General features: G+C 39.7%; 49 protein-coding genes, 1 other RNA gene and 2 riboswitches. Of the genes, 12 read left to right on the forward strand and 38 right to left on the reverse strand.

What is annotated here, in order from left to right:
* Positions 1-144: 144 nt before the first annotated feature.
* The 4 genes from ADM33_RS02400 to zapA all read right to left on the reverse strand — a co-directional run bounded on the left by ADM33_RS02400 (position 145) and on the right by zapA (position 5,089).
* Positions 145-1,467, reverse strand: coding sequence for an alanine/glycine:cation symporter family protein (locus tag ADM33_RS02400; protein WP_049503017.1), 1,323 nt, complete (start codon positions 1,465-1,467; stop codon positions 145-147).
* A 90-nt stretch (positions 1,468-1,557) separates the two neighbouring features.
* Positions 1,558-1,646: riboswitch (glycine riboswitch) on the reverse strand.
* A gap of 147 nt (positions 1,647-1,793) precedes the next feature.
* Positions 1,794-4,130 carry an endonuclease MutS2 gene (locus tag ADM33_RS02405; protein ID WP_049503018.1) on the reverse strand — a complete coding sequence of 779 codons (2,337 nt, stop codon included), beginning with the start codon at positions 4,128-4,130 and terminating at the stop codon, positions 1,794-1,796.
* Between the two features lie 111 nt (positions 4,131-4,241).
* Complete coding sequence (locus ADM33_RS02410) at positions 4,242-4,790, reverse strand: CvpA family protein (protein ID WP_049503019.1); 549 nt, start codon at positions 4,788-4,790, stop codon at positions 4,242-4,244.
* On the reverse strand, positions 4,787-5,089 hold the full coding sequence (gene zapA / locus ADM33_RS02415) for a cell division protein ZapA (RefSeq protein WP_049503020.1): 303 nt from the start codon (positions 5,087-5,089) through the stop codon (positions 4,787-4,789). Before zapA ends, ADM33_RS02410 begins: the two co-directional genes overlap by 4 nt.
* A gap of 86 nt (positions 5,090-5,175) precedes the next feature.
* On the opposite strand from zapA, the gene rnhC reads away from it, so the two are divergent.
* From rnhC to ADM33_RS02430, 3 genes are all read left to right on the forward strand, one after another.
* On the forward strand, positions 5,176-6,057 hold the full coding sequence (rnhC, locus tag ADM33_RS02420) for a ribonuclease HIII (RefSeq protein WP_049503021.1): 882 nt from the start codon (positions 5,176-5,178) through the stop codon (positions 6,055-6,057).
* Between the two features lie 3 nt (positions 6,058-6,060).
* Positions 6,061-6,675, forward strand: coding sequence for a signal peptidase I (gene lepB, locus ADM33_RS02425; protein ID WP_049503022.1), 615 nt, complete (start codon positions 6,061-6,063; stop codon positions 6,673-6,675).
* A 100-nt stretch (positions 6,676-6,775) separates the two neighbouring features.
* Positions 6,776-9,142 (forward strand): ATP-dependent RecD-like DNA helicase, encoded by a 2,367-nt coding sequence (locus tag ADM33_RS02430; protein WP_049503023.1) that lies wholly within the window; start codon positions 6,776-6,778, stop codon positions 9,140-9,142.
* A gap of 47 nt (positions 9,143-9,189) precedes the next feature.
* On the opposite strand, the gene tig is transcribed toward ADM33_RS02430, so the two are convergent.
* The 16 genes from tig to ADM33_RS02505 form a co-directional block, all read right to left on the reverse strand.
* Positions 9,190-10,473 (reverse strand): trigger factor, encoded by a 1,284-nt coding sequence (tig, locus tag ADM33_RS02435; RefSeq protein ID WP_049503024.1) that lies wholly within the window; start codon positions 10,471-10,473, stop codon positions 9,190-9,192.
* 229 nt (positions 10,474-10,702) lie between these two features.
* Positions 10,703-11,335: a response regulator gene (locus ADM33_RS02440; protein WP_049503025.1), complete on the reverse strand. Its 633-nt coding sequence runs from the start codon at positions 11,333-11,335 to the stop codon at positions 10,703-10,705.
* An 18-nt stretch (positions 11,336-11,353) separates the two neighbouring features.
* Entirely contained in the window at positions 11,354-12,343 is a 990-nt protein-coding gene (locus ADM33_RS02445) for a sensor histidine kinase (protein ID WP_049503026.1), read from the reverse strand.
* Positions 12,340-13,038 (reverse strand): cell wall-active antibiotics response protein LiaF, encoded by a 699-nt coding sequence (gene liaF / locus ADM33_RS02450; RefSeq protein ID WP_049503027.1) that lies wholly within the window; start codon positions 13,036-13,038, stop codon positions 12,340-12,342. Before liaF ends, ADM33_RS02445 begins: the two co-directional genes overlap by 4 nt.
* A 98-nt stretch (positions 13,039-13,136) precedes the next feature.
* On the reverse strand, positions 13,137-14,138 hold the full coding sequence (gene fni / locus ADM33_RS02455; protein WP_049503028.1) for a type 2 isopentenyl-diphosphate Delta-isomerase: 1,002 nt from the start codon (positions 14,136-14,138) through the stop codon (positions 13,137-13,139).
* Positions 14,116-15,129, reverse strand: coding sequence for a phosphomevalonate kinase (locus ADM33_RS02460; protein WP_049503029.1), 1,014 nt, complete (start codon positions 15,127-15,129; stop codon positions 14,116-14,118). The genes fni and ADM33_RS02460 overlap by 23 nt, the downstream gene beginning before the upstream one ends.
* On the reverse strand, positions 15,116-16,069 hold the full coding sequence (gene mvaD, locus ADM33_RS02465) for a diphosphomevalonate decarboxylase (RefSeq protein ID WP_049503030.1): 954 nt from the start codon (positions 16,067-16,069) through the stop codon (positions 15,116-15,118). The genes ADM33_RS02460 and mvaD overlap by 14 nt, the downstream gene beginning before the upstream one ends.
* The gene (gene mvk, locus ADM33_RS02470) at positions 16,051-16,929 is read right to left on the reverse strand and encodes a mevalonate kinase (protein ID WP_049503031.1); all 879 of its coding nucleotides are present in this window, start codon (positions 16,927-16,929) and stop codon (positions 16,051-16,053) included. The genes mvaD and mvk overlap by 19 nt, the downstream gene beginning before the upstream one ends.
* A 123-nt stretch (positions 16,930-17,052) precedes the next feature.
* Positions 17,053-17,985 carry an N-acetylmuramoyl-L-alanine amidase family protein gene (locus ADM33_RS02475; RefSeq protein WP_049503032.1) on the reverse strand — a complete coding sequence of 311 codons (933 nt, stop codon included), beginning with the start codon at positions 17,983-17,985 and terminating at the stop codon, positions 17,053-17,055.
* A 229-nt stretch (positions 17,986-18,214) separates the two neighbouring features.
* Positions 18,215-18,904: a response regulator transcription factor gene (locus ADM33_RS02480; protein WP_000518023.1), complete on the reverse strand. Its 690-nt coding sequence runs from the start codon at positions 18,902-18,904 to the stop codon at positions 18,215-18,217.
* Between the two features lie 11 nt (positions 18,905-18,915).
* Positions 18,916-20,340, reverse strand: coding sequence for an NADP-dependent phosphogluconate dehydrogenase (gene gndA, locus ADM33_RS02485; protein ID WP_049503033.1), 1,425 nt, complete (start codon positions 20,338-20,340; stop codon positions 18,916-18,918).
* A gap of 76 nt (positions 20,341-20,416) precedes the next feature.
* A complete protein-coding gene (gene mapZ / locus ADM33_RS02490; protein WP_049503034.1) occupies positions 20,417-21,880 on the reverse strand; it encodes a cell division site-positioning protein MapZ in 1,464 nt (487 codons plus the stop codon).
* A gap of 12 nt (positions 21,881-21,892) precedes the next feature.
* Positions 21,893-23,050, reverse strand: coding sequence for a THUMP domain-containing class I SAM-dependent RNA methyltransferase (locus tag ADM33_RS02495; protein ID WP_049503035.1), 1,158 nt, complete (start codon positions 23,048-23,050; stop codon positions 21,893-21,895).
* A gap of 81 nt (positions 23,051-23,131) precedes the next feature.
* An RNA gene (gene rnpB / locus ADM33_RS10645) (RNase P RNA component class B) lies at positions 23,132-23,512 on the reverse strand.
* An 18-nt stretch (positions 23,513-23,530) separates the two neighbouring features.
* Entirely contained in the window at positions 23,531-23,860 is a 330-nt protein-coding gene (gene gpsB / locus ADM33_RS02500; protein ID WP_000146538.1) for a cell division regulator GpsB, read from the reverse strand.
* Between the two features lie 69 nt (positions 23,861-23,929).
* Positions 23,930-24,457 carry a DUF1273 domain-containing protein gene (locus tag ADM33_RS02505; RefSeq protein WP_045763609.1) on the reverse strand — a complete coding sequence of 176 codons (528 nt, stop codon included), beginning with the start codon at positions 24,455-24,457 and terminating at the stop codon, positions 23,930-23,932.
* Between the two features lie 67 nt (positions 24,458-24,524).
* On the opposite strand from ADM33_RS02505, the gene recU reads away from it, so the two are divergent.
* Together recU and pbp1a are read left to right on the forward strand one after the other, a co-directional pair.
* A complete protein-coding gene (gene recU / locus ADM33_RS02510; RefSeq protein WP_049503036.1) occupies positions 24,525-25,121 on the forward strand; it encodes a Holliday junction resolvase RecU in 597 nt (198 codons plus the stop codon).
* A complete protein-coding gene (gene pbp1a / locus ADM33_RS02515) occupies positions 25,118-27,280 on the forward strand; it encodes a penicillin-binding protein PBP1A (RefSeq protein ID WP_049503037.1) in 2,163 nt (720 codons plus the stop codon). The genes recU and pbp1a overlap by 4 nt, the downstream gene beginning before the upstream one ends.
* A 366-nt stretch (positions 27,281-27,646) precedes the next feature.
* Here the strand turns inward: pbp1a and ADM33_RS02520 are convergent, their stop codons facing one another.
* A complete protein-coding gene (locus ADM33_RS02520; RefSeq protein ID WP_049503038.1) occupies positions 27,647-29,629 on the reverse strand; it encodes a peptide ABC transporter substrate-binding protein in 1,983 nt (660 codons plus the stop codon).
* 222 nt (positions 29,630-29,851) lie between these two features.
* Here ADM33_RS02520 and ADM33_RS02525 point away from each other — a divergent pair, with 222 nt between their 5' ends.
* Positions 29,852-30,334 carry an S-ribosylhomocysteine lyase gene (locus tag ADM33_RS02525; protein ID WP_049503064.1) on the forward strand — a complete coding sequence of 161 codons (483 nt, stop codon included), beginning with the start codon at positions 29,852-29,854 and terminating at the stop codon, positions 30,332-30,334.
* A 59-nt stretch (positions 30,335-30,393) separates the two neighbouring features.
* Here the strand turns inward: ADM33_RS02525 and ADM33_RS02530 are convergent, their stop codons facing one another.
* Together ADM33_RS02530 and pflB are read right to left on the reverse strand one after the other, a co-directional pair.
* Positions 30,394-32,496, reverse strand: coding sequence for an AAA family ATPase (locus tag ADM33_RS02530; protein ID WP_049503039.1), 2,103 nt, complete (start codon positions 32,494-32,496; stop codon positions 30,394-30,396).
* Between the two features lie 402 nt (positions 32,497-32,898).
* Positions 32,899-35,214, reverse strand: coding sequence for a formate C-acetyltransferase (gene pflB / locus ADM33_RS02535; RefSeq protein WP_049503040.1), 2,316 nt, complete (start codon positions 35,212-35,214; stop codon positions 32,899-32,901).
* A gap of 236 nt (positions 35,215-35,450) precedes the next feature.
* On the opposite strand from pflB, the gene dinB reads away from it, so the two are divergent.
* On the forward strand, positions 35,451-36,512 hold the full coding sequence (gene dinB / locus ADM33_RS02540) for a DNA polymerase IV (protein WP_049503041.1): 1,062 nt from the start codon (positions 35,451-35,453) through the stop codon (positions 36,510-36,512).
* 36 nt (positions 36,513-36,548) lie between these two features.
* On the opposite strand, the gene ADM33_RS02545 is transcribed toward dinB, so the two are convergent.
* Positions 36,549-37,394 carry an undecaprenyl-diphosphate phosphatase gene (locus ADM33_RS02545; protein ID WP_049503042.1) on the reverse strand — a complete coding sequence of 282 codons (846 nt, stop codon included), beginning with the start codon at positions 37,392-37,394 and terminating at the stop codon, positions 36,549-36,551.
* 61 nt (positions 37,395-37,455) lie between these two features.
* Entirely contained in the window at positions 37,456-39,348 is a 1,893-nt protein-coding gene (locus ADM33_RS02550) for a DUF2207 domain-containing protein (protein ID WP_049503043.1), read from the reverse strand.
* Positions 39,349-39,478: 130 nt separating this feature from the next.
* Between ADM33_RS02550 and ADM33_RS02555 the strand changes: the two genes are divergently transcribed.
* Together ADM33_RS02555 and ADM33_RS02560 are read left to right on the forward strand one after the other, a co-directional pair.
* Entirely contained in the window at positions 39,479-41,044 is a 1,566-nt protein-coding gene (locus tag ADM33_RS02555) for an ABC transporter substrate-binding protein/permease (protein WP_049503044.1), read from the forward strand.
* The gene (locus tag ADM33_RS02560; RefSeq protein WP_000081949.1) at positions 41,044-41,784 is read left to right on the forward strand and encodes an amino acid ABC transporter ATP-binding protein; all 741 of its coding nucleotides are present in this window, start codon (positions 41,044-41,046) and stop codon (positions 41,782-41,784) included. Before ADM33_RS02555 ends, ADM33_RS02560 begins: the two co-directional genes overlap by 1 nt.
* 359 nt (positions 41,785-42,143) lie before the next feature.
* Here ADM33_RS02560 and ADM33_RS02565 read toward each other — a convergent pair whose 3' ends face one another.
* The 13 genes from ADM33_RS02565 to ADM33_RS02625 all read right to left on the reverse strand — a co-directional run bounded on the left by ADM33_RS02565 (position 42,144) and on the right by ADM33_RS02625 (position 52,837).
* Complete coding sequence (locus ADM33_RS02565) at positions 42,144-42,359, reverse strand: hypothetical protein (protein ID WP_001140700.1); 216 nt, start codon at positions 42,357-42,359, stop codon at positions 42,144-42,146.
* Positions 42,360-42,464: 105 nt separating this feature from the next.
* Entirely contained in the window at positions 42,465-43,361 is an 897-nt protein-coding gene (locus tag ADM33_RS02570) for an SPFH domain-containing protein (RefSeq protein ID WP_000243418.1), read from the reverse strand.
* A gap of 82 nt (positions 43,362-43,443) precedes the next feature.
* Positions 43,444-44,694, reverse strand: coding sequence for a threonine ammonia-lyase IlvA (ilvA, locus tag ADM33_RS02575; protein ID WP_049503045.1), 1,251 nt, complete (start codon positions 44,692-44,694; stop codon positions 43,444-43,446).
* 80 nt (positions 44,695-44,774) lie between these two features.
* Positions 44,775-45,797, reverse strand: coding sequence for a ketol-acid reductoisomerase (gene ilvC, locus ADM33_RS02580; protein ID WP_045763621.1), 1,023 nt, complete (start codon positions 45,795-45,797; stop codon positions 44,775-44,777).
* Positions 45,798-46,016: 219 nt separating this feature from the next.
* Complete coding sequence (gene ilvN / locus ADM33_RS02585; protein WP_001253809.1) at positions 46,017-46,493, reverse strand: acetolactate synthase small subunit; 477 nt, start codon at positions 46,491-46,493, stop codon at positions 46,017-46,019.
* Positions 46,486-48,186, reverse strand: a complete 1,701-nt coding sequence (locus ADM33_RS02590; protein ID WP_049503046.1) for an acetolactate synthase large subunit — start codon at positions 48,184-48,186, stop codon at positions 46,486-46,488. Before ADM33_RS02590 ends, ilvN begins: the two co-directional genes overlap by 8 nt.
* A 212-nt stretch (positions 48,187-48,398) precedes the next feature.
* Entirely contained in the window at positions 48,399-49,088 is a 690-nt protein-coding gene (gene rplA, locus ADM33_RS02595) for a 50S ribosomal protein L1 (RefSeq protein ID WP_001085672.1), read from the reverse strand.
* A 96-nt stretch (positions 49,089-49,184) separates the two neighbouring features.
* A complete protein-coding gene (gene rplK / locus ADM33_RS02600; protein WP_001085808.1) occupies positions 49,185-49,610 on the reverse strand; it encodes a 50S ribosomal protein L11 in 426 nt (141 codons plus the stop codon).
* A 192-nt stretch (positions 49,611-49,802) separates the two neighbouring features.
* Positions 49,803-50,285: a GNAT family N-acetyltransferase gene (locus tag ADM33_RS02605; RefSeq protein ID WP_049503065.1), complete on the reverse strand. Its 483-nt coding sequence runs from the start codon at positions 50,283-50,285 to the stop codon at positions 49,803-49,805.
* The gene (locus ADM33_RS02610) at positions 50,260-50,679 is read right to left on the reverse strand and encodes a chromosome partitioning protein ParB (RefSeq protein ID WP_049503047.1); all 420 of its coding nucleotides are present in this window, start codon (positions 50,677-50,679) and stop codon (positions 50,260-50,262) included. Before ADM33_RS02610 ends, ADM33_RS02605 begins: the two co-directional genes overlap by 26 nt.
* Positions 50,680-50,705: 26 nt before the next feature.
* Entirely contained in the window at positions 50,706-51,356 is a 651-nt protein-coding gene (locus tag ADM33_RS02615; RefSeq protein WP_049503048.1) for a phosphatase PAP2 family protein, read from the reverse strand.
* Positions 51,346-51,909, reverse strand: coding sequence for an ECF transporter S component (locus tag ADM33_RS02620; RefSeq protein WP_049503049.1), 564 nt, complete (start codon positions 51,907-51,909; stop codon positions 51,346-51,348). Before ADM33_RS02620 ends, ADM33_RS02615 begins: the two co-directional genes overlap by 11 nt.
* Positions 51,910-52,066: 157 nt before the next feature.
* Positions 52,067-52,285: riboswitch (FMN riboswitch) on the reverse strand.
* Positions 52,286-52,333: 48 nt separating this feature from the next.
* Positions 52,334-52,837, reverse strand: coding sequence for a tRNA (cytidine(34)-2'-O)-methyltransferase (locus tag ADM33_RS02625; protein ID WP_049503050.1), 504 nt, complete (start codon positions 52,835-52,837; stop codon positions 52,334-52,336).
* Between the two features lie 393 nt (positions 52,838-53,230).
* Between ADM33_RS02625 and trkA the strand changes: the two genes are divergently transcribed.
* From trkA to ADM33_RS02645, 3 genes are all read left to right on the forward strand, one after another.
* The gene (gene trkA, locus ADM33_RS02630) at positions 53,231-54,580 is read left to right on the forward strand and encodes a Trk system potassium transporter TrkA (RefSeq protein WP_049503051.1); all 1,350 of its coding nucleotides are present in this window, start codon (positions 53,231-53,233) and stop codon (positions 54,578-54,580) included.
* Positions 54,581-54,583: 3 nt separating this feature from the next.
* A complete protein-coding gene (locus ADM33_RS02635) occupies positions 54,584-56,023 on the forward strand; it encodes a TrkH family potassium uptake protein (protein WP_049503052.1) in 1,440 nt (479 codons plus the stop codon).
* 855 nt (positions 56,024-56,878) lie between these two features.
* Complete coding sequence (locus ADM33_RS02645; RefSeq protein ID WP_049503054.1) at positions 56,879-57,571, forward strand: CPBP family intramembrane glutamic endopeptidase; 693 nt, start codon at positions 56,879-56,881, stop codon at positions 57,569-57,571.
* Positions 57,572-57,671 lie beyond the last annotated feature (100 nt).

A 57,671-nucleotide genomic window follows, 5' to 3' on the forward strand; every position in this document is an offset into this window, starting at 1 on the left:
CTTTGAGCAACCTGCGGCTAGTTTCCTAGTTTGCTCTTTGATTTTCATTGAGTATAAAATAAAAGACTAGCCCTAGTAGTAAAAAAACTAGCATCTCACAAACAGATGCTAGTCTTATCTATAAATGGTAATATCAATCTTACATTATTTATCAAAATACTTCTTAGTCTCAGCAATAACAACTGGCGACAAGGCTAAGAGTGCAATCAAGTTTGGTAGAGCCATGAGGGCATTAACAATATCCGCAATGACCCAGACCATATCCAGCTCGATAAATCCTCCCAGCAAGACCATGAGTACAAAGAGCACACGATAAAGCCAGATAAAGCGAACGCCAAAAAGAAATTCAAAACAACGCTCTCCGTAATAGTTCCATCCCAAAATCGTAGTAAAGGCAAAGAGTACCAAGAAGATTGTTAGAAGAGCAGGTCCAAAGAAAGAAAATACTGTAGAAAAAGCTGACTGAGTAAGGGCAACCCCGTCTAAATTACCATTCCAAACCCCAGTCACCAAGATTGTCAAACCAGTCAGGGTACAGATAATCAAGGTATCAATAAAGGTTCCTGTCATAGAAATCAAACCTTGCTCCACCGGTTCATTGGTCTTAGCTGCCGCAGCCGCAATGGGAGCTGAACCCAATCCAGACTCGTTTGAGAAGACACCACGCGCCACACCATTTTGAATAGCCATCCGAACACTCGCTCCTGCAAATCCTCCCACTGCAGCTATGGGACTAAAAGCTGATGTGAGAACCAGTGAAAGTGTTGCCGGTACTTTATCGATATTAAAGAAAATGACTGTCAAGGTTCCCAAGATGTAGACAATAGCCATAAAGGGAACAACTGTAGTTGACACCTTAGAAATAGACTTAAGTCCACCAAAGACTGCAATCCCTACAAAAATAGATAAAACAAGTGCAGTAATTGTCGGATCAATACTAGCCGTATTTTGAACGGATTCTGTAATAGAATTCACTTGAGTAAAAGTACCGATTCCCAAAAGTGCAACTAGTACTCCAGCAACAGCAAAGAAGATTGCAAGAGGGCGCCATTTTTCGCCCATCCCTAGAAGGATATAATGCATCGGTCCTCCTGCTACCGCACCATGGTCATCCTTGGTTCGATATTTAATAGCAAGTAGTCCTTCTGCATACTTGGTTGCCATTCCAAAGAAAGCAGCCACCCACATCCAAAAAAGAGCACCTGGTCCACCAACCTTGATAGCCGTTGCAACCCCGATAATATTTCCTGTACCAACAGTTGCTGCTAGGGCTGTACATAGTGCAGCAAAGCTAGATACATCTCCATGCCCCTTATCCTTAGTAAAAATAAGCTGGAAGGCCTTAGGGAGACGCAAGATTTGTAAAAGCCCTAAACGAAGAGTCAAGTAAATCCCTGTACCAACCAATAAAATCAAAAGGGGTGGGCCCCATACCAGAGCATCTAGCTCTTTTAGCAAATTTAACATCCTTTTTTCCTATCTATTCAACCCCAAAAGAAAGAGCACATGTTAAAAACATGTACTCTGGAATGCATCGATAAATGCCAAAAATCGCTCTATCATTGCTCTGTCCTTTTACCTGAGAGTTTGAGCAGTTGCCTGCCTTGCCCCTTCGGTGCCTTTACGGTCTCTCCAGAGTTCCGTCCATTTACAGTCATGAAAAATCAAACGATTTTCCACTTCTATTAAACTTCATTCGGTGTTGTATTTAATTTTTATTTATTTTACAAGAAAATTTAGCTCTTGTCAATTGTTTTCGGAAAATTTTATAACAATTTTCTGAAACTCATATTCTAACCTTTAAAAGTTACAATGGTTGCGCCAGATCCGCCTGCATTTTGTGGTGCATAGCCAAAGCTCTTGACCTGTTTATTTCTTTGTAGGTACTTAGTTACCCCTTCACGGATGACACCTGTACCGATACCATGGATGATGTCGACTTGGGCCATATTGTTGAGTAGGGCTTGGTCGATAAAGGCATCCAAGGCTTCCATAGCCTCCTCGTAGCGTTTGCCACGAAGATCTAGTCGAGCCTGTGGGCCTTTGCCTGCTGCACGTTTGACGACGTTTACTTGTTTCTTCTTGACTGGCGCTTCTTTCTGGGCTTGAACCAAATCAAACTCTTTTTCCTCAAGGGTCATCTTAATCAAGCCAACCTGTGCTTCCCAACGACCATCCTTGAGTTGATTGGTCAAGGTACCACGTTGACCATAGCTTAAAACGATAATATCATCTCCAACTTTTGGAGCTCGTTTTTTCTTGGCCTTCTGAAGAACCTTGTTTTTAGAAAGGTCAACTTTTTCAGGAGCTAATTTTTTGAGTTTAGCCTTGGCTTCGATAATTTCATGTGGTTTCAGTTGAGATTTACTGTGAAGATTTTTAAGTATATCATCACTCTCAGCTAGTGCTAAGTCAACAATCTCAGCAGCTTGCTCACGCGCCTTATTGAGTTCAGTTTCTTTCTCACGATTGAGCTCGTTATAAAGTTTTTTAAGGGCACGGTTCATCTTGAGGTTTTCTTGTTCGACTTGGCGAATATTCTCAAGACGTTTTCGGCTTTCAAGTGTTTGTTCTTCCAATTGCTCAATGATGCGATTGACATCATTGTCTTGATTAATCTGCTTGCTGGCATCACCTACGATGACATCTGACAATCCTAGACGTTTGGCAATTTCAAAGGCATTGCTTCGACCTGGAACTCCCTGCATAAAGCGATAGGTTGGGCGCAGGCTAGCTGTATCAAACTCCATACTAGCATTTTGAACATAGGCCGTTTCAATCCCGTAGGCCTTGAGTTCAGGATAGTGAGTGGTTGCCATAGTCTTGACCTGACGCAGACGTAAGTCTTCTAGGATTGACATGGCAAGGGCTGCACCTTCTTGGGGATCTGTTCCTGCTCCAAGCTCATCTAGTAACAAGAGGGAATTTTGGTTAACCTTACCCAGAATATCGACGATGTTGGTCATATGACTAGAGAAGGTTGAGAGACTTTGCTCAATGGACTGCTCGTCTCCGATATCTGCGAATATCTCCTCGAAAATCCCTACACGACTACCCTTATCAGCTAAAATTGGTAGACCAGACTGGGCCATCAACTGGGTCAAACCTAAGGTCTTGAGCATAATGGTCTTACCACCCGTATTAGGACCCGTGATGACGATAGCTGTTAATTCTTTGCCGAAGTGCACATCATTTGCGACTGCATTTTTTACAAGAGGATGACGAACGTGAAGCAGTTGAATCTCCTGTCCCTCAGACACTTGAGGTACTACTGCCTCCGTCTCTTGGATAAAGCGAACCTTAGCACGAATCAGGTCCAAATGTCCAATAATCCATGCATCATTGGCGATTTCAGCTGCATGAGGTCTTACTCTTTCAGAGAGTTCTTGGAGGATACGCATCATCTCATAGCGCTCATCTGCACGAAGACTTGCGATTTCTTCACTTAGCTTGACCACTTCACGTGGTTCGATATAAACAGTGTTCCCACTTGCAGAGATATCATGAACCACACCAGCAATCTTGTTACGATAGGTGTTTTTAACTGGAAGAACTTGGCGACCATTTCTACTTGCGACGATACCTTCTGTCAGCATCTGAGCTTTTTGCTTGAGAAGGTCTTGCAGGACATCGCGGACTTGACTTTCACTATCATGGATTTTTCGACGGATTCGTGCCAAATCCTCACTAGCAAAGCTCTCAATAAATCCAGCTTCGTTGATAGCTTGTAGATTTCCCTGTAAATGTGGAAAATCATGAAGTTTCTCAAACCAACTTGCCAGGTGATCTAAACGTACATTTTCAAGATTGTCATAAAAATTCTGCAATTCACGACTGGCAAAGATGACACGCTTGAGAAGGAGAAATTCCTCGATATTAAGGTCAGCACCCATCTCCAAACGTTTGCAGGTAGCTGCAATATCTTTTGTTGCCGAAATGCTGAAATGAGGATGCTCGACAAAGAGTTCTTGCATCTCCTTCATCTCTGCAAAAGCTTGTCTAATCTTGTCTCCTTTATCAGTTGGAGCAAGTTCTTTCAACTGCTCTAGTCCTTGCTCGGTCAAAAGATGAGGCTCAAATAAAGCCTTGACCTTATTAAATTCTAATGTTTCTAGTATCTTTTTATTCATTTTCTTTTCCTTCGTAATGAGCGAACAATTTTTAAAATTCTCACTCTTTTCAAAAAGGCTCCTAAACTATTGAAATTGTAAACAAAAGGCTAGGAATAGTTCCCGCCCTTTTTATCCGATTATTTTGGTTACCCAGAGTTGTTTAATCATATGAGTAGTGATGGGAACACTCTGGATAATATGTTTAGCTACAAAACTGTTTTCAAGTGAATTTTGAACAATTTGTAAAGGAACAGTCGCAAGAATGGTCAGTATCATCTGGAGGACAAATAAGGTCACAGCCACTGATAAAACTCCTGCACCTATACGGAAATATTGACCCGCTAGCTTTTTAGTCGGTAGAAGATTAAGAAAGAGACCCAGCAACCGACCGAAGCAGTAAAATACCGTAAAGGCTAAGAGATAACCAATCCCTGCATAAAAGACCTTGTCCAGCTGGAAAAGTTGATTCGACGGGAAAAAGAAGGTTCCCTGCCCTTGCTGCGGACTTGCATATGGGATCAACAAATCAAATTGTTTCCCTAAAGATTGATAAAAATTTCCTGCAAGAAGAGCTGAAATCACAGTTGCTACAAAATAGTAAATCTGTAAAACCAAACCTCTACGATAACCGATATAAAAGCTCCATGCAAGAACCAATAAGAGAAGGACGGAAATCATAGGGAATCCTCAATCTTGCTCTGTTCTTGTTTAGTCGCTACAACTTGATGACGGAGGGCGTCTAATTCTTGTTCCTTATCATCAAATTCAATCTCACGACTGAGTTGAGTTGACAAGCTATTGACTGCTAATAAAATAGCGATTGTCTCATCATCCGCTCCAGGCATCTGCTCTTTAATTGCTTCATATTTTTCTGTTGCGACCTTGGCAATTTCCTCCATAAAGAGGTTGTCATGCTCAGTTGTAAGGGTCAATGTTTTTTTCCCGAATGTAAACTTGTATCGATTTAAATTTGCCATAAAATTCACCTCACGATATTATACCAAATTTCACTTAGTTTGTCAGTTTTTACCAATTCTACGGCTTTTATGGTACAATAAGAGTTATGGCAAGTATTACATTAACTCCGAGCGAAAAGGAAATCCAAGCCTTTGTTCAGAAATATGAACAAGCACTGACTCCTAGTAAAAATCCTTATATTCGCTATTTTTTGAAGCTTCCGCAGACAAGTGTTTCCATCTACACATCAGGAAAAGTGCTCTTGCAAGGAGAAGCTGCTGAACGTTACGCCAGCTTTTTTGGTTATCAGGTCAGCCCAGTAGCTAGTGGACAAAACTTTCCGATGATTGGAACTGACGAAGTAGGAAATGGTTCCTACTTTGGTGGTCTGGCTGTAGTAGCATCCTTTGTGACTCCTGACCAGCATGACTTCCTACGAAAATTAGGTGTAGGGGATTCTAAGACTCTGACAGACCAAAAGATTCGTCAGCTTGCTCCTCTGCTTAAGGAAAAAATTCAGCACCAAGCTCTACTGCTTTCTCCAAGCAAGTATAATGAAGTCATCGGTGAGCGCTACAATGCCGTTTCTGTCAAGGTAGCCCTGCACAATCAAGCCATTTTTCTCCTTCTCCAAAAGGGAGTCCAGCCAGAAAAGATTGTGATCGATGCCTTTACTAGTGCCCAAAACTATGAGAAGTACTTAAAAAATGAAGCTAATCACTTTTCTAATCCAGTCAGTCTGGAGGAAAAAGCCGAAGGTAAATACTTGGCTGTCGCTGTTAGCTCAATCATTGCACGTGATCTCTTTCTAGAAAATCTCGAAAATCTGGGTAGAGAACTTGGCTACCAACTTCCAAGTGGGGCTGGAACGGCTTCTGATAAGGTAGCTAGCCAAATCCTTCGTGCCTATGGTATGCAGGGACTCAACTTCTGCGCCAAACTACACTTTAAAAATACTGAAAAAGCAAAAAAAATGCTAGAAAGGTAAATCATGAAATATTTAAAATCATTTTTAAAAGAGTGGGGAGTTATCTTCCTACTTATTACACTAGTAGGTCTTAGCCGTCTCTTTCTCTGGAGCAATGTCCGCGTAGAAGGACATTCTATGGATCCTACCCTGGCAGATGGAGAAATCCTCTTTGTGGTTAAACATCTCCCAATCAATCGTTTTGATATTGTGGTTGCTCATGAAGACGATGGGAACAAGGATATCGTTAAACGGGTCATTGGTATGCCAGGAGATACTATCCGTTACGAAAGCGACAAGCTCTATATCAATGGTCAAGAAACTGATGAGCCCTATTTAGCAGAATACCTTAAGCGTTTCAAGGAAGATAAACTCCAAAGCACTTATACTGGAAGTGGTTGGGATGGTAAAAAGGGCGAATACTTTAGAACTTTAGCCCAAAAGGCTCAGGCATTTACCCTAGATGTTAATTACAACACTAGCTTTACCTTTACTGTCCCAGAAGGAGAATACCTCCTCCTAGGTGATGACCGTCTGGTATCTAGCGACAGTCGACATGTTGGTACCTTTAAGGCAAAAGATATCACTGGAGAAGCCAAATTCCGCTTCTGGCCGCTCAAACGTATCGGAATATTTTAAAAACTAGGAAGAGGCCGAGAATTTTCCATCTCAGCCTCTTCTCATTCTATTTTGACTAAATCTGGGATAAATTTTCTCAGAAACTATTGTAAGGAATTTTATGGAAGTTTATTTTTCAGGCACCATTGAACGCATTATTTTTGAAAATGTCAGCAATTTTTTCCGTATTTTACTTCTAGATATTGAGGATACCAATGCTGAAGACTTTGATGATTATGAAATCATTGTCACAGGTACCATGGCTGATATCATTGAAGGAGAGGAATACACTTTTTGGGGACAAATCGTCCAACACTCAAAATATGGTGAACAACTACAAATGACTCGCTATGAGAGAGCCAAGCCGACTAGTAAGGGCTTGGTCAAGTATTTCTCCAGCAGCCATTTCAAGGGAATTGGACTCAAAACGGCCCAGAAAATTGTGGATATTTACGATGAAAACACTATTGACAAAATCTTAGAAAATCCAGACAAACTCCAGTCTATCTCTGGCCTCTCTGCTAATAATCGTGAAGCCTTTGTCTCAACCCTTCGTCTTAATTACGGAACAGAGATGGTCTTAGCCAAACTAGCTAATTACGGCATTCCAAATAAGCTAGCCTTTCAGGTCCAAGACTTTTACAAGGAAGAAACGCTAGAGATTGTCGAGAACTATCCCTATCAACTGGTCGAGGATATCAAGGGCTTAGGATTTACCATCGCTGACCAATTGGCCCAAGAACTGGGAATTGAAAGCCAGGCTCCTGAGCGCTTCCGTGCGGGTCTTGTCCATAGTCTCTTTCAAGGTTGCATGGAGACAGGAGATACCTATATAGAAGCTAGGGACTTGTTGGAGCAAACCCTCAACCTTCTTGAATCCTCCCGGCCAGTCGAACTAGATCCGAGTCAAGTTGCCCAAGAACTTGCTTATCTGATTGAAGAAGATAAGGTCCAGCAGATTGATACCAAAATCTTTGATAATAGCCTCTTTTTTGCAGAAGAAGGGATTCGCAGTCATCTCATCCGAATCCTCGAAAAAGGTCAAAGTAAAAAACAGGATCTAGAGACTATTCAAGACCATATCACAACTGTTGAGGAAGAACTGGGGATTAAGTATGATAGTATTCAAAAACAGGCCATCTGCGATGCTATCCAAAACAAGATCTTTATACTTACAGGTGGACCTGGTACTGGTAAGACAACTGTTATCAATGGCATTATCGCTGTCTATGCTCTTTTGGAAGGACTGGACCTCAAGAAAAAGAGCAATCTACCCATTCTCCTAGCTGCTCCAACTGGTCGCGCAGCCCGTCGCATGAACGAATTGACAGGTCTACCAAGCGCTACAATTCACCGCCACCTGGGCATGACTGGAGATGACGACACTAGCCATCTGGAAGATTATCTGGATGCTGACTTTATCATCGTGGATGAATTCTCCATGGTAGATACTTGGCTGGCCAACCAGCTCTTCTCCAACATCTCTTCAAACAGTAAAATTCTCATCGTGGGTGATAGCGACCAGCTGCCTTCTGTCAGTCCTGGTCAAGTCCTAGCAGATTTACTCCAGATACCAACCATCCCTCAAACACGTTTGGAAAGAATCTACCGTCAGAGCGAAGAATCAACCATCGTCACTCTTGCAAGTCAGATTCGCCAGGGAATATTACCTGCAGATTTTACCCAGAAAAAAGCAGACCGCTCCTACTTTGAAATCGCTAGTAACCATATCCCTGCTAGCATTGAAAAAATCCTAGGTGCTGCTATCAGAAGTGGCATTCCTGCTCGCGACATTCAAGTTCTTGCCCCTATGTACCGTGGAACTGCTGGTATTGATGCCATCAACCAGCTCATGCAAGACCTCCTTAATCCTCCACAAAAAGACCAGCTTAGCTTTGAAGCTCCTCAGTGTCACTATCGAACAGGAGATAAGGTTATCCACCTAGTTAACGATGCAGAGGTCAATGTCTTTAACGGAGACTTAGGCTATATCACAGACTTGATTCCAGGAAAATACACCGAGTCCAAGCAGGATGAGATTGTCATCGATTTTGATGGTAACGAAGTTTCCTATCCTCGAAATGAATGGTACAAGATTCGCTTAGCCTATGCCATGAGTATCCACAAGTCTCAAGGTAGCGAGTTTCCCGTCGTTATTCTACCTATTACCAGTGCAAGCAAGCGCATGTTAGAGCGTAATCTCATCTACACTGCTATTACTCGGGCCAAAAGCAAGCTGATCCTACTAGGTGAATTACAGGCCTTTGACTATGCAACTCAACATATCGGAACGGCTCGCAAGACCTATCTGATTGAACGTTTCACTGACCTAATGGAGAATGCCGAGGAAACAAACCAACTTGCTACCGATATTACAACTTCAACAGATTCTGAACAATCCTATATTCTAACCGAGGACAACTGGTCTAATATCCCAGCCATGATTGGGATTACTGAAGAAGACCTGCAGGAATTTTTCGGAAAATAAAGTACAAGAAAACCCACCGAATCAGGTGGGCTTTTATCTTGTATAGATTATTTTACTGTTGCAGTGCTTGTGATCAATTCAACAGCTTTTTTCACTGCGATATCGTGTTTCAACATTTCAGCTGAAAGCAAGCTTTGTACTTGTGCCACTTCCATGTTGTAGTCTGCAGCCAACTGCTCGATTTCTTTTTGGATTTCTTCTTCTGAAGCGTCAAATCCTTCAGCTTTCGCAACTGCTTCGATAACAAGGTTAGTCTTCGTACGTGACTCAGCTTCTGCTTCGTATTGTTTGTGAAGGTCTTCTTGAGTAGTTCCAGTGATTTGGAAGTACATGTCAGGGTTGATACCTTGACGTTGCAAGTTTCCAAGGAATTCATTTACTGAACGGTGAACTTCTTCGTGGATCATTTCTTCTGGAAGTTCTACGATTTCAGCATTTTCAACTGCTTTATCGATTGCTGCACCTTCAACTGCATCCTTGTATGCTTCTTCTTTAGCAGCAGCCAATTCGTTGCGGTATTTTTCTTTCAATTCAGCAAGTGTTTCAACTTCTTCGTCGATGTCTTTTGCAAGTTCATCGTCAAGAGCTGGAACTTCTTTAGCTTTTACTTCGTGGATAGTTGTCACGAATTTAGCTTCTTTACCTGCAAGGTCTTCTGCTTGATAGTCTTCTGGGAATGTTACAACAACATCAACAGTTTCGCCAGCTGAGTGACCTACCAATTGATCTTCGAAACCAGGGATGAATTGACCTGAACCAAGTCCAAGTGAGAAGTTTTCACCTTTTCCACCGTCAAATTCAACACCGTCAATAGAACCAACAAAGTCGATAACAACAGTGTCGCCGTTTTCAGCAGCAGCTTCTTTGATCACCAATTCAGCCAAGTTGTTGCGTTCGCGTTCGATACGCTCTTCAACGTCAGCATCAGTTACTTCTTTTTCTACATCAACTGATACTTCAAGGTTTTTGTAGTCACCCAATTTAACTTCTGGTTTTGTAACAACTTCAGCAGTGATAACCCAGTCTTGACCTTTTTCCATTGAAGTTACGTCAATTTTTGGTTGTGCAACGACTTCAAGACCAGCTTCTTTTACAGCTGCTTCATAAGCGTTTGGCAAAAGAGCGTTCACAACGTCTTGGTAAAGTGACTCTTCACCAAATTTTTGGTCGAAGATAGGACGTGGAAGATGACCTTTACGGAAACCAGGAACATTAAGAGATTTCTTTACTGAGTTAAATACACGATCCAATTCTGGTTTGATTTGGTCTTGAGAGATAGTGAAAGTCAAGACACCACGGTTTGTTTCTTTGTTTTCAAATGATACAGACATTCTGTCATTTCTCCTTAAAATTTTTTAATACAGTCCATTATACCATATAGTAACGACTTTTTTCAAGTCAGAAATGAGTTTTCAGGACTGCTTGAGATACTTGCTAATTCTAAATCACTGTTTTATGGCTAGATGTATCCGATTTATCAAGAAAAAGTATTAAAAACTAATTTCAAAGAAAAAATCACCTTTGAAACTGAGAAATACGATTTCACTCCAAAAGATTCATCTAGAAATCCTCATGCCCTACTAAGTGATGCTGAAAGGCATATACTGCTGCCTGGGTGCGGTCACTAACCTGAAGCTTTGATAAAATGTTGGATACATGGGTTTTAACTGTCTTAAGGGAAATGAACAATTCATCTGCGATACGCTGATTTTCATAGCCCTTAGCGATTAGTTGAAGGACATCGCGTTCACGAGCTGTCAGATCTTCATGTAGTTCAATATGATTGCGGTTATATTCTACCTTCTTACTTACCTCTTGTTCAATTGCAAGTTCACCGGCTGCTACCTTACGAACAGAGTGTAACAATTCATCTGCACTGGACGTCTTGAGCATATAACCTCTAGCTCCAGCATTCAAGACCGGCATGATTTTTTCATTGTCTAGGTAAGAGGTCACGATTAATATTTTAGCTTCTGGCCATTCTTTGAGAATAGCTAGTGTTGCATCAATCCCATTGACTTCAGGCATAACAATATCCATGACAATCACATCTGGACGAAGCTCCAAGGCCATAGAAATTCCTTCCGCACCATTGGTTGCTTCTCCTACAACCTCTACATCATCTTGTAATTCAAAATAACTTTTTAAACCCAGACGCACCATTTGGTGGTCATCTACTAATAATAGTTTCATTTCATTTCCTTTTGTTAGTCACTCAAGCAAGGGAATGCGGATATCCACTGCCAAACCCTGCTTAGGAGCCGTCATCAATTGTACTGTCCCAGCCATATCTTCCACTCGTTCTTTGACATTGCGTAGACCATAGCTTAGTTCATCAACATCATCTAGCTGAAAACCACGACCATTGTCTACTACCTTCAACTGCAAACCTGTTTCCGTTTGATAAAGGTAAACATCTAGACATGAAGCTTGGGCATGACGAAGTGTATTACTAATCAATTCTTGTACAATCCGAAAAATATGTTCTTCAATCTTTTTAGGTAGTGCAGTTACCTGATATTTAAAGCTTACCTTCAATTCACTTTTTTCTTCTAGCTCTTTGAGGAGTAACTGAATACCCTCCACCAAGCTTTTTTGTTCCAGTTCAATTGGTCGTAAATGCAAAAGAAGAATGCGCAAGTCTCTTTGAGCTGTCTCTAAAATGGAAGTCACGCTTTGGAGTTGTGTTTGCATCTTCTCTCTGTCTAATTTGAAAGCTTGTTGACTGAGCCCCGATAAAATCATATGAGCAGCAAAAATTTCTTGGCTAACTGTATCATGCAAGTCACGCGCGATTCGCTTTCGCTCCTTTTCAACAATTTCTTCTTCTTTGACCAAGACCTGATTGTCCGCTTTTTGAATAGCTTCGGTCAACAAACCAAGCTTGCCTGATAAGTTTTTAAAACTTGCATCTAAGTCAGCATCCCCAAGAATTTTAATATCTTTGCCAGCCAACAGATTCTTAAGATTTGTTTGGATTTTTCTACGTGAAATCTCGTCAACCATTGTCCAAAACAAGACCAATAAAAAGGCTAGAGCAAGACTAAACATCAAAGCCAGAAATAGGATTTTTTCTGTCTTCTCTATATCCTGGAAAAGAGAAGTCCATTCCAAATCTAAAACTTTAAAAATGCTTCGAAATAAAAAAGCGACAAAGAGAAAAGAGGTGAGACCAATTAAAATATAGGGTTGTTTTTTCATCCGCGCACCACCTCAACATCTCCAACCATGGTTGTTAAGAAAATCTTTATACTCTTAGGACTCTTGAGATAATCTCTGGTTTCTTGGTGAAATTGCTCATTGCGCAAAGCACGTTTAGGCTGGTCAAAAAAGGTTAAATCTCCGTACAGAGAATTAACACTAAGGCTGACTTCTACATCCACTGGTACAATAATTCTAGTCGTACCGACCAGTTTTCTCAAGATGATGACATTATCATGATTGCTCAAAATCACGTGCTCTAGATGAATGGTGTCTTTCCCCATTAGACGAAAAAGGTTGATATCATCAAAGCGGCAAGTCTGGTAGCTTGAGAAGTGGTGTAGATTCCCAAACCAGCGATTTTTCTCCCTCTTCACCGTCACTACTTCTTCAAAAAACAGATTGGTGTCTTCTCTTTCCTGATTCATCATAGGATAAAGCAAGAAGAGACTATAAATCAAAGCCACAAAGATAGCTAAAATGACAAAGGGATTGAGCATGATGATAAAGAAAAATAGGATGCTCACTGCCACTAATATGAGGTTATTGCCCTGTCTTCCAGTATAGTATCGAATCAGCAGTAAAAACAAGAGTAAGATTAACAGAAAACGGGAAAAATGCTCTGATACCATCATAATCAGAGCTCCTGTCAATAAACAAGCTTCAATAAATAGAAAAATTTGAAATTTTCGCATGTAACCGTCCTCTCTATTTTATTGTATCACAAAACCAAAAAGTCACATCAGTCTGAGGAATGATAAAAGGATCGGGATAAAAATCCCGATCTCTTTCCTTACATTTGATCTTTTGCTTCTTTTAATTTTCCATATAAGAGATAGTCGACCTGCTGCAAATCCTTAATCCTTGCACAATTAAGGGCACACATAATCAAGCGTAGGTCTTCCTTCCAGCTTTCAACAATGGAAATAACGACATCAACAGAATAATTTTCAACCAGCTCTAACATAGTGCGTGATAGACCAACTGCCTTGGCTCCAAAGACCAGGCATTTGATGATGTCTAGTGGATTGCGCACTCCTCCACTCACCAAAAGCTCCATCTTATCTTTCCAGTCTTGGGCATTCAGAAGTGCTTGCATAGTTGATTGACCCCAGTCATTTAGGTAGTCACGCTGTCCACTCCGACGGTTTTCAATATAAGCAAAGCTAGTTCCCCCACGGCCTGACAAATCCACCGTTCTTATTCCCATCTCATAAGCCTTAGCAATGGTCTTCACATCCATACCAAAACCGACTTCTTTTAAAACAAGGGGAACCGTGATTTGCTTAGCATAATCTTTCAGATTATTTTGCCACAATCTAAATTGACGTTCACCCTCTGGCATAAGCAATTCCTGCATGACATTAACATGAACTTGCAAGAGAAGGGGATTCATCTCTTTGAGCGTTTGTAATCCTAGTTCAACAGGCTTATCTAAGCCAATATTTGTTCCAAGAAGGAGGTCAGGATGATTTGACTTCACGGAAAAAGAATCATCTGATGGATTCTTTAGGGCAGCGCTGTAGGAACCTGTCACAAATAAAATTCCACAGGCCTCTGCCACCTGAGCCAATTTTTGATTAATTTCTCTGCCCTTGTCACTCCCACCTGTCATGGCGTTAATATAAAAAGGAAAATCCCATTTGCGCCCTGCAAATTCTGTCGAAAGATCAATCTCATCCAAGTCATATAAGGGTAGCGAAGAATGAATCAATTCAACTTCATCAAAACTATTATAAGAACTTTTTTGTTCAAGGGCATAGCGGATGTGTTCATCCTTCCGATTTGTCGTCATGTCCTATCCTTTCTTGATACAAGAGCTCAATTCCTAGATCAGCCCAGCGTTTTTTCAGTAATGTGGTCGAATCTTGGTCAAAACTGAGAGCTATCCCACAGTCTCCACCACCAGCACCACTACTTTTTGCGACAGCTATTAAGTCTCTGCTTGCATCTTTTAATTGTCTGAGAGAAGGGGTGTAAATATCTGAACTCAAACCTTCTAAAAGTTGGCTGGCCTGTTCTAACAAGGCAATAATGGTTTCTTCTTGACCTGTCTGCAAAGCCTTTACCAAGTTAGCTACTGTTTCTTTTGAAGCCTGCAAGAAGCTAGCGTTCATATTATTCTTGATTTGCTTGACCATATGACTAGATACAGCCACTTCCTTGGTCCAACCAACCAGAAAGTCAAATTTCAAGGCCGGTTCCACGCTCCTAATAGAAAAGCCCCAATCACGATCTAATACAGTCTGCAAGTCTTCCTTTTCTAGCCAATGTGCCACTTTCTCACGATCAAATGACTGGTAGAGGACCAAGTCTTCTGAAACGATACAGGCAATGTCCCCCATGGAGCCATTGTCCCCACGTTTAAGAAGTACTGCACTCGCTAATTTAAACAAGAGTTCTCTTTCAGCTGGTCTTCCATAAAAAGCTAGCATGGCCTTGATGACCAAAACAACTACACTACCACTAGAACCCAGACCAAATTTCTTGCCTTCACGCTCCATTTTCCCGCGAATGTCTATAGAAAAAGGTTGCAGTTTAACTCCTTGAACAGTCAAGTATTCCTCTACCAAGGTAACTGTTTCTTGAATCAAGGCATATGAAGAATCTGGTCGCATGTCCACACTATAGGTAAACATATCTGAGTAAAGGCGATAATCATCAGACGCTGTAATCTCAGCCGTCATATAGATAGGAATAGCCTTGATTAAGGCTAATTGACCTGGCTCTAAAATAGCATACTCACCAGCCCAATACAACTTCCCACAAGTCTTAACAAGCGTCATCTTGGCTCAAGTCCTTTGTCTTTGATACAATCAAGCGATAGCGCTGACCTAAGAGTTCTGAGAGATGTTCTAAGTCTTTTTCTAGACAAAGAACCTTGACATTAGGGCCCGCATCCATAGTAAAATAGCAAGCTGCCCCTTGTTTGCGTAGTTGGCGGACGAAATCCATAGCTTCATAACTAGCATCTGTCAGATAAGAGAATGATGGAGTGGCTGTCTTTGTCGTAGCATGCATAGCCAACGCGTTCTTCTCTGTCAATTCTCCAACTTTTTTAAAGGCGTTCTCCTTGAGATAGACCAACATATCCTTGTAGTCCTGTTCAGATTGACGAATCCACTCATCAAAAGTCGTAGAAGTCTCCACACAGAGCTTCATCCCATCTCGACTGGAAATTGGTTTTTTCTGGTCTTCCAAAACCAACATAATCATAGCTAGTTTTAAGTCAGTTTCGACAGGATAAATCTCTCCACTATCCTTGTCCCAGGCTGCTAAGGGGCCATAAAAACTACGAGATGAAGAACCCGATGCAAACTTAGCTTCCAAGGCTAATTCTCTACGATTCAGCCCCAGTTGGAAATAAGCGTTACAAGCTTTGACCAAGGCAGATAAACCACTAGAACTTGAAGAAAGGCCTGCTGCTGTTGGCATATTGTTCTTCGTATCGATACGAACAAAACCTGCTCCTTCAGGGCGATAGCGATCAATGATTTTACGCATCTTGGCATGCTCTGCTTCATTTTGCAATTGTTCATTGATATAAAATTCATCTGCCTTTGCATCTGCTGGTAAAGGAGATAAGGTTGTTTCAGTAAACATATTTTCTAGAGTTAACGAGATACTGCTAGTCGCAGGAACCATCTCTTTTTCTGCTTTCTTCCCCCAATATTTGATAATGGCAATATTGGCATAGGAACGTACTGTTACAGGCTTTCGATCCATGTCTGAACAGCTCCTTTCTCTTCTAATCTTTCTGCTAAATCTTGTGCTTGGCAATCGTCAGCTACCAAAGCAATGATGCAACCACCTAGACCACCACCACTCATCTTGGCACCTAAAGCGCCATGTTGAAGAGCAGTTTCAACCAAGACATCTGCCTCAGGACTACTAACCCCAATCTCTTTTAGATTTCCATGTGCTTTTGTTAAAATCTCTCCCAGCTTCACGGCATCTTTTGTCTTTATAGCTTCTTCTGCCTGCTGGGTCAACTTTCCTAGTGCATACAAGAAAGGTAAAGCTTCCTTGCCTTTACTCTCTACAACTTGGATAGCTTCCCGAGTATGTCCATAGACTCCTGTATCTGCAATGACCAGATAAGCCGACAAATCCATGGCTAGTTCTTCAAAACCAACATTCTTAATAAATTGAATAGGCTGGTCACTAAGACAAGTCTTGGCATCCAATCCACTAGGATTCATATGGGCAATCATCTCTGCTCTATTAACTAGAATCTCTAAAACATCATGCGGAAGTTCTGCTTCAAAATAATCAAACACTGCGCGAATGGCAGCAATGCTAATGGCTGCCGAAGAACCCATCCCACGTTTTTCTGGAATAGCCGAGTCAATTTGACAACGAATGCAAGCATCTTTGATATTTAGATACTCGAGAGAAGCATACACAGCCATAGACAAGGTATCCTCTTCAAACAGGCGCCATGGTGTCGCTGCTGGAACTACCCTACAAGTCACTTCAACCTCTAAAAGAGGCAAAGAAATGGCTGGGTAGCCATAAACTACTGCATGCTCTCCGATTAAGATAATTTTACTATGTGCCTGACCGACACCAACTTCTTTTGTCATTTAATCCTACTATCAGATGAAAATCATCTGTTTCTAGATAAAATTTTAGAACTTTATTCCTTTCTATTTTATTATATTTTCACAAAAAAAGCGATTGTTTCCTTTCACAATCGCTTGTTTTCATTACTGTACCAACTCGCCATTATAATTAACGTAGTAGCCACCTACTGTAGTATTCACAGCTAAGGCACCTGAACTATAAGCATAGTACCATTTACCATTAGCTTGGAACCAACCTGTCACCATAGCTCCTGACGAACGGAGGTAATACCAAGTATTATCGACATAAATCCAGCCAGTTTTCATATCACCATTTTGAGCATCTAGGTAATACCAAGTTGAACCATCTAGATACCAGCCTGTCGCCATAGCACCTGATGAACGGAGATAATACCACTTATTACCAAGATACTGCCAACCAGTTTGCATTGCAGCAGTTGTTGGATCAAGATAGTACCAAGTTGAATCATCGTTTATCCAGCCACGTGCGAGCTCCCCAACAGTCAATCTGTTGATGCGAGAATCAAAGCCACCATCCTTCTGTAAATAATACCAGTGCCCCTCATCATGAACCCAACCGGTTTTTAAGGTGTGATAACTTCTTTGGTCTTTAAAATAGTAGACTCGTTTCTCTGCTGGACTATCATATTGTTCCCCATGATGTTTGTTGGTATTTGTAGCAGTTTTTGCTTCTAAAACTTGCTTACCAACAAATTCTTGTAGTACCCCATCTTGACCAAAGTAAAACCAATCTGGTCTAAAAGCAACATCTTGCCTTGGACCAGAGCCAATCGTAACTCCTTTGTGTGGAGCAGGTATATATTGCCAGCCGACAACCATCTCTCCAGATAAAGGATCAAAATAATAGTACTTACCATCAATCACTCGCCAGTAGGTTTCTTTGAGTTCGCCTTTCTTGTAGTAGGTTCTACCATTTTCTTGGACAAATTGCCAGCCTTCTGAATCAGCATCATCCGCCAATACTACACTTGTCGCTAGCAAACCGAAGAAGAAGACTGCTAGACCGACTTGCGTCAATTTTTTCAAAAATTTCATTCTTTTATCCTCCAAAATGATTATAGCAAATGTCTTTGTTTTTTGTCAATATATTAAATCCAAACCAACAAGAATATACTCAAAATTTTCTTTGAACTTGGAGATAAGATGACCCATTTGTTTAAAAATAAACTGATAGACAGTACAGACCTAGCTTCATAAAATTTTCGATGAAGATGATCGTTTAGTTAAAGATCAAGAAAAGCAGTTACACAACTGCAACTGCTTTCTATTCCTGCATGGTATAACCAACACCACGCACTGTTTTGATGTAGCTCTTTTGACCTTTGACATCAATCTTGCTCCGTAGATATCGGATATAGACATCTACGATATTGGTCTCTGTAGCACTTTCATACTTCCAGACACTCTCTAGCAATTGTTCACGAGTTAAGACTTTCTTACTGCCCATGAGTGTAGCTAAGAGGTCATATTCACGACGAGTGAGAGCAATCATTTCATCGCCACGATAGACTGTATGGTGTTCAACATCCATACGCAGATTACGATAAGCTGTCGGAACTTTCATCTGACTACAGTGTTGGTCGATGAAATCTCGACCTCGGAAGATAGCTGAAATACGACTGACCAAATCATCAATAATGATAGGTTTATAGATATATGAAACAGCGAAACGCTGGATTGTTTCAAGTTGGTCTTGCAATTCTTCTCGATGGTCCAAGATCATGATCACCGCAGCTGGCTTGGTTCGACTCAACTTATCTGCAAAATCCTGGGCTGTCATATCCCCTAGATGAGCATTCAGTAAAATCAAGTCATAGTCTGTCTGAAGAGCCATGGAGAGGGCCTTTTGTCCCTCTTCTACCTGATCAACTCGGTATTGCTCTTTTTGGAGTTCCAGACTTAAAAAATGAGCTAGATTTCTTTCTTTCTCAAGTAATAAAATCCGTTTCCCCATGGCTGACCTACTTATTTTTCGTCATACCAAGAGTAGTGGAAGGTTCCTTCTTTGTCTTTACGTTGGTAAGTGTGGGCACCAAAGTAGTCACGTTGTGCTTGGATCAAATTAGCTGGAAGATCAGATGAACGGTAGCTATCAAAGTAAGTAATAGCTGCTGAGAATGTTGGTACTGGTACTCCAGCTTGAACAGCAAGAGCTACAATATCACGAACTGATTGTTGGTACTTAGCTGTTACGTCCAAGAAGTACTCATCCAAAAGAAGGTTAGCAAGATCTGCATCACGGTTGTAAGCATCTGTGATCTTTTGCAAGAAACGTGAACGGATGATACATCCATCACGCCAGATAGATGCGATGTCCGCAAATGGCAAGTTCCAGTTGTTTTCTTTAGAAGCTACACGCAATTGAGCAAAACCTTGTGCGTATGAGATGATTTTTGAGAAGTAAAGGGCTTGGCGGATTTTTTCAATCAACTCAGCCTTATCTCCTTCAAATTTGAAAGCAGCTGGTTTTGGAAGCACCTTGCTAGCATGTACACGCTCTTCTTTGTAAGTAGAGATGTAACGCGCAAATACTGACTCAGTAATGAGTGACAATGGCACACCAAGGTCAAGCGCTGATTGGCTAGTCCATTTACCAGTTCCTTTGTTACCTGCAGCATCAAGAATGTAGTCTACGATTGGTCCATCTTGACCTTCATCGTCTTTGCGTCCAAGGATATCAGCTGTAATTTCAATCAAGTAGCTGTCCAATTCACCCTTGTTCCACTCAGTAAAGATTTCAGCCATATCTTCTGCAGAAAGACCAAGCAAGTGTTGCATAAGATCGTAGCTTTCTGCGATCAATTGCATATCACCGTACTCGATACCATTGTGGACCATTTTCACATAGTGACCAGCTCCATCAGGACCGATGTATGTCACACATGGTTTTCCATCTTCTGGTGCTTTAGCTGAGATTTCTTCAAGAACATCAGCCACCAAGTCGTAAGCTTCTTTTTGTCCACCAGGCATGATAGAAGGACCTTCGAGGGCACCTTTTTCACCACCAGATACACCAGTACCGATAAAGTTGATACCTGAGTTCGCCAATTCTTCATTACGACGGATGGTATCTTTATAGAAAGTGTTTCCTCCGTCGATCAAAATATCACCTTTATCCAAGTGTGGAAGAAGGGCTTGAATCGTCGCATCTGTACCAGGTCCTGCTTGAACCATAAGCATGATACGACGTGGTTTTTCAATTGAATTTACGAAACTTTCGATATCATAGCTTGGCACGAAGTTTTTATCAGGGTGGCAAGCAATCACATATTCAGTTTTTTCTTTACTACGGTTATAAATAGCAACTGTATAACCACGGGATTCAATATTAAGGGCAAGGTTACGACCCATTACGGCCATACCAACAACACCAAAGTTAGCTTTTGTCATGTGACACTCCTCTTGTTTAATATGTTTTATTTTATCATGTTTATCTGTGAAAAGAAAGAATTTTGTAACAATTTGACTAGTAGTCTAAATCATCCGCATGTCCAGAGCCATTCCCTACAAAGTAACCTGTCTTACAATTAAGGGTAAAGAGATAGGTACCATCTGGTTTATAAAGATTATAGTAGCCATTACCATTAACAATATTCACAGGTTCCAAAATATATTGGTTGCCTGTAATGTAGCCACGCGCACGCGAAGTCTCAAGAATTCGTTCAAGGACACCATTTGCAAAAGTCCAAGCAGGATTACTACTATCACTAACAGCAGCTTGATTGTACGGTACTCGACTGACACTTCTTTGTAGGTTCACACTATTGCTTGCTAGTCCACTATTAAGGATATTATTTGCTGAGGCTGTTTCACCCGCTGAAGTTGATGCATTAGCAGAGCTGCTAGCATTGCTTTCAGTTGCTGAGTTTGACTCTGTTTGACTTGATGAACTTGATTGACTACTGCTAGAGCTTGTAGAACTTGAAAGTTGACTCTTACCGAGACTAATAGCCTTATCTAGCAGTTTATCAATTTCAGTATTCCCAGTCTTAACTTCGGTAAATTTAGCATCTGCCTTTACTTTAGCATTTGTATCTAGAACACCATCTGTAATAGCTGGTGTTTCAAATTGAGCATTAACATCTTGTACTGCCTTGATTTGTGTTTCAAGGCTATCATATTTTGACTTTGCAAGAGTATGTTCTTTAGCACCCTCAAGTTTATCTAATAGCTCTTTAAGCTGACTCAATTGACTAAACTGACTATTTTTTAGGGCAGTTTTATTCTCATCAGTATAAAAAGTGTCATAGAGACTGTTAAATTGATCGAGAATTGCTTGATTGCTTACCAAACCTGCATCAGATGACTGAGACTGAATTTCTTGAGAAGAACGCGTAATTTGACGATAAACGTAGTAGCTACCACCAATAATCAAGACAACAATCGCTAAAAAAGCTGACAAAATGACCCACAGTTTTTTGCGTCGTGGTTCATCCTCTTCTTGAAGAGAGCGAGCTAGAATTGGGGTTTCTTCTTGTGAAGTTTCCTCATTTTCTACCTGTTCAGGTTCAAATACTTCCTCTACAAGATTTTTATCCATAACTAAAGTTTCTTCTAGTGGCGAAGGGAGAACTTCTTCAGTTGCTACTCCCTCTTCTTCAGCAAACTTTTCTGATTCAGAGACTTCTTCTACTGGTTCCACCTCTTCTTCAATCGTCTCTTTAGCTTCTTGGATCAAATCATCTAGACTTTGAAGTTCCTCTTTCTTCGCCTGAATGTTTGTAAATTTATCAGCTTCAATTTCTTCACGGTGTTGTTTAATGTATTTGTCCAAAATCGTATCATCAGGAGTTACTCCTGCTTCGATTTCTTCATTTTTTCGAATAACCTGTCCAACCGTCAAATCCTTAGCTTCCTCAAAATCAAACTGAGGTTCCTGAGATGTTTTCTCAGTTTCTAACAATTCTTCTTTTTTATCCTTCTGATCCATGGCAGCTCCTTTCTAATCTGTCAAATTTCTTTTGACACGTTGACCAAAATATTGATACAAATCAACTTTCAAAGTACCATTATAGAGTTTTCGTTTTTTATCCGCCTGACTACCATATTTACTTTCAAAGGCTTCATCACTTGTCAGAATAAACTTACTCCAAGTTTTGAGTGGTTCAAAAACCTCACCCATTTCAGCATAAAGTTTAGTTACTCCTGCATCATCTGACAAACGTTCACCATATGGTGGGTTAGAGATAATGACTCCATTAATCTTATCCGTACGCAAATCCTGTACGCGCATCTGTTTAAAGAGAATATCTCCAGATACTCCTGCTGCCTGGGCATTGGCTTTGGCAATTTCCACCATACGACCATCGATATCACAACCCATAATATCCAGTTCAATCTCTCGATTTATCTTCTTGCTTGCCTCAGTTCTGACTTCTTGAATCAAGCGGTCACTAACCCAGTTCCACTCTTCAAAGGCAAATGAACGACGCAAACCTGGTGCCATCTTGCGCGCAATCATAGCTGCCTCAATACAGAATGTTCCCGAACCACAGGTTGGATCAATCAAAGGCTTATCAGGGTACCAGTTTGACAGTTGCAAAATCGCAGCTGCCATATTCTCCTTGATTGGAGCACCACCTTTTTCAGTACGGTAACCACGTTTAAAGAGACTTGAACCAGTTGTATCAATCATAACAGTCGCTATATCTTTCAAAATGGAAACTTCAATCTTGAACTCTGGACCATTCTCCATCAGGGGAACACCTTCTGGTCGGGCATAGTGTTTTTGTAGTTTCTTAACGACTGCCTTCTTAGAAATTGCCTGCACACTTGGCTCATTGTGTAATTTTGACTTGACACACTTAGCCTTGGCAATTGGGAAACGAGCTCCTAGCGGAAGATAGTTTTCCCAATCTAAAGCAAAAACACCTTGGAAGAGTTCTTCAAATGTTTTTGCAGGAAAAGTTCCCACAACAATTTTGATTCTATCTGCAGCTCTTAGCCACAGGTTGGTTTGGATAATCGCTTTAACATCACCTTGAAAACGAACACGCCCATTTTCAACTTGACAATCATAACCCAAATCTCTTACTTCACGTCCAACTACAGCTTCCAAACCCGCCGCAGCAGTCGCAATTAAATTAAATGTTGTTTTCATTTCAGTCTTTTATAGACCTTTCTTTATTCACTTTAAAAAATGAGGTTGAGAATATATCTCAGCCCCAACCTATATGCAATTTTCTATAAGCCATGTTTTGTTCCAGAAGTGACTAGGACCACTTCCTTCGATAATCATCTGTCTACCACTAGCAGCTCTAGCTGCTAGCAGTCAGAGTACTACGTTCGTTTCCGCGCACTCCATGCCCCGACCAAAATTTGGGTTGCTAGCTTGAGGGGTTTACCGCGTTCCACTCTCTCTGTTTCCAGAGAGACTCCGTCACTGTGGCACTTTCAAGTCTACTCTGACATATCCAAAGACTTAGCCATTTCAACTGCCGTAACGATTTCTCGTCCCTAGGCTTATGGTTTCGCCTAGCACAAACACTACAGGCATCACAGCCTGTGCTAGCATGGACTTTCCTCATGAAAAGAAACTCTCTTCACGCGATTATCCAAAAATTGCACAACAGAAGTATTCTTAGAAATCAGAATTATCCATGATTTGTTTGCCAAATACTTCTTTTTCAAGACGATTCAAACGTTTCAAAATATCAAAGTTTGTCATAGAAGTTGTACTTCCAAGCTCTGCTGGTTCAGAAGCTACTGGAGTCACTTGAGGTTTTTTCGCCAATTCCTCTTTCAACTCTGCAATTTCTAAACGGAGTGACTTTACTAATGCTGCATAAGTTTCATAATCCTTGATGACATCATCCAAGAATTCATCAACCTCTGCTTTACTATATCCACGTACTTCTCTTCCAAAATCCTGCTCAAAAATATCTTTTGCTGTAAAAATAATACTTGCCATGTCTCTCTCCATTCTCAGTTGCTAGTATTATTATATAAAAAAAGGCAAACAAAAAGCAAGGTCAAAGGCTCAATTTTCGGAAAAATTTTCAGCTACTTCGTTTAATTCCTCAAATGTTAATCTTTTTGTAATATAGTTGTCTTTCTTTTTCATCAGTTCGTAAAAATACTTCAGTTTTGTTTCATTTTCTTCATCATAAAAAAGATAAGCTCCATCTGTATTTTCAAGTAAGAAAAGTTGATAGTCTCGTAATTGACCCTTGTGTTCATAGTTCGGATAGGCGTATTTTACAAAATCAACTTGTTTAAATTCACTAAGTTTAACCTGATTTCCCTCATTCCAGTTTTCCCCATGAGTCTCAAAATCAAAGATAGTTGCAAGTTGGAAACCAAAGTCATCTTTCATATCTCTGGCCACCTCCAAAACCCAGTGTTCAAATCCCAGAGTTCCCGTAAACACCAACCATTTCAACCCTTCGTCAGCCATTTTTTCCAAATCTCTACGAATGGCTTTTTTAATAATTTTTAAACGAATATCTTTTTCATTAAACAATCCTAAATCAAAGCTAGAATAGCCTAAAATCAAGGCTGTATGCATTTTTTCACCCTTTCTGTGCACCTTTATGGTATAATGGAGTGATGTTATTGTACCAATAAGGAGAATTATGGTCAACTATCCTCATAAACTTTCATCAAAAAAAAAACAACAAGTCACCTCACAAACTAAAAATTTCGCAAATCGTGGGATGACCTTTGAAAAGATGATCAATGCTACAAACGAGTATTATCTGACACACGGTTTGGCTGTTATCCATAAAAAACCAACTCCTGTTCAGATTGTCCGCGTAGACTATCCTCAGCGTAGTCGTGCAAAGATTGTTGAAGCTTATTTTAGACAAGCATCAACTACCGATTATTCTGGAGTTTATGAAGGGTTTTACATCGATTTCGAAGCCAAGGAAACCAAGCAAAAACATGCGATTCCGATGAAGAACTTCCATCCTCATCAGATTCGGCATATGGAACAAGTCCTTGATCAAAAAGGGATTTGCTTTGTCCTTCTTCATTTTTCTTCTTATCAAGAAACGTATTTATTGCCGGCACTTGACCTCATCCGTTTTTATCATCAGGATATGGGTAAAAAGTCAATGCCGCTTGACTATATCAAAGAATTCGGTTATGTGATTGAGCAGTCTGCCTTTCCACAAATTCCTTACCTTGATACAGTCAAACAACATTTACTAGGTGGTAAAACAATATGAACAAACAAACTATCTTACGCATCGCTAAATACCTTGGCATTGGTGTAATTAGCTTATTTATCGCAGCTTTCCTATTTGGTGGTGGTGTATTTCTTTACTATGCAAACAAGGCTCCTGAACTTTCCGAGAGTAAACTTGTTGCAACGACATCAAGTAAAATTTATGATAGCAAAAATGAACTAATCGCAGATTTAGGCGCTGAACGTCGTGTCAATGCTCAAAGTAGTGACATTCCTACTAATCTTGTCAATGCGATTGTCTCTATCGAGGATCACCGTTTCTTTAACCATAGAGGAATTGATAGCATTCGTATAGCAGGAGCTTTCCTTCGTAACCTTCGAAGCAATAGTGGTCTTCAAGGTGGATCGACTTTGACTCAGCAGTTGATAAAATTGACCTACTTCTCAACATCAACAGCCGATCAAACCCTATCCCGTAAAGTTCAAGAGGCTTGGTTAGCTATCCAACTAGAGCGAACTGCAACTAAACAAGAAATATTGACCTATTACGTCAATAAGGTCTACATGTCAAATGGTAACTATGGTATGCAAACTGCTGCAGAGAACTACTATGGTAAGGATCTCGAAGATTTGTCCATTCCACAGTTAGCACTCTTAGCAGGTATGCCACAGGCTCCAAACCAATACGATCCTTATTCTCACCCTGAAGCAGCTCTTGAAAGACGAAACCTCGTTTTGTCAGAAATGCAAAAACAAGGTTACCTTACAGCCGAGCAATATGAAACAGCCATCAATACTCCAATCACAGATGGTCTTCAAAGTCTAAAATCTGTTAATAGCTATCCACAGTACATGGATAACTATCTTAAAGAGGTTATTGACCAAGTTCAGCAAGAGACAGGCTATAATCTATTAACAACAGGTATGGAAGTCTATACCAACGTTGACCAAGAGGTACAAAAACACCTTTGGGACGTCTATAACACTGACCAATACGTAAACTATCCTGATGATGATATCCAAGCGGCTTCTACTATCGTTGATGTATCAAACGGTAAAGTTATTGCCCAACTCGGATCTCGCCACCAAGCTAGCAACGTATCCTTTGGTACCAACCAGGCAGTGGAAACAAACCGTGACTGGGGTTCAACTATGAAACCAATCACGGACTACGCTCCCGCACTAGAGTATGATATCTATGACTCAACTGCTTATATGCTTAAAGATGTTCCCTACAACTATCCTGGTACTAACACTCCTCTTTACAACTGGGATAGAGGCTATTTGGGCAATATCACCCTACAAACAGCTATCCAACAATCACGGAACGTACCAGCCGTTGAAACTCTCGATAGAGTTGGACTCGATAAAGCAAAAGGTTTCCTAAATGGTTTAGGCATTGATTATCCAACCATGGTATACGCAAACGCAATTTCAAGTAATACGACCGAATCAGGTAAACAGTACGGTGCAAGTAGTGAGAAAATGGCTGCTGCCTATGCTGCTTTCGCTAACGGTGGTATCTATTATAAACCAATGTACATCAATAAAGTTGTCTTTAGCGACGGTAGTTCAAAAGAGTTCTCTGATCAAGGTACTCGCGCTATGAAAGAAACAACTGCCTATATGATGACAGAAATGATGAAAACAGTATTATACTCTGGTATAGGTCGAGATGCTTATATTTCATGGCTTCCTCAAGCAGGTAAGACAGGTACATCAAACTATACAGATGATGAAATTGAAAATTACATTAAGAGATACGATTATGTCACACCTGATGAAAATTTTGTAGGATATACCCGTAAGTATTCTATGGCTGTTTGGACAGGTTACTCTAATCGCCTTACTCCTATCACAGGAGATGGTTTCAGAGTTGCTGCAAAGATCTACCGTTCTATGATATCCTATCTCTCAGAAGATGATTCCCCTGGTGACTGGACAATGCCTGAAGGACTTTATAGAAGCGGTGATTACGTCTTCAAGAATGGTGCACGCAGCAACTGGATTCCACAATCAACTCAAGCAAGTTCGACAACAGAGAGCTCTAGCTCAAGTTCAACTTCAACAACTGAAAGTGAAAGCTCTTCAAACGAAAATACGAATGGTACTACTAATCCAAATGCAACGCAACCAAACTCATCTGCAAATTCTCAACAACAAAATCAACCCCAACAAAATCCACGAAGACAACAATAAAATATATAAAAAAACTGAGGATTTATTCTCAGTTTTTTGTATGTAGTTTTTTATGGTAGAATCTTAATTTTTATAAAGCCAAACTTTTTAAAAATAGGAAGCGAAACAACTTAACAGACTAAAAAACTGTCAAAGTTATCTCAATCGCAACCTTATCCCAAACACAAGTTAAATAGTCGAAAAAACTGTTTAAAATTATAGATAAAAGACACCTTATGTTTATGTAGTTTATTTATGAACTGGGGCGTGACTTAGAAAGTCTGTTCTACTACTTCAATGCAATGCCTGAACCAATAACCAAAATGTCAAACTGATGTCTCAGGAATGATATCAAAAGGCCAGACTTTTTGTCCGGCCTCTTTTTTCTTATTTGACATGATTTGCAAGATCTTCTTGCGCTTTTTTATTAGATTCTTCTTTTTCTTTCTTCCATTTATCTTGAGCTTTTTGATACTCATCAGCAGTTACTGGTTTATCTTGAAGTTCAAGGTATTTGTACAAGAGGGCTTCACTCATACCCTTGTTACCTGAGTAAGCAAATGGAAGTGTGAATGGTACCATCTTAGACAACATTGGACGTCCAGTTTGAGAAGTTGTTGGAATAATCAATGCACTATCTGTCAACCAAGCTTGGGCTGCAGCATATTTATCATAACGTTTTGAAACGTCAGTGTCTTCATTTCCAGCTTCAACAACCATCTTTTCGTAATCTTCCAAACCAACTTGTTTGGCAGCAGCGTTATTTGTACCTGAATCAAATCCTAGGTAAGTCTTAGTATTTTCACCTACAGATGGTTTGATGATATCAAGGTATGTAGATGGGTCGATGTAGTCAGGAGACCAACCAACGTTATCTGAAAGATCCCAATCTTCACCGGCAGCCGTTTCAGCAAAGTAAGTGACATTGAGAACTTCATCTTTTTGAAGTTGTTGGATATCAACGACTACGTTATCAGTTCCTAATGTTGCTTCAAGTGATTGTTTCAATGATTGAACACGTTGAACTTTTGTAGTATTGGTTTGGTCAACTGGCATATCCAAGTGGATTGGGAATTGAACACCTTCTGCTTGGAGAGCTGTCTTAGCCTTAGCAAATTCTGCTTTCGCTTTTTCAGGATTGTAAAGACCGTCTTGAGCGTCGTCTAGATTAACATCTTTCCACTCATCACCATAGGTCACCAATTTTTCCTTAACTAATTCACCAAAGTTTTTACCATCTGCTTGAACAAATGTTGGTGGTACGAACAAGTTACGAAGGAGTTTTGTTGCTCCGCTTGCTCCATTAACTTGAGAAGCATAAGCTGTTCTATCAAAACCAAAGGCGATGGCTTGACGGAAGTCTTTGTTAAGAAGAGCTTTCTTAGTTGAAGTCTTTTCCTCGTCTGTAGTCTTAGAAGTATATTTGTAAGACTGACGGTCAATATTTGTACCAACTAAGAAGGTTGAAGAATCTTGTGGTGTATAAACGATATTGTCTTTAAACTCTTTTTCAAGTTCAGAGTAGCTTCCACTTGTTGGGAAGAGACGAGCCATTGAGAAACCACCATCTTTAAAAGTTTCTGCAAGTTTGTTATTGTCTTGACCATCCCAGAATGAAAGTTTTACTTTATCAATATGAACATTGTCCTTATCCCAGTAGTTTGGATTCTTTTCAAATTCTACTGAAGATTTTGCTACCAATGATTTCAACAAGAAAGGACCATTATAAAGGATGCTGCTTGGATCTGTTGCTTTAGCAAAGTCACTTCCTTTAGAAGTAAGGAATTCTTCATTGACTGGTGCAAGAATTCCCATGGTTGTCTTAGAGTTCCAGAAGCTTTCTGGTTTGTTCAAAGTGTATTGAACTGTTTGATCATCTACAGCCTTAATTCCAACTTCTGAGAAATCTTTAACTTCACCTTTTACATAAGCATCCAAACCTTTAATAGATTCTTGAACAAGATAAAGGGCTTCTGACTTATTATCAGCCGCATACTTAAGACCTGTTACAAAGTCTTGCGCTTTAACTGGTGCATACTCTTCTCCTTCAGAAGTGTACCATTTAGCATCTTTACGGATTGTGTAAGTGTAAGTCAACCCGTCTTTGGACACTGACCAATCTTCTGCCAAAGATGGCACGAAGTTACCGTAGCGGTCATTCTCCATCAAACCGTCAATGACATTACTTGTGATATTAGCAACCGCAGCCTTACCAGTTGTCAGATAGTTGAGACTATCTGGATCTGTTTCATAAACATAAGAAAAAGTTTTCTCACCCTTTGCACTAGAGCCTGAACCTGAACAAGCTGCCAAAACACCTGACGCTAACAGAGTCACCCCTGCTAGGGCCATTACTTTTGAAAATTTCATAATAAACTCCTTTTGACTTTTTATACATTATAGTCCCTTTTCAGCCATGTGTCAATACAATTTTCAGAATTTTTCCAATTGAATTGAAAACAATTGCCATTTTAAAATTATTTTTTACAGTCAGACTCTTTTATGGCATTCATATTTGAAAAATCTCTTTATTAGCAGTTTTCAAGTAAATCTTTATGATATAATGAAAGGAGAAAGTTGAAAGGAAATGCCATGTCAAAAGAAGTTATTGTTGAAAGTTTTGAACTTGATCACACCATTGTCAAAGCACCTTATGTCCGTTTAATTGGGGAAGAAACAGGTCCTAAGGGAGATATTATTTCTAACTTTGATATTCGCTTGGTTCAACCAAATGAAGACTCTATCCCTACTGCTGGCCTCCATACTATTGAGCATCTATTGGCTAAGCTCATCCGTACTCGCATCGACGGGATGATTGATTGTTCACCATTTGGTTGTCGTACAGGTTTCCATATGATTATGTGGGGACGTCATACTAGTGCAGAAATCGCTGCTGTCATCAAGGATTCACTAAAGGAAATCGCAGAAACAACAACTTGGGAAGATGTCCCAGGAACTACCATTGAATCTTGCGGGAACTACAAGGACCACAGCCTATTTTCAGCTAAGGAATGGGCTAAATTGATTCTCCAACAAGGAATCTCTGATGATGCCTTTGAACGCCATATCATCTGATAATAAAAAAAGAAACCAGCTTTTGAACTGGTTCCTTTTTTTATTTTCTAAATCTTGATTTAGGCTTTTTCACGAATGACCAAGACACCATCTTCCATATCGGCTTCAAGGTGTTTAGCATCAAGATTATCCAAGTGGAAGTCTGTGACTTTGTCACGAATTTGTTGTTCAACTACACGACGGAGTGGACGAACACCCATGACTTCATCATAACCTTCTTCGGTCATATATTCTTTGGCTGCGTCACTCACTGCCAAGTCGATCTCTTTCTTAGCAAGTGTCTTATTGACATCAACCAACATCAAATCTACAATCTTAGAAAGGTCTTCCTTGCTCAAGTGTGAGAATTCAATCACAGCGTTGAAGCGATTGAGGAATTCTGGACGGAAGTAAGGTTTCAAACGATCCATGAGTTCTGGTTTATCCGCTTCTTCTGTCAAGTTTGCTTCGTAACCAAAGCCAGCATTTGAAGTTGCGATAATCACTGTATTTTTAAAGTTTACAGTATTACCTTGACCATCAGTCAGACGACCATCATCCAAAACTTGAAGGAGAAGGGTGATGACTTGAGGATCAGCCTTTTCAATTTCATCAAGAAGGACGATTGAGTATGGATTCCGACGAACACGTTCAGTCAAAGTGTTGTTGTTATCATCGTAACCAACATAACCGGCTGTTGTACCAATCAATTTAGAAACGGCTGTGCGGTCGCTGTATTCTGACATGTCCAAACGGATGATAGCATCCTTAGTTCCAAACATATCAAGAGCCAATTGTTTAGCCAACTCAGTCTTCCCAACACCAGTAGGACCTACAAAGAGGAAGCTACCGATTGGACGGTTCCCTTCGTCAAATCCTGCACGGTTACGACGGATAGCACGTGCTACTGCTTCAACAGCTTTATCTTGGCCGATTACCTTAGTTTGCAAACGGTGACCCATATCTTTCAAACGTTCGATATCAGTAGCACCCATTTGTGATACTGGGATTCCAGTCATCCGTTCGACAGACTCAGCTACGTCATTAACAGTCGCTGTAACCTTGTGATCTTCTGTATGGTTGGCAATTTTCTTTTCCAGTTCTTCAATACGAATTTTTGCATTTAATGCCGCTTCATAATCCTCTTTAGCAGCTGCAGCTTCTTGTTTAGCTTTTTCTTCTTCAATTTCATGCTCTACAGCATGTACATCTGTCACTGGGTGTTGTGCTGCCAAGTGAGCAGCTGTTACATCGACTAGGTCAATAGCCTTATCTGGCAAGCTACGTTGAGGAATATATTGTACTGAGTAATCAACAGCCGCTTTCAAAACTTCATCTGGCAAGATAACATTATGGTGTTGTTGATATAGATCACGGATACCTTGGAGAATCTTGAAAGTATCTTCAGCAGATGGAGCATTGACCTTCACTTCATTGAAACGACGAGCAAGGGCAGCATTTTTCAAAATAGTGTTGCGGTATTCGTCTTGAGTTGTTGCACCAATCACTGTCAATTCACCACGTGAAAGAGCTGGTTTCAAGATATCAGCAAGACCTTTAGATCCTTGACCATCTCCTGTGCTACCTGCACCCAGGATTTGATGGATTTCGTCGAAGAAGAGGATAATGTTTCCAGCTTCTTTAACTTCTTTTACCAAGTTTTGAATATTTTCTTCAAAGCTACCACGATATTGAGTGCCAGCTTCAAGACCTGAAATATCAATAGAGATAATTTCTTTATTCTTGATTGCTGCTGGAACATCACCATTCACGATAGCTTGAGCCAAACCTTCAACTACTGCTGTTTTACCGACACCAGCATCACCTACAAGGACTGGGTTGTTCTTAGTACGACGAGAAAGAATTTCAGATGTTTCTTGAATTTCCTTATTACGTCCAATAACCGGATCCAGCTTCCCTTCACGAGCTTCAGCTGTTAAGTTACGTCCAAGTTTTGCAAGAATACCATCTTGTTTCATAGCTTTACCTTGAACATACTGAGCTTGGTCACTTCCTTCACTTGGAAGTTGCCCTGTTTGACGATAAATAGCAAATTCTTCAGGTGTTACTTCACGACCGTTAATCAAGTAACGACGGTTTTCTGAACTGTATCCACGCATACCGCCCATTAATTGGTTAAATAAATCATCCATGTTGTTAAAGTTATTAAAGTTGTTGTTCATATTTCATACCTCGTTTGTTTTCAAAATTAGTTAGTCAAATCACTTTGACTTTCTCTGACCTTTGTTTTAAAAAATTTAGACTAGCTATTTGCTACTCTATGTATAATGTCTGGTTTTTCTTTATCCAATGTAGATTTTGTAATTGGAATTCTAAAAATACTAATGTTAAACATAGGTTGTACCTCTTTTCTAGGTTTTACCCATACTTTGATCTTAAGATAACATAGACAATCACCTTAAAATCAAGGTTTTCTAAGGATTTTCTTATCCTTATGTTTTCAGTATATCACTTTGGTCAGTAATAGTCAAGAGATTTGACCAAATTTGACCAACTTTTTTAAATATTTTTTTATACCAAAAAACCAGTCAAAATGACTGGTTTTTATTTACTATTTATGAATCTTAGCTCAATGCATCATCCATTGAAAGAACTTCGTGGAAGACACGTTGTGTCAATTCAGTTTTTTGTTCTGGAGTGAGGTACTTAGTATTTACACAGTATCCTGAGATACGTACGATTACGTCTTCACCTGACATGATCTTTTCGTAAACATCGTTCAAGTCCATAACGTTCAAGTTAACGTGTTGTCCACCGTTTTCGAAGTAACCATCAAGGATTGTTACCAAGTTATCAACTTGTTCGTCACGAGTTTTACCAAGAGCACGTGGTGATACTTGAGTTGTCAATGAGATACCGTCAGCTGCGTAACCAAAGTCAAGGCTAGCAAGTGAGTTCAAGTTTTGCAACCATCCACCTTTAGCTTTGTTAGATGGGTTAGCACCTGGTGAGAAGAATTCAAGTTTAGACAAGTTCACTGAACCATCTTCGTTGAGGTATACACCTTTGTGGACTGGTGAGTTACCAGTTTGTTTAGAGTAAGCAACGTTAGATGTGATTGTCAAAAGTGATACTGTAGCTTCTGCGTCTTTGTAAAGTTTGTGACTACGTAGACGAGTTGTGTAAGCTTCGATCAACCATTCTGCCAATTCGTTTGAACGTGGGTCATCTTCACCCCAACGTGGGTATTCACCGATTGTTTCATAATCGTAGATGTAGCCATTTTCGTCACGGATTGGTTTAACTGTAGCGTACTTGATAGCTGACAATGTGTCAACAGTGTTAGCGAATCCACAGATACCGAATCCCATGTTAGCACGTTGTTTAGTTGGCAAGAAGGCCATTTGAACAGCTTCGTAGTTGTACTTATCAGTCATGTAGTGGATGATGTTCAAAGCATCTACGTAAGTGTCTGTCAACCAGTCAAGAGATTTTTCAAAGTTAGCTTTAACTGATTCGAATTCAAGAACTTCGTCACGGATTGGTTCGATATCAAATACTTTGTAGTCTTTATGAACATCGTCGTAACCACCATTCAAACCAGTAAGAAGAGCTTTAAGAACGTTAACGCGAGCACCGAAGTACTGGATGTTGTGACGTTGTTCTTCGTTTTCTGGGTCAAGTGGAGATACACAACATGAGATACAGCTCATTTCACCATATCCATCTTTAGCCATTGTCGTTACACCTTCGTATTGAATTGAAGAGTGTTTGTGGCTCATGTGCATACAGTAGCGACGGAAGTTGTATGGCAATTTGTCAGTCCAAAGAACTGTCAAGTTTGGTTCTGGAGAGTTACCGATGTTGTCAAGAGTGTTCAAGAAACGGTAGTCCATCTTAGTAACACGGTGACGACCGTCGTTACCCATACCTGCCATAGAAGTTGTGATGAAGGTTGGGTCACCTGAGTACAATTGGTCATAAGCTTTTGTACGAGCAAATTTAACTGTACGAAGTTTCATAACGAAATCATCAACAAATTCTTGGATTTCTGATTCAGTAAATGTACCACGAGCAAGGTCACGTTCTGCAAAGATATCCAATACGATTGGCACACGTCCAAGAGATGTAGCCGCACCGTTGATAACACGGCAGACAGCCATAAAGGCAATGTTAACCCATTGGATAGCTTCTTTAACGTTCATCGCTGGTTTACGAACATCAACTCCGTAAAGGTCTCCCAAGCGTACAACTTGTTGCAATGCTTGGTATTGAAGGTTTACTTCTTCACGAAGGCGGATTGTTTCTTCATCGATTTCTTTGATTGCATTCCAGTCGTTGACTTTTTCTTGCATCAAGTAGTCTGCTCCGTAAAGAGCAAGACGTGCGTAAACACCGATGATACGTCCACGTGAGTAGGCATCTGGAAGACCAGTTACAGTGTGAGCGTGACGAGCACGACGAATGTTTGAAGTGTAGGCACGGAAGATACCGTCGTTAACTGTTGTTACATATTTAGTGAAGATTTCGTGAACAGCTGGATCTGGTTCGTATCCATTTTCTTTCAAAGTTGTTTCAGCCATACGGATACCACCTTTTGGCATGAAGTTCAATTTGAAGAGTTCATCATTTTGGATACCAAAGATCACTTCGTTTTCTTTGTCGATAAATCCAGCAGGAATATCAGCAATAGAAGTTGGACGAGTGTCCATTGGGAAACGAGTTTCTTCGTAGTGTGCTTTAGTTTCTTCTACGATTTTTTTGATGTGAAGTGAACGTTCTGTTGGTCCTGCAAGGAAGCTTTCATCTCCATCATAAGGAGTGTAGTTTGCTTGTACAAAGCGTGATACACTTGCTTTTTCTTTCCAGTCAACACCTTTAAAGCCTTCCCAAGCTTTGTCAAAAATGTCCTGTGCTTCAACAACTGTCTTAACAACCATGTTAATTCCTCTTTTTTCTTTCTAGTAACAGTCATCTGTTACATTCATGTATTCAGTATAACACACAGTAAACGATTTCAACAACTAAAAACTCACTTTTTAAACACTTTCTTTTCTAATACAGTTCAAAATATATCACAAACTGTATTATATTTTTGAAAGAGATTATTTGATTTTCATTTTTTCAGAAAAAGAGTATAATAAAATTAAACAAACTAGCACTGAGAGGTTTCTTCATGTTGATTTTTCCACTAATGAATGATTTATCTCGTAAAATCATCCATATTGACATGGATGCCTTTTTTGCTGCTGTTGAAATTCGCGACAATCCCAAACTTAAAGGGAAGCCAGTTGTGATTGGTAGTGACCCTAGGAAAACAGGTGGTCGGGGCGTTGTTTCAACTTGTAGTTATGAAGCGAGAGCATTCGGTATCCACTCAGCTATGAGTTCTAAAGAAGCCTATGAACGTTGCCCTCAAGCTGTTTTCATTTCTGGAAACTACGAAAAATATACTGCTGTCGGTCAACAGATTCGAGCTATTTTCAAACGTTATACGGATAATATCGAGCCTATGAGTATCGATGAAGCTTATCTAGACGTGACTGAAAACAAACTCGGCATCAAGTCCGCTGTTAAAATCGCTAGACTAATTCAACAAGATATTTGGCAAGAACTTCATCTGACTGCTTCTGCTGGTGTGTCTTATAATAAATTCTTAGCTAAAATAGCCAGCGATTACCAAAAACCTCGAGGTCTGACAGTTATTCTCCCTGATGAAGCTGAAGATTTTCTCAAACAAATGGATATCGCTAAATTCCACGGTGTAGGTAAGAAAACAGTTGAGAAATTGCATCAAATGGGGGTATTTACAGGAGCTGATCTCGTAGAAATCCCTGAAATTAGTCTCATTGATTGTTTTGGTCGACTCGGTTTTGACTTGTATCGTAAGGCTCGTGGCATTGATAATTCTCCCGTCAAATCCAATCGCATTCGTAAATCTATTGGAAAAGAAAAAACTTATAGTAAAATTCTCAATCTAGAAGAGGATATCAAAAAAGAGCTAACTCTCCTTTCGAAAAGAGTTGCCCTGAGTCTTCAAAAACATGAAAAATCTGGAAAGATTGTTATTTTAAAAATCCGCTATGCTGACTTTTCTACAATGACTAGGCGGAAAAGCTTATCTCAAAAGATCCAAGATGCTGAAACTATTTCACAAATGGCTATCCAACTTTACGAATCTCTGACAGATAAAGATAAAGACGTTCGCTTATTGGGTGTCACTGTGACTGGATTTTAAAACCTTGAAGGACGTAGCTTCCCTCAAGGCTTTTTCTTATACAAATAATCGAACGAAGCTATAAAGTAGTAATACACTACCTAAGACAATACGGTATTTACCAAACATTGTAAAGTCGTGTTTTTTAACATAGCTGGTCAAGAAACGAATGGCAACCATGCTGACTGCAAAAGCCACTACCATAGCTACCAAGAGCAAGAAGAATTGACCAAAACTCAGCACTTCTCCAGCTTTGATAAATTTAAAAATCTTCAAAGCACTGGCTCCAAACATAACTGGAATTCCTAGATAGAAGGTAAACTCAGTTACCACCGAACGACTAGTTCCATTTAACAAACCACCAACGATAGTGGCACCCGAACGGCTAGTTCCAGGTAAAAGAGCCAAGACTTGGAAAAGTCCGATATAGAGGGCCGTTTTATAAGGCAACTTGTCTAGCTCTGTGACTGTTGGCTCAATCGCTTGCGCTTTGTTCCGTTTTTCAAGATAGATAAAGGCAACCCCATAAACAATCAACATAATGGCTACTGAAACCATATTATGGAAGTGAGTGTCAAACCAATCATCAAACTTAAAGACAAGGAGAAGAGGTAAAGTCGCAACCAAAACCTTTGACCATAATTGCCAAGTTCTACGAACTTGAACTTTATCTTTCCCTGGTTTGAAAGGATTAAGTTTGTTAAAGTAGATAACCATAACGGCTAAGATTGCACCAAGTTGAATAACCACGTTAAACATAGACATAAAGGCTTCACTTTGGTCTTTATATTGGATAAATTCTTCCGCTAGGATCAGGTGACCAGTACTTGAAATCGGCAACCACTCCGTTATTCCTTCAACAATCCCAAAAAAGATCGATTTTAAAATTTCAAAAAAATACATAGATTACTCCTTTTTCTACCCTCCATTATATCATACTTTTAAAGGCTGTGTTGAGTTTTCTTTAGAAAGCACCAATACTGCCACCACCGCCACCGCCTGAAAAACCTCCACCAGAGCTACCGCTTCCAGATGATACAGAGAAAGTACTTGCTGTATTTGCGACACTAGCATAATGGCTCATTTGTGCTGTTGAATGGTAAAACATGCTATGCCAGCCATAGGCTACATAGAGATTGATATCTGGATTTTCAACTTGGATCTGGTGAACCTTCATCAAATGGCTAACCTTGTCAGCATATCCAAACAAAGTCGCATACACTAATAGTCGATTCCAAACAACAATACTTTCCAGCTCAGCCTGATCCAATCGTGCAATGTCACGCAACATATTTTCAAAACTGGTCCAGAGATAGTAGACTTCTGCTCCTGCTTCATTTAGGACACCATCACGATTATCTAGTCGAAGCTTCCAATAATAGAAAGCAGCCAAAACCAAACCTAGAAAACCAAGTATTGGCAAGGGGAGGTAAAAATAAGCATGAACATCCAAACTATACAAGAACAAACCAAATCCAATAAATAGGGGTAGAATAGTAGAGAGTCCCATACCTACTTGCATGGCCTTTTCCCCACCAGTTAAAGGACGATAATAATCTGGAAGTCCCCAGAAGGAAACTCGCTTTCTCACTCCTTCTTGCATCTCTTTCAATGCTTCTTCGAAAGAAGATTTAAGCTGAAGCCCCCTTGCTTGAATCCGTTTTTCATCAGAGACTTTTGCTCTACGATAAAGACTATCAGATACCTTGTAATCCGCAAACAAATTGGAAAGAGTTGCTTCTTTTTTTCCTGAAAAGGCCAGATTTAAGCAGTCTTTCTCAAAACTTGACAAACCATCTTCTTTTACCAGCCTCAAGCCAACTGCATCTCCTTCTGAAATAATAGAGACATTCCCACGGTCTATCACATCTAGCAAGGTAGCTTGAATAAGTTGGTCAAAGGTGAATTTACCTGCTCCTTTGGTTAGAGGACTCACTTCCTCCAAGGAGGTCGAGTAGACAGCCTCCGATAAAACCATAGGCTCTAATTCCATTGGTGGCTCATAGAGACGATGATTTTTAGCATATTTGACTGAAGGAGTGGTCTTTCTTCTATAGATAAAATAGAAGCAGACGCTCAATAACAAGGAAATGGAAAGTAGCAAAGGGAATACCCAAGTAACGAGTTGTTTACTCTGATCTTTTTCTCTAACAATCGACTCTTCTATCTTATTAAACTCTTCTAAACGATTCCCTTTTAAGCCCTGATCTGTAGCGCTAGCAAAATCAGTTCGAGGCCAGTAGGCATGCAACTCAACTCCACGCTTAGACGGAAGATTGTCTAAACGAATCGTATAGTCATGACCACTCTGTTCAATCCTTCCCTCTCTATAGAGTTGCCCTGTGTGGAAAAAGAGTTTTTCGGCCCCATTATCTCCCATCACATGAAACTCAAATTTTTCAATAGATTCTGAACTATCTGTTAAGGGTTGCCAATTTAATTCAGCGATATCATCATATAAAAAAAGAAGATTTTTCAATTGCCAGGTAAGTTCCACTTCGACCCTATCCCCTTCCTGACCTGGATTATAGACTTTAACAGTATAACCATTCGTTTCTTCTGTCACTTCGCTAGTAAGATTTTCGATTTTATGACCATTTTTAGATGCCTCAACCTTTGGCTGAGGATCAATATAAAATCCGCTAGGCATCTTGCCAGCACGTCCAAGTCCCACGATTTGGCCCTTAAAGTCCTCCTCAAACTGGTAAACTATCTTCTGCCTAAATTCCGCTGTATTGTCTGCATGAATATACAGTTCTCCTTTATAGGATGGAATGCTATAATCCACGGCAAAAACCAATTTTGGAACAATTATCAGACAAGTAAATATAAGTACTATTAACCATCTTTTTTTCATAATATAGCCCCTTTTAACCTTTTTCTCATTATATCATTTTTTTACAAGTAAGGATTTACTAAGATTGAAAAAGTTCCGCTTTTTCGATACAATAGAGAGAAGCAATTTTAGACTAGAAATAGGAGAAATCATGAAAAAATTATGCTTAACTATCCTTGCTAGCCTGGCTCTTACTTTAGGACTAGTTAGCCAGGTCCAAGCCGATGAATATTTACGCATCGGTATGGAGGCAGCCTACGCACCCTTTAACTGGACTCAAGATGACGACAGTAACGGCGCTGTCAAAATTGATGGAACCAACCAATATGCTAATGGTTACGACGTCCAAATAGCTAAAAAGATTGCTAAGGACCTAGGTAAAGAGCCCTTGGTTGTTAAAACCAAGTGGGAAGGACTTGTTCCAGCCCTTACTTCTGGTAAGATTGATATGATCGTTGCAGGTATGAGCCCAACTGCTGAACGCAAACAAGAAATTGCATTTTCAAGCAGCTACTATACTAGCGAACCAGTACTTTTGGTCAAAAAGGATTCTGCCTATGCTAACGCCAAATCATTAGATGACTTTAGCGGAGCAAAAATCACTTCTCAACAAGGTGTTTACCTTTACGACTTGATTTCACAAATCTCAGGCGCTCAGAAGGAAACTGCCATGGGAGATTTCGCTCAAATGCGTCAAGCTCTTGAAGCTGGTGTCATTGATGCCTATGTTTCTGAACGACCAGAAGCCCTAACTGCCGAATCAGCAAACGCTAAGTTCAAAATGATTCAGCCTGAACCTGGTTTTAAAACTGGAGAAGAGGATACCTCTATCGCTATCGGTCTTCGTAAAGACGACGAACGTATCAGCCAAATCAATGCTAGTATTGAAACTATTTCTAAAGATGAACAAGTTGCTCTCATGGATCGTATGATCAAAGAGCAACCAGCAGAATCTACAACGACAGAAGACAGCAACAGTAATTTCTTTGGCCAAGTCGCTAAAATTCTTACTGAAAACTGGCAACAACTCTTGCGTGGTGCTGGTATTACCCTTCTCATTTCAATTATCGGTACCATCGTTGGTCTCGCTATCGGTCTTGCTATCGGTGTTTTCCGTACGGCACCTCTATCTGAAAACCAATTTATATTTGGAATCCAAAAACTAATCGGTTGGATTCTCAATATCTATATTGAAATTTTCCGTGGAACACCTATGATTGTACAATCTATGGTTATCTACTATGGAACTGCCCAGGCTTTCGGAATCAACCTAGACCGTACTCTGGCTGCTATCTTTATCGTTTCTATCAATACCGGTGCCTACATGACCGAAATCGTTCGTGGTGGTATCCTAGCTGTTGACAAAGGACAATTTGAAGCAGCTACTGCACTTGGTATGACTCATAATCAAACCATGCGTAAGATCGTTTTGCCTCAAGTTGTTAGAAATATTCTACCAGCAACTGGTAATGAGTTCGTCATCAACATCAAGGATACTTCTGTATTGAACGTTATCTCTGTTGTAGAGCTTTACTTCTCAGGAAATACAGTAGCAACACAAACCTACCAGTACTTCCAAACCTTTACCATCATAGCAGTTATCTACTTTGTCCTCACCTTCACAGTAACGCGTATCCTCCGCTTCATTGAAAAACGTATGGATATGGATACCTACACGACAGGTGCTAACCAAATGCAAACGGAGGATTTGAAATAATGAGTCAACCAATCCTTGAAATCAAACACCTCAAAAAATCCTACGGGCAAAACGAGGTCCTAAAAGATATCTCTCTCACTATTCACAAAGGTGAAGTGATTTCTATCATCGGTAGTTCTGGTAGCGGTAAATCAACCTTCCTACGTTCTATCAATCTTCTCGAAACACCAACTGAAGGTGAAATCCTTTATCACGGTGAAAATGTCCTCGAGAAAGGCTATAATCTCACTCACTATCGTGAAAAACTAGGTATGGTTTTCCAATCCTTTAACCTCTTTGAAAATCTCAATGTTCTTGAAAATACGATTGTTGCACAGACAACCGTTCTCAAACGTGAACGATCAGAAGCAGAGAAAATTGCTAAAGAAAACCTTGAAAAAGTTGGAATGGGAGAGCGCTACTGGCAAGCTAAACCTAAGCAACTTTCAGGTGGTCAAAAGCAACGTGTCGCCATTGCTCGCGCACTTTCTATGAACCCTGATGCCATTCTCTTTGATGAGCCAACCTCAGCCCTTGATCCTGAAATGGTCGGTGAAGTTCTAAAAATCATGCAAGAACTCGCTCAAGAAGGCTTAACAATGATCGTTGTAACCCACGAAATGGAATTTGCTCGTGACGTATCACACCGTGTCATATTTATGGACAAAGGTGTGATTGCAGAAGAAGGCAAACCTGAAGATTTATTTACAAATCCTAAAGAGGAACGTACAAGAGAATTTTTACAACGCTATTTAGGATAAGACAAAAGCGGTTGAATAAACCTATTAAACCAAGAGTTGTTTTCCTATTCAATCCCCAATCAACATTGAGTCAAAGGCTCATGAACATAAGAATATAAAAATCAAGGTCGGAGTTTTTTATCCCGACCTCTTTTTATATACTTTAAAAATCACTTTTATCCCTTCTTCTTTTTCCTGAGCAAGTAATGCTTGTAGCTCTCTTCCTAATCTTTTATTTGATTTTCATGAGTGAGATCACTCCTCTACTGTCAACCTAGTTCATTCTAACAGATAGATTTGTTTAGTAGGTCATAGTATGGCTATTTCGCCGTTCCATAAATAAAAGCAGACCCTAATTAGAGTCTGCTTGTATCCAAAGATTAATCTTCAAATTTTTCATGATTTTTTTCATAGAAATCAATTAATCCAAGGGCTGTTTCAAAGGAAATATTTTTAACTTTTGCACGTCCTTGAGCTAGAGCAATGATAGACATTTCACGTGCATTCGTTTCTTTAGAAATACGATAACCAGTGATCTTCTTATCACGAACCCAGCTAACAACTGATTCTACTTTTTCAAAGTTAGTCTTAGCCATGTTTTTCTCCTATTTTATTCTTTACGATATTTAATTGTATACGTTTTTATGGCATTTGTCAATAAAAAAACATATATCCAATCAAATAAGACGTTAAGATTACATTTACTTAGCTTTCAAAGCCGATAATATATGGGTTCGTATATCTTCAACTCCGTTAGGATTTGCTGGTAAGAAAATTGTATTATTACCTTGTTTTTCTGCAAAATTATTCAATGTATCTAAATACTGGTTAGTTAACAAGATTGACATGATTTGCTCTTCAGTTAATTCAACATTGGCTCCTTTTAACTCTTTAATAGAATCAGCAAGTCCATCAACAATTGCTTTTCGTTGCTCTGCGATCCCCACACCATGTAAGCGATCCTTTTCTGCCTCTGCTTCGGCCGCTGTTACGATCTTAATTTTATCTGCTTCGGCCAATTCTTGTGCTGCTACTCTCTTACGTTGAGCAGCATTGATTTCATTCATCGATTGCTTGACTTCCGCATCCGGCTCTACTTTGGTAATGAGCGTTTTGACGATAATGTACCCATACGTTGACATTTCTTCCGCTACTTGTTTTTGAACTTCTAATGCAATTTCATCCTTTTTCTCAAACAATTCATCCAAAGTTAACTTAGGAACTGATGAGCGCAATGCGTCTTCAATATAAGATTTGATTTGAGCCTCAGGTCTCATTAGTTTATAGTAAGCATCTGTAACATTTTGTTCATTTACTCGGTACTGTGTCGCAACATTCATCGTCACAAATACGTTATCTTGAGTCTTGGTTTCCACAACGATTTCACTTTGCAAGAGACGCAGTTGTACACGAGCTGCAATTTTATCAATTCCAAATGGTGCTCTTAGGTGAATACCACTATTGCTCAATTTTTGATACTTACCAAATCGTTCAATGATAGCTACTGATTGTTGTCGAACAACATAGATTGAGCTCATTAATATAGCTCCCACAATAAGCATTAGAATAATTAGAACAAGTATAACTTTTAAAACCATGGGAATCTCCCCCTTTCTTCACTTACATTATAGCACTAGTAAATAGGTTAGGCAAATAATATGATAAAAATTTCATAGCATATTAAACAAGCATATTATATAGGGTCTCATTCCCATTCAAGTTAATATAAGACGGGTCGAATTTTTCCATCCGGTGAATCAATCCAGCATAATCATGTTTATCAGCAAGTGCAATCCCTATTAGTACTGGACCAGTTCCCTTGCTAGCTCGTTTGATATATTCAAAACGAGTAATATCATCATGAGGTCCTAAGATATCATTTACAAACTCTCGAAGTGCTCCCGGACGTTGTGGGAAATTCACTACAAAGTAATGCTTGATACCATCATAAATCAAGGCACGTTCTTCCATCTCTGGCATACGGTTGATGTCATTATTCCCTCCAGAAATGATACAACAAATAGTCTTGCCTTTAATATAATCGGATAATACTTCTAGAGCTGCAACACTAGCAGCACCCGCAGGTTCTGCTACGATACCTTGTTTAGAGTAGAGATCAATTAAGGTCTCAGAAATCAAGCCTTCATTTACTCCGATAAGAGTTTCTACATGTTTGCGTGTTGCTTCATAGGTCAACTGTCCTACCTTTTGCACTGCAATTCCATCCGCAAACTTATCAATTTCTTTAAGTTTAACCGGTCCTCCAGCTTCAAAGGCAGCCTTCATAGAACGAGCACCTTCAGCCTCTACTCCAATGACCTCAATCTGAGAATTTGTTTCTTTAATATAAGTAGAAACACCTGAAATGAGGCCTCCACCTCCAACAGGTACCAAGACAGTATCAAAATCAATAGATTCTTTACGAGCTTCTTCTAAAATTTCATAGGCTACCGTACCCTGACCAGCTTGAACATAGGGATCATCAAAGGGATCAATAAAAGTACGATTTTCAGCTACAGTAAAGTCTTGAGCAGCCTTGGCTGAAGCATCAAAAGTATCCCCTACTAATTTGATCGTAACAAAATCTCCTCCAAAGAAACGGACCTGACCAATTTTCTGTTGAGGTGTCGTAATTGGCATAAAGATTGTTGCAGGGATCTTCATCTCATTACATGTGTAGGCAACTCCTTGAGCGTGATTTCCCGCCGAAGCACACACTACACCACGTTCACGCTCCTCTTTTGTCAATTGCGAAATAGCGTAATAAGCTCCACGAATTTTAAAAGAACGGACACGTTGAGCATTTTCCTTCTTAAGATAAATTTTCGCTCCGTATTTTTCTGATAAATAATGATCGTAGTCAAGTGGAGTATTGGCTACTACACCACTCAAAACCTTGTGGGCTTTCACCACATCTTTTGCACTTAGCATAATCTCCTCCTAGATGAGTTTTCAAGATAAAAAGCGAGTTAGGTTCCCCCCAACTCGCCTTCTGTTTATATTCTTAAAAATTAGTTGTAGATCTTGAATGCATCATCGTCGTTTTTACCGACAAATGGCATTGCTTTACGCAATTCTGCACCAACTTTTTCAATTTCAAGGTTGGCTGCTTGTTCACGGTAGGCAGTCAATTTTGGACGTCCAGCTTTGTAGTCATTCACAAAGTCGTTGGCGAATTTACCGTTTTGGATGTCCGCAAGAACTGCTTTCATGTTTTCTTTGACTTGTTCAGTGATTACACGTGGTCCTGAGACATAGTCACCATATTCAGCAGTGTTTGAAATTGATTGACGCATTTTCTTGAATCCACCTTCATAGATCAAGTCAACGATCAATTTCATTTCGTGAAGAACTTCAAAGTAAGCCAATTCTGGAGCATAACCAGCTTCTGTCAAGACTTCAAAACCAGCTTCGATAAGGGCAGTCAAACCACCACAAAGAACTGCTTGTTCACCAAACAAGTCTTCTTCAGTTTCTTCTTTGTAAGTTGTTTCAAGAAGACCTACACGAGCTGCACCAACACCTTTACACCAGTCCATAGCGATGTCTTTAGCATTTCCTGTTGCATCTTGGTAGACAGCGTAAAGCGCTGGAACACCAAATCCTTCTTCGTAAGTACGACGTACCAAGTGTCCTGGTCCTTTAGGAGCACACATGAAGACATCAACATCTGCAGGAACTTTGATGAATTCAAAGTGGATGTTGAAACCATGTGCAAATCCAACAGCATTTCCAGCTTCCAAGTTTGGAGCAATTTCTGCTTCGTACAATTCTTGTTGGATTTCATCTGGTGCCAAGATCATGATAACATCAGCCAATTTAGTTGCTTCTGCTACTGTGTATGTATCAAAACCATCTTCTTTTGCTTTGTCAAAAGATTTACCTGGACGTACACCGATGATCACATCACGACCTGAATCACGCAAGTTTTGAGCGTGAGCATGACCTTGTGAACCATAACCGATAACGGCGATTTTTTTACCGTCAAGTGCTGCTACTTTTACATCTTTTTCGTATTCCATTTGAACTGCCATAGTTTTTTCTCTCTTTTCTATTTTTATTGCCTGTTAGGCTAGTTTAACAAATTTAAGTTGGATTCTTTTACTCAATGAAAATCAAAGAGCAAACTAGGAAGCTAGCTGTAGGTTGCTCAAAGCACTGCTTTGAGGTTGTAAATAAGACTGACGAAGTCAGTAACATATACCTACGGCAAAGCGACGCTAACGTAGTTTGAATTTGATTTACGAAGAGTATTAGTCGCGGGTAAATCCAGTTGCACCCGTACGAGCGATATTCTTAATACCGTAAGGTCGAATGACTCGAATCAAAGCTTCACTCTTTTCTGCATTCCCAGTCATCTGAATGGTAATGGAACTTGGAGCTACATCGACTACTGTTGCACGGAAAGGTTGGATAATAGCCAAAATTTCTGCACGTTTTTCAGCAGGCGCTGAAACCTTTATAAGAATTACTTCTCGTTCTAAGTGGGGCTGATCCGTAATATCACGAATACGAATTACATCAATCTGACGATTAAGTTGTTTGATGATTTGCTCCACCTCATCATGTGAGGCAACATCGATGATAATGGTAATCCGTGATACGTTAGGATTTTCCGTTGCGCCAACAGAAATGCTTTCGATATTGACTTGGCGTCTCGATAAGACTCCTGTGAAGCGATTGAGAACACCTGAACGGTTTTGAAGTTTGGCTGTTAACATTCTACGCATTAAACTTCACCCCCAACATCTCATGATTACTCTTACCAGCTGGTACCATCGGTAAAACATGTTCTTTCCGAGAAATGTCTACTTCGATGAACATTGGTTCATCTTCCATGATGACTTCCAAATCCTTCTCAAGAGTTTCAGGATTATCAAACTTATAATTCTTAATTCCATAGGCTTGAGCCATCAATTGGAAATCTGGAAGGCTATCAAAGACTGACTCTGATGTTCGACCATCGTAGAAGGCTTCTTGCCATTGACGAACCATCCCAAGTGAATGGTTATTAAGCATGATGACCTTGATTGGAATCTTGTAGATATTCAAGATTGCCAATTCCTGATTAGTCATCTGGAAACCACCGTCTCCGACAAAGAGAACAACTTCTTTATCTGGATTAGCAATCTTAGCACCAATAGCTGCTGGGACTCCGAATCCCATGGTTCCTAGACCACCTGATGTTACCAATTGACGCTCGTTTTGGTAAGGATAATATTGAGCCGTCCACATTTGGTGTTGTCCAACGTCTGTTACGACAATGGCATCGCCATTGGTCAACTCACCAACGCGTTCAATAACTGCTTGAGGTTGAACCACACGTTCTTTCTTATCATAAGAACGAACACGATTCTTATCTTTGGTAACTTTTTCAATCCACTTTTCAGTATTGTTACGAACGATTGGCTCAGCTAGTAACTGCTGCAAAGCCTTTTTCGCATCACCGACAACTGGAATATCAACTGCGATAATCTTACCAATCTCTGCAGGATCGATATCAATATGTGCTACTTTTGCATTCTTAGCAAAGGTTTTAGGATTTCCAGTCAAACGGTCATCAAAGCGACAACCAATAGAAATCATAAAATCAGCCTCAGTCATGGCAATATTTGCTGCAAAGGAACCATGCATTCCACCCATTCCCAAAAACAGTGGATGGCTAGTTGCAATTGTTCCCTGTCCCAAAAGACTTGTCACAACTGGAATTTGATAACGCTCTGCAAATTCATTTAACTCTGCTGCAGCCTCAGCGTAACTAATCCCACCCCCAGCTAGCAAGACTGGTTTTTTAGCCTTAGACAATTGTTTCAAGATTTTCTTGATTTGCATATCATTTGGCTCAAGTGTTGGCTGATAACTTGGTAAATCTATCTCTGGAGAGTAAATGAAGTCTGTCTCAAGCGCAGAAACATCTTTTGGTAGGTCAATGACGACTGGCCCTGGACGACCTGTAGTCGCAATATGCACAGCTTCTGTAATAATTCGCGGAATATCCGCAGTTTCTCGAACCTGATAATTGTACTTAGTGATTGGCATGGTGATACCAACGATATCAGCTTCTTGAAAGGCATCCTTACCGATTCCCGCTCTTGCAACTTGTCCTGTGAAGACCAAAAGGGGAACACTATCGCTCATAGCATCTGCGATCCCTGTAATGGCATTTGTAGCTCCTGGTCCGCTTGTGACGACTGCAACACCCAGTTTTCCTGTTGACTTAGCATAACCTTCAGCTTCGTGAAGACAGCCCTGCTCATGGCGACCTAGAATATGGCGGATTCCCTTAAAATTATAAATAGCATCATATAAAGGAAGTACTGCTCCACCAGGATAACCAAAAATCGTGTCGATTCCTAAGTCGCGAAGTGTTTCCAAAACAAGATCCGATCCCGTCTTAGGTGAGTCTAAAATGATTTTCTCCATCGTTCCCCTTTCTCTTCTCTTAAAAATAGCTTGTTACTATCATACCATTTTTTCAAAAATTTTCAAGAGAAAAGAGCAAATTTTCTGAATTTTCTATCTAGATACTTTACAATATCAAATAGATTAGAAAGTTTATACGTATTTTTATTTTTTTAATAGAAAAAAGGTTGAGACAGACTTGTCTTCAACCTTTCATATTAAATCATTACTAATTAAAGTGAGTTAACGTCAACCTTGATACCAACACCTTGAGTAGTTGTGATTGTCAAGCTTGTTACGTAAGTTCCTTTAGCAGTAGCTGGTTTAGCTTTTTGGATTGTTTCGTTGAATGCTTTGAAGTTTTCAACCAACTTGTCAGCTTCAAATGAAACTTTACCGATGATCGCTTGTACGATACCTGCACGGTCTGCACGGTAAGTGATTTTACCACCTTTAGACTCTTCAACTGCTTTAGCAACATCCATTGTTACAGTACCAGTTTTAGGGTTTGGCATCAAGTTACGAGGTCCAAGGACACGTCCAAGACGTCCAACAAGAGCCATCATGTCAGGTGTAGCGATAACTACGTCGAAGTCCAACCAACCGTCGTTGATTTTAGCAACAAGGTCATCTTCACCAACGAAGTCTGCACCAGCAGCTTTTGCTTCTTCAGCTTTTGCACCACGTGCAAATACAAGAACGCGAGCTGTTTTACCAGTACCGTTTGGCAATACCATTGCTCCACGGATTTGTTGGTCAGCTTTTTTAACGTCAATGTTCAAGTTGTAAGCAACTTCTACAGTTGCATCAAATTTTGCAAAGTTAGTTTCTTTTGCAAGAGCTACAGCTTCTTCTACGCTGTATGCTTTTGTGCTGTCGATCTTTTCAAGAGCAGCACGAAGTTGTTTGCTTTTTTTAGCCATTTTCTATTCTCCTTGTAAGTGGTTCAATCGATTTTCATCTCCCACGTCACTTCTCGAAATGATGAAGTCTTGCGGGTTATATAGGGATGTTATTGATTAGTCAACAACAGTGAATCCCATAGAACGAGCAGTACCTTCGATCATACGCATTGCAGACTCAATGTTTGCAGCGTTCAAATCTGGCATCTTAGTTTCTGCAATTTCTTGCACTTGTGCACGAGTAACTGTAGCAACCTTAGTTTTGTTAGGTGTACCTGATCCTTTTTCAACACCTGCAGCTTTTTTCAAAAGAACAGCAGCTGGTGGTGTTTTTGTAACGAAAGTAAATGATTTGTCTTCGTATACTGAGATAACAACTGGAATGATCATACCAGCTTGGTCAGCAGTACGAGCGTTGAACTCTTTTGTGAATCCCATGATGTTGATACCAGCTTGACCAAGAGCAGGTCCAACTGGTGGAGCTGGTGTAGCTTTACCAGCAGGGATTTGCAATTTTACAAGTTTTTCGACTTTTTTAGCCATTTTTAAATCCTCCTTTGTGGTTTTGGCGGTAATTAGAGATTTTTACCTCCCACAAGTATGCTTTACACATACCCATCTATTATACACTATTTTTAAAAAAATGCAAGAGAAATTTTTATTTTTGACACTTCTTTATGTTACACTTTTTTGGTGCAATTAATCTTCAAAATCTTCTACCATGATGGAAAGAATTCATTCGCTCAAAGTCAGTACAAAACTCAAGCCCTTTTCAGTAGCACCGCTTTCCACAAAACCAAGAGACTCAAAACATCTTATAGAGGTACGATTGAAAGTGTAGATTTCTTGAACGTTCAATTTTTTCCACCCCTTTTGCCGAGCTAGATCAATCAAAGTCTTCAATACCTTGCGTCCAAGTCCCTGATGTTGATAAGTCGGATTGCCAATCACAATAGGAAGATTCTCCTGAGATAAGGTTACATCCCCAATTGGAAGCCACTCTCCCTTTTCTCGAAACTCAATCCAGAACAAATGCCCGTAACTCTCTAAATAGGAATACATAGCATTTAATTTTTCTGAACTATAAGGTATTCTAATACCGTCTACAAGTTCCACCAAATCCACATCTTGATACCAGGCCAAAGCTGCATCCTGATGATCTGCTAAAAAATAGGGAACTAAACGTAAGGAATCATCTATCTGAATGATTTTTGTCATCATTTTCTACTCCTAATACTAGCTCCACTGCTTGATTAAAACCATCACACCAGTTATACCATTTTGCTTCATACTCATCTTGGGGTAAGATATGATTTTTTAAATCAAGAACAGAGTATATCTTTCTTTTCTCACAAGCTTGCGCATAGAGATGATATAGTTCATCACCTCCATCTCTATCAAACTCAGCAGAAATTGTATCCTGGCCTACCAACAAAGCCTGATAAGCCCTGTGATGGCCATCTGTAATCAAGAAGCAATTTCCAAATGCAAGAACGCTAATTGGATTGATATTGGGCTTTTCTTTCGACTGATAAAGCATCTGGATATCTTGTAACTTCTTTTCTGATAAGTATAGTTGAGTCGGATAAAGATCTTTTATGTTGACTTCCATTTTATCTCCTCAAGAAGGGGCAATTCCTACTTCTGCTTTCCTTTGAAGCGCCATTGAAAACGCAGTTTATCGTAGAAAGGAAACTCCATAAACAAAACTCCTAGGCCTACACAAAGGCTAGCAATCACATCTGATGGGTAGTGAACTCCCAGATAGACCCTGGATACCAATACACTAACGAGATATAGACTTAGCAAGATTTGCACGACTTTTCTCCAAGTTGTATTCTTAATCCGTTGGCTCAAAATCACAATCAAAGATCCTACCATGAGCGTCACAGCTAGAGAATGTCCACTAGGAAAAGAAAAACCTTTTTCCTCTACTAGATGTACTATTTCTGGTCTAGGTCGTTGGTAGATATTTTTAAAAGTTACGATTAAGATTCCAGCTAAAGTCAAATTACCCAGCATGAGATAACTTTCCAGTTTCCATTGCTTACGGTAAAAAATAAAAGCTACAATGAGAACCCAAGTGATAATGACTGGGATATCAATTAAATGTGTGATTGTTCTGAAAAGAAAGGTCAAGGAAGCAGGTAAGTCACCTCGAATAGCAGTCTGGATTGGTTGATCAAAGCCAATCAGCATATTAGGGTAAAACTTGACAATATAACCTAAAATTACAAAAAGCAAAAGGGCAAAAGAGCCCTTCATCAAATATGTTTGTTTATCTTTCATAGTATTTTAAAGTTGGTTTCAAAAGGACAAACAACAACCAGAAAGAGATGGCAAAGATAATACCTTCAATCAGATTAAAAGGAAAGACCATAGTCATCAGGTAGTTGCTCAATCCTAAAATTTTCTCAATATCAAAATTAGCAAACTTAGCGTACAAAGGAACAGCATAGACGTAGTTCAGAACTAGCATAGCTAGAGTCAAACCAAGCGTACCAGCTAGTGAAGCTAGGACGAAACGCATGGTTGTTCGCTCTTTTTCCCAAATCAAACCAAAAGCAAGCACAAAGACTCCCAAGGCAACAATATTCATCGGTAAACCAATATAGGTACTAACCCCTTGATTGTTCAAAAGAATTTTCAACAAGGACCGAAGGAAAAGCACTCCAAAAGCTGCTGGTAAATCCAAGACTACCAAGCCCACAAGAACCGGTAAAATACTGAACTCAATCCTCAAAAAGGATACCGCTGGCAAAAGCGGAAAGTCAAAGTACATCAACACAAATGAAAGCGCTGATAGAATTGCAATGGTCGAAAGTCGACGTGTGTTTGTCATAACAGGTTCCTCCAATTTTCTATAAAATCAGAAGAAGTTGGAAAGGATTCCTCTATCTACCCTCTATTTTTATATTCCAAAAGTTTCCCCTCACTCTGTTTAAGCAAGCGGTTGCAATTTACCTATAAAAAATCAATTAGAATAGACAAAGCCATTCTTTCGTCTTCTCCCATCCAGACTATACTGTCGGTTGTGGAATCTCACCACATCAGCTTGCGCTCGCGGACTTATTTGGCTAAGATATTTTAGATTTATCTAGACGTCGCAGTCGAAGATAATACTTAAAGTATATCGAGACAAGACAACGAAGAGAAAGCTAAAATAGCTAGTCAAATTCACCGCCGGTCGGGAATCTCACCCAGCCCTGAAGACCCCTTTATGATAACAAAAAAAGCTTGCAAGCGCAAGCATTTTATCTAAGTGTTTATTTCAATTTATCTGTTTCATAAGTGTGAACCAGTTCGAGGCCCACAAAGTTTTGTTGTCGGAGAGCCTCATAGACAATCATACATACTGTATTAGATACATTCAGGCTACGAACATGTTCATCATTCATCGGAATTCTGAGAGCCTTTTCTGGATGCTCTCGCATAAATTCCTCAGGCAAGCCCTTATCTTCGCGCCCAAAGAGAAAATAATGATCTCCTTCTGTCGTGAAATCTGTATCTGAATAGACTTTTTCTGCAAACTTGGAAATCAGGTAGAGTTGACCATCCATTTTTTCTATAAAATCAGCCAAGCTATCATAAAAATGAATCTCAAGCTTGTCCCAATAATCTAGACCTGCCCGCTTCATCTTACTATCATCAATAGGAAAACCCATCGGTTTGATAATATGAAGGGGCGCATTCGTTGCTGCGCAAGTACGAGCAATATTACCCGTATTTTGTGGAATCTGGGGTTCAAATAATACAATATGATTTGCCATGCCTTGTTTCCTCTCACTAGTGCAAAAAAATAGCCACACTGCCCGGAGTCAAGCTCAGCAAACAGCGTGGTTAAGGCATCGTTAACTTACCTCACAACAGGTTTGAAGTAAATCAGCGAAACTACTGTTTTAGTATATCACTTTCAGCTTGAATGTCAATAGAAATGACTTGATTTTTTCAATTTTTTTACAAACATATTTACATTAGCTTAAAATGCTTATGTATTCATTAGAATTACACGAAAATAGCTGATTTATATCTTAAATTTTTAACAAGTAAGATTATCAGTGGGACAATTTTCTACCCTAATAATGAAAAGAGTCGGTTGCCGAGTGCATTTTATTCTAAAAAAGAGTATGATAGATACATATTGAAAAAGTAGGTTATTTAATATGAAGATTATTCTTGTCGGAGGGGGGAAAGTTGGTTCTGCCCTTTGTCGTTCACTTGTCGCTGACAATCATGATGTTGTCCTAATTGAACAGAACGAAACGGTTCTTAATTATATGACAAGCCGTTTTGATATTATTGGTATTGCTGGTAATGGGGCTGACTTTGCCATGCTAGAAGCTGCCAATGTTCAAGACTGCGATATTTTCATCGCTATGACTCAGTATGATGAGGTCAATATGGTCTCTGCTGTCTTAGCTAAAAAGATGGGGGCTAAAGAAACCATCGTCCGTGTCCGTAATCCTGAGTATTCCAACCCTTACTTTAAAGAAAAAAATATTCTCGGATTTTCTCTTATTGTCAATCCAGAACTCCTTGCAGCTCGTGCTATCGCTAATATCATCGATTTCCCAAATGCTCTTTCTGTTGAGCGTTTTGCAGGTGGTTTGGTTAGTTTGATGGAATTCAAGGTTCGAATTGATAGTAATATTTGTCAGATGTCTATTGCTGATTTCCGTAAAAAGTTTGGTAATGTTATCGTTTGTGCCATTGAGCGCGATCATAAGCTCATGATTCCAAGTGGGGATATGGTCCTCCAAGATAAGGATCGGATCTTTGTTACAGGTAACCGTGTAGACATGATGCTTTTTCATAACTATGTCAAATCTCGTGTCGTTAAAAGTTTACTCATTATTGGAGCTGGAAAAATCGCTTACTACCTTGTTGGTATTTTGAAAGATAGCCGTATTGATACCAAGGTCATTGAGCTTAATCCAGATCGTGCAGCATTTTTCAGTCAAAAATATCCAAAACTCTATATTGTGCAAGGTGATGGAACCGCAAAAGATATCCTCCTAGAAGAAAGCGCCCAACACTACGATGCTGTCGCAACTCTCACTGGCGTTGACGAAGAAAACATTATTACATCTATGTTCTTAGATAGTGTTGGTGTTCAGAAAAACATCACCAAAGTCAATCGAACTAGCCTTTTAGAGATTATCCATGCACCTGAGTTTTCTAGTATTATCACACCAAAAACCATCGCTGTAGATGCTATCATGCACTTTATCCACGGTCGTGCCAATGCCCAATATTCAGATCTTCAAGCGATGCACCACCTTGCAAATGGACATATTGAGACTCTTCAATTTCTCATCAAGGAAGCCAATAAAATGACTGGCAAACCCTTGTCTCAACTTAAATTCAAAAAAGATTTGTTGATCGCTGCTATTATTCGTAATGGGAAAACCATCTTCCCAACTGGTGAAGATAGCCTTCAAGTCGGTGATAAGTTAGTTGTCATCACACTACTATCAAATATCACCAAGATTTATGATCTGTTAGAGAGGTAAGCTATGAATAGAAGTATGGTACGATTTCTTCTTGCAAAGCTACTCTTGATCGAGGCTGGTCTACTTTTAGTTCCAGTTAGCATTGCTCTTTATTATCGAGAATCGAGTCAAGTTTTTACAGCTCTTTTCTCTACCATCGGGATCCTTGTTGTTCTAGGTCTTCTCGGCATCATCAGCAAGCCTAAAAAACAGCGAATCTATGCAAAAGAAGGGGTCTTAATTGTAGCCCTCTGTTGGATCCTCTGGTCATTCTTTGGTGCCCTTCCCTTTGTCTTTTCAGGGCAAATTCCCAATATGATAGACGCCTTCTTTGAGATTAGTTCTGGCTTCACAACAACGGGAGCAACCATTTTAAATGATGTTTCTGTCTTAAGTCGTTCTCTTCTATTTTGGAGGAGTTTTACCCACCTCATCGGAGGGATGGGGGTACTGGTTTTTGCCCTAGCTATTATGGACAATGCTAAAAATAGTCACCTAGAAGTTATGAAGGCTGAGGTCCCAGGACCAGTATTTGGCAAGGTTGTATCTAAGCTAAAAAATACAGCCCAAATCCTTTACATCCTCTACCTGGCTATGTTTGCCCTCTTTGTGGTTATTTATTACCTTGCTGGTATGACACTCTACGATAGTTTTGTTATCGCTATGGGCACTGCTGGTACTGGTGGCTTTACTGTTTATAATGACGGAATTGCCCACTATCACAGTTCTCTCATTACCTATCTGACAAGTGTCGGGGTTTTGATGTTTGGTGTCAATTTCAATCTCTACTACTACCTCATGCTCCGTCGTATCAAAGAATTCTTTTTTGATGAAGAACTCCGAGCATATCTCTTGATTGTAGCCATATCTACTGGTCTAATCACACTCAACACGCTTCACCTCTATAGCGGAGTTTCTCAAAGTTTTGAGATGGCCTTCTTTCAAGTATCTAACATCATTACCACTACCGGTTTTGGATATGGAGATATCACGAACTGGCCTTTGTTCTCTCAATACATCTTGCTAATGCTGATGGCAATCGGTGGTTCTGCTGGTTCTACCGCTGGTGGTCTCAAGGTCATCCGTGGAGTCATCCTATCTAAAATTGCTAAAAATCAAGTCTTGTCCACCATATCACCTCACCGTGTGTTAACCCTTCAGGTTAATCAAACGGTTATTGATAAGGATACCCAGCACAAGATCCTGAAGTATTTTGTGGTTTATATCATGATTCTACTCAGTTTGATTTTCATCGTTAGTTTAGATACCAATAATTTAATGGTTGTCACGAGTGCTGTTTTCAGTTGTTTTAACAATATCGGTCCTATTTTAGGAACAACTGCAAGTTTCTCAATTTTTAGTCCATTTTCAAAATTTCTACTATCTTTTGCAATGATTGCAGGACGTCTTGAAATCTATCCAATCATACTGCTCTTTATGAAGCGCACTTGGTCTAAACGTTAGAACAATCAACTGTACACCCTATCTCCCCTCTTCAAGGAACCCTTGAAGGGGGATTTTTTAGTTTCAAAAGACAAGACAGCTCTAAAAATCGACAATTGGGAATTTAAGGATTTTTCTCTCCTATCTTTTAGCTATAATAAGAAAAAAATATAGGGGATACTTTATGGAAAAAGTCATAAAATCAATTCGACTACTCTTGCTCTTTGCCTTAATCCAACTGGCATTTTGTAGTTGTATCTTTTGGTCTGGAACCTCTCTGGCCCTCAAACAATCCTGTTTTTATTTTCTACTGGCTTTATTGGGCTTATCTGGGTCTTGTGCCTTTATGCATTATTTATCTAATCACAACCTGAAAAGAAATAGACTGATTGATAGGAGTCGCTTTATCTTTTTATTTTATAGTATGATGATTGTGGTCAACCTCTGCGGGGTTGGACTGGTTCTATCAGATACTATCGTTACTGTCAACTTACTTCAAAAAGAAGCTGTAGAACTCATCCTCCCCTCCTTCTTTTTTCTCTTTGGAGTTGATCTTATTACCTTTCTCCCCTTGAAAAAATGGAAAAGGTTGCAAAAAAATTCCAGTAGCAAGGAAGTGAGATTTTCCATCATTATCATTTCCATTTTAATCTTCCTACGTAATCCAATCACCATTTTATCCATCGCTTTTTATATTGGCCTTGGCGCTTTATTTCTCAGTTTTTTATTCCCAAAAAACTTAAGACAAGAGGTGTCATTCTACAGTCATTTGATTCGGGATATTCTATTTGTCGTTTGTACCTTCCTCTTATGGTAACAAATAGAATCCTTGCAATAATTATGTTATAATTAAAAAAAATTTTAGGAGATACATCAATGAACTTTTTTAAAGATTTTCGTAAACGACTCGCTTGGTTTGGGATTTTGTTAGTAGCTATCTTTCTATCTCAGACTCCTATGCTAACTCTAGCTATATTAACTAAAATTCAGTTTAATCCAATCTGGTCAACAATTCTTGTCTCCCTTATTTCGATTCTTGTACTTGTTATCTTTTTATACGGAGCCCATAAGAGCAAGTTGCTGGATTTAAAATCTAAACTTCTCACCATTAACGATCTTCCTCGCATTGTCTTTAGCTATCTAGCTATTTATGTTGGAAATCTTGTAGGTGGAATCTGGTTACAACTCATGAAGCAAACAACAACTTCTAATCAACAAGTAATTAACAACCTTATTTCTGAAAGCTCTCTGATTAGCAGTTTCTTCCTCATCGTTTTAATCGCACCTATTTGTGAAGAAATCATTTGTCGCGGGATTATTCCTACCAAACTCTTCCAAGGCTACGAAAAGTTTGGCTATGTCATTGGTTGGCTAATCTTCCTCCTTGCACATATGCCTTCTAATCTCCCTTCCTTCTTGATTTATGGTTGGATGTCAGCCGTCCTCACTTGGACTGCTTATCGTACCAGACGTTTGGAAATGTCTATCTCGGTCCATATGCTACTTAATAGTATCAGCTTCATCTTACTGGCACTCTTCACAATTTTTATGAAAAATTTCGGTATCTAATACCCAACTATCCATTCCTTTAGGCTAGATCAATCGTCCTGCTCTAAGGGATTTTTTTGTTTCAAACAGCACTTTATCTCGGAAAAATTCATTTTTTCTA

This window comes from Streptococcus oralis (assembly GCF_001075875.1).
Taxonomy (GTDB): Bacteria; Bacillota; Bacilli; order Lactobacillales; family Streptococcaceae; genus Streptococcus; species Streptococcus oralis_I.

Bases quoted from the DNA above. Each gene is read 5' to 3' on its own strand.
- ADM33_RS02625 (WP_049503050.1), bottom strand. From the start codon at position 52,837: ATGGCAAATCATATTGTATTATTTGAACCCCAGATTCCACAAAATACG.
- rplK (WP_001085808.1), bottom strand. From the start codon at position 49,610: ATGGCTAAAAAAGTCGAAAAACTTGTAAAATTGCAAATCCCTGCTGGT.
- ADM33_RS02555 (WP_049503044.1), top strand. From the start codon at position 39,479: ATGAAAAAATTATGCTTAACTATCCTTGCTAGCCTGGCTCTTACTTTA.
- ADM33_RS02615 (WP_049503048.1), bottom strand. From the start codon at position 51,356: ATGAAAGATAAACAAACATATTTGATGAAGGGCTCTTTTGCCCTTTTG.
- ADM33_RS02405 (WP_049503018.1), bottom strand. From the start codon at position 4,130: ATGAATAAAAAGATACTAGAAACATTAGAATTTAATAAGGTCAAGGCT.
- ADM33_RS02440 (WP_049503025.1), bottom strand. From the start codon at position 11,335: ATGAAACTATTATTAGTAGATGACCACCAAATGGTGCGTCTGGGTTTA.
- lepB (WP_049503022.1), top strand. From the start codon at position 6,061: ATGAAATATTTAAAATCATTTTTAAAAGAGTGGGGAGTTATCTTCCTA.
- mvk (WP_049503031.1), bottom strand. From the start codon at position 16,929: ATGACAAAAGAAGTTGGTGTCGGTCAGGCACATAGTAAAATTATCTTA.
- ADM33_RS02475 (WP_049503032.1), bottom strand. From the start codon at position 17,985: ATGAAATTTTTGAAAAAATTGACGCAAGTCGGTCTAGCAGTCTTCTTC.
- pflB (WP_049503040.1), bottom strand. From the start codon at position 35,214: ATGGTTGTTAAGACAGTTGTTGAAGCACAGGACATTTTTGACAAAGCT.
- ADM33_RS02430 (WP_049503023.1), top strand. From the start codon at position 6,776: ATGGAAGTTTATTTTTCAGGCACCATTGAACGCATTATTTTTGAAAAT.
- ADM33_RS02635 (WP_049503052.1), top strand. From the start codon at position 54,584: ATGAATAGAAGTATGGTACGATTTCTTCTTGCAAAGCTACTCTTGATC.
- ilvC (WP_045763621.1), bottom strand. From the start codon at position 45,797: ATGGCAGTTCAAATGGAATACGAAAAAGATGTAAAAGTAGCAGCACTT.
- gpsB (WP_000146538.1), bottom strand. From the start codon at position 23,860: ATGGCAAGTATTATTTTTACAGCAAAAGATATTTTTGAGCAGGATTTT.
- ADM33_RS02570 (WP_000243418.1), bottom strand. From the start codon at position 43,361: ATGGTTTTAAAAGTTATACTTGTTCTAATTATTCTAATGCTTATTGTG.
- ADM33_RS02525 (WP_049503064.1), top strand. From the start codon at position 29,852: ATGTCAAAAGAAGTTATTGTTGAAAGTTTTGAACTTGATCACACCATT.
- trkA (WP_049503051.1), top strand. From the start codon at position 53,231: ATGAAGATTATTCTTGTCGGAGGGGGGAAAGTTGGTTCTGCCCTTTGT.
- ADM33_RS02590 (WP_049503046.1), bottom strand. From the start codon at position 48,186: ATGGAGAAAATCATTTTAGACTCACCTAAGACGGGATCGGATCTTGTT.
- rnhC (WP_049503021.1), top strand. From the start codon at position 5,176: ATGGCAAGTATTACATTAACTCCGAGCGAAAAGGAAATCCAAGCCTTT.
- ADM33_RS02410 (WP_049503019.1), bottom strand. From the start codon at position 4,790: ATGATTTCCGTCCTTCTCTTATTGGTTCTTGCATGGAGCTTTTATATC.
- dinB (WP_049503041.1), top strand. From the start codon at position 35,451: ATGTTGATTTTTCCACTAATGAATGATTTATCTCGTAAAATCATCCAT.
- mvaD (WP_049503030.1), bottom strand. From the start codon at position 16,069: ATGGATCGAAAGCCTGTAACAGTACGTTCCTATGCCAATATTGCCATT.
- tig (WP_049503024.1), bottom strand. From the start codon at position 10,473: ATGTCTGTATCATTTGAAAACAAAGAAACAAACCGTGGTGTCTTGACT.
- gndA (WP_049503033.1), bottom strand. From the start codon at position 20,340: ATGACAAAAGCTAACTTTGGTGTTGTTGGTATGGCCGTAATGGGTCGT.
- ADM33_RS02610 (WP_049503047.1), bottom strand. From the start codon at position 50,679: ATGGAAGTCAACATAAAAGATCTTTATCCGACTCAACTATACTTATCA.
- ADM33_RS02505 (WP_045763609.1), bottom strand. From the start codon at position 24,457: ATGCATACAGCCTTGATTTTAGGCTATTCTAGCTTTGATTTAGGATTG.
- ADM33_RS02550 (WP_049503043.1), bottom strand. From the start codon at position 39,348: ATGAAAAAAAGATGGTTAATAGTACTTATATTTACTTGTCTGATAATT.
- ADM33_RS02560 (WP_000081949.1), top strand. From the start codon at position 41,044: ATGAGTCAACCAATCCTTGAAATCAAACACCTCAAAAAATCCTACGGG.
- ADM33_RS02480 (WP_000518023.1), bottom strand. From the start codon at position 18,904: ATGGGGAAACGGATTTTATTACTTGAGAAAGAAAGAAATCTAGCTCAT.
- ADM33_RS02645 (WP_049503054.1), top strand. From the start codon at position 56,879: ATGAACTTTTTTAAAGATTTTCGTAAACGACTCGCTTGGTTTGGGATT.
- liaF (WP_049503027.1), bottom strand. From the start codon at position 13,038: ATGCGAAAATTTCAAATTTTTCTATTTATTGAAGCTTGTTTATTGACA.
- fni (WP_049503028.1), bottom strand. From the start codon at position 14,138: ATGACGACAAATCGGAAGGATGAACACATCCGCTATGCCCTTGAACAA.
- mapZ (WP_049503034.1), bottom strand. From the start codon at position 21,880: ATGGATCAGAAGGATAAAAAAGAAGAATTGTTAGAAACTGAGAAAACA.
- ADM33_RS02565 (WP_001140700.1), bottom strand. From the start codon at position 42,359: ATGGCTAAGACTAACTTTGAAAAAGTAGAATCAGTTGTTAGCTGGGTT.
- ADM33_RS02445 (WP_049503026.1), bottom strand. From the start codon at position 12,343: ATGAAAAAACAACCCTATATTTTAATTGGTCTCACCTCTTTTCTCTTT.
- ADM33_RS02495 (WP_049503035.1), bottom strand. From the start codon at position 23,050: ATGAAAACAACATTTAATTTAATTGCGACTGCTGCGGCGGGTTTGGAA.
- ADM33_RS02460 (WP_049503029.1), bottom strand. From the start codon at position 15,129: ATGACGCTTGTTAAGACTTGTGGGAAGTTGTATTGGGCTGGTGAGTAT.
- recU (WP_049503036.1), top strand. From the start codon at position 24,525: ATGGTCAACTATCCTCATAAACTTTCATCAAAAAAAAAACAACAAGTC.
- ADM33_RS02620 (WP_049503049.1), bottom strand. From the start codon at position 51,909: ATGACAAACACACGTCGACTTTCGACCATTGCAATTCTATCAGCGCTT.
- ADM33_RS02530 (WP_049503039.1), bottom strand. From the start codon at position 32,496: ATGAACAACAACTTTAATAACTTTAACAACATGGATGATTTATTTAAC.
- ADM33_RS02520 (WP_049503038.1), bottom strand. From the start codon at position 29,629: ATGAAATTTTCAAAAGTAATGGCCCTAGCAGGGGTGACTCTGTTAGCG.
- ADM33_RS02545 (WP_049503042.1), bottom strand. From the start codon at position 37,394: ATGTATTTTTTTGAAATTTTAAAATCGATCTTTTTTGGGATTGTTGAA.
- ilvA (WP_049503045.1), bottom strand. From the start codon at position 44,694: ATGCTAAGTGCAAAAGATGTGGTGAAAGCCCACAAGGTTTTGAGTGGT.
- ilvN (WP_001253809.1), bottom strand. From the start codon at position 46,493: ATGCGTAGAATGTTAACAGCCAAACTTCAAAACCGTTCAGGTGTTCTC.
- zapA (WP_049503020.1), bottom strand. From the start codon at position 5,089: ATGGCAAATTTAAATCGATACAAGTTTACATTCGGGAAAAAAACATTG.
- ADM33_RS02400 (WP_049503017.1), bottom strand. From the start codon at position 1,467: ATGTTAAATTTGCTAAAAGAGCTAGATGCTCTGGTATGGGGCCCACCC.
- rplA (WP_001085672.1), bottom strand. From the start codon at position 49,088: ATGGCTAAAAAAAGCAAACAACTTCGTGCTGCTCTTGAAAAGATCGAC.
- pbp1a (WP_049503037.1), top strand. From the start codon at position 25,118: ATGAACAAACAAACTATCTTACGCATCGCTAAATACCTTGGCATTGGT.
- ADM33_RS02605 (WP_049503065.1), bottom strand. From the start codon at position 50,285: ATGACAAAAATCATTCAGATAGATGATTCCTTACGTTTAGTTCCCTAT.